This window comes from Streptomyces barringtoniae, assembly GCF_020819595.1.
Classification (GTDB): Bacteria; Actinomycetota; Actinomycetes; order Streptomycetales; family Streptomycetaceae; genus Streptomyces; species Streptomyces barringtoniae.
Genome location: NZ_JAJHNP010000032.1, coordinates 1 through 56430 on the forward strand (window position 1 = coordinate 1; position 56430 = coordinate 56430).

Consider the following 56430-nt stretch of genomic DNA (forward strand, 5'->3'; position numbering starts at 1 on the left):
GTCGAAGTCGCCGGAGTCGACGCCGTCGTCCCGTGAGTCCTCCTCCGCCAGGCCGGTGTCGCCGTCAGCGGGCTCCCCGTCGACCGAGAGGTCGTCCGCGCCCCCGTCCGCGACGGAGAAGCCGTCGCAGCAGCAGACGCCCACCTCCGCGCCGCCGTCCTCGGAGAGTTCCGTTCCGGCCCCCGGCACGCCCGGCGGGTCGGCGACCACGCCCACTGAACAGCAGTCGGAGGAGACGCCCACCGAACAGCCGTCGGAGGAGACGCCCACCGAGCAGCAGCCGGAGGTCTCGCCCACTGAGCAGCAGCCGGAGGAGTCGTCCCCGGAGGAGCAGCCGGAGGAATCGCCTCCGGAGCAGCAGCCGGAGGAAACGCCTCCGGAGCAGCAGCCGGGGGAGCAGCCCGCGCAGTGAGCGGCCGTAGCCACCGGGCAGCGTGACCATCGCCACTGTGCGCGGTCGGCGAACGCCCCGGGGGACTGCGGAGCCCGGCACGGGGTACGAGGACAGGTGCAGCAGGCGACCTGGCCGGGCCGGGCTTTCCGAGAGAGACAGCATGACCAAGCACCTGGGCGGGGCAGTGATACCGACTGGCTTCGACGTACCCGTGGAGCCGCTGAGGCGCGCAGCGCACTACACCGGCGAACCCGGTTGCATCGCCGAGGCGCGTGCCTTCGCCGCGCGCTTCCTGGAGCAACTGCGCACCGAGTGGTGCGCCGTCGCCGACCGCCGCGCCTACGGTGAGCTGCTCCTGGTCGTGAGCGAACTCGTCACCAACGCCGACCGGCACAGCAACGGCCCGTACATCCTGGAACTGGAAGGCACGGACAGCGCCATCACGGTGTGCGTCTACGACAGCAGCTCCGCCCTTCCCCGCCGCTTCCCCACAGACCCCCAACGCGTGGGACGGCACGGCATGGAGATCGTGTACGCGCTGGCCTCCGAGGTCACCGCGGAGCGCGTGCCCGTGGGCAAACGGGTGCGTGTCCGCTTCGAACTCAGCCGGTGAACCGAACCGCCCGCTGAACCGGACCACGGAGGCGGCGGACGCGCCGCCGCCTCCTTCTCGGGGCCCCGATCCCAGGGATCTCGGGTTCCCGGTCTCAGACGCGGTCGACTTCGCCGAGCATCCCCTCGCGCAGCCGGGCGATGATCCGCTTGATCAGCCGCGACACATGCATCTGGGAGCAGCCGAGCTGTTCCCCGATCTCCGCCTGGGTGGCCTCCTCGACAAACCGCAGATGGATGATCTGCCGGTCCCGATCGCTGAGTTCCGCCATCAGCGGCGCGAGCGCGTGGAAGTCCTCCACGAGCCGCAGTCCCTCCTCCTCCACGCCGATGAAGTCGGCGAGCACCGCTTCGCCCTCCTCCGGCCCGTCGCCGGTGAGCGCGGCGTCCAGGGAGGCGGAGTTGTAGCCGTTGGAGGCGAGCTGGGCCTCGACCACCTCGTCCTCGGAGATGTTCATCAGGGTCGCCAGCTCGGCCACCGTCGGGTCCCGGTCCAGCCGGCTGGACAGCTCCTCACGCGCCTTGGCCAGCTCCACCCGCGCCTCCTGGAGCCGGCGCGGCACGTGCACCGCCCACGTCGTGTCCCGGAAGAACCGCTTGATCTCACCGACGATGTACGGCAGCGCGAACGAGGTGAACTCCACCTCGCGGGCCAGCTCGAACCGGTCGATGGCCTTGATGAGGCCGATCATGCCGGTCTGGACGATGTCCTCCATGTCGTCGCCGCGGCCCCGGAACCGTCCGGCCGCGAACCGCACCAGCGACATGTTCATTTCGATGAGAGTGTTGCGCGCGTACTGGTATTCGTGTGTGCCCTCGTCCAGCTCGGCCAGCCGGCGGAAGAACTGACGGGACAGCTCCCGTGCGTCACGTGGTGCGACGGACGCCGGTTCCGCAATGCCTGGCAGTGATACCGATGCCTCGCCCGTCCTGTCCTGCTCGGTCCTCTCGGCGACCTCTGCTTCCGACCGGATCACGGCGGTGTCCATTACCTCTCCCACGAAAGTCACGGCTCTGTGTCTGCCTCGGCGGCCTTTGCGTATCCATTTCCTGATGTTCGCCGCGTGTACCCGAAACATCCTGTTTCATGCGTACCAGCGGGCGTGCTCACGGGGCGGGTACCCCCGGTCACGCCGCGCATGCATGCCCGATGCCGGACCCGGAAAACGCCCGGTGCCTGTCCCGGAGGACGGGTTTCCCTCAGGGCGCAATGCCGCGCCCTTGTCCCACGGCTCGAGGCTCCTAGGCTGACGGGGGTGAGCGACCAGGTGAGCAACGAAGCCCGAGTGATCCCCCTGCGACCGGTGCCGGCCCGCTCCGCGACACCCGGGTCCGAGCCCGTGGCGGCCAAGGAGCCCCTGTGGCGCGACCTGGTCGGTGAGGTGCTGCGCCGTGAACGGCGGGCCCAGGACCGCACCCTCAAGGACGTGGCCGACGCGGCCAGGATCTCGCTGCCCTACCTGTCCGAGATCGAGCGGGGCCGCAAGGAGGCCTCCTCGGAGGTCCTCGCGGCCGCGGCGCACGCCCTCGGCCTGGGCCTCGGCGACCTGCTCTCCCTGGCACAGGGCGAGCTGACCAGGCGCGCGGGCGCCCAGCACCGGACGGCCGCCGCGCCGCACCGCCCCTACAACGGCCTCTGCCTGGCCGCCTGACGCGGCGGCCGGGTCACTTCTCGCGGAGCTGCCGGAAGAACGCCCGGACGTCGTCGATCATGAGGTCCGGCTCCTCCATCGCCGCGAAGTGGCCGCCCCGGTCGAACTCCGTCCAGCGCACGAGGTTCTCGGTCCGCTCCGCCCGGTGCCGCAGCGGCATCTGGGGGTCGGCCGGGAACACGGCCAGCGCGGTCGGCGCCGTCGAGGGCTCGGCCGGCTGCCACGCGCGGTCGCCGGCGACGTGGGCCCGCTCGTAGTAGATACGGGCGGACGAACCGGCCGTACCGGTCAGCCAGTACAGCATCACGTTGGTCAGCAGCCGGTCCCGGTCCACCGCCTCCTCCGGCAGCTCATCGCAGTCGGCCCACTCCCGGAACTTCTCGACGATCCAGGCGAGTTGACCGACGGGCGAGTCCGTCAGGGCGTAGCCGAGGGTGTGCGGACGGGTGGACTGCAGGCCCGCGTACCCGGCGCCGTCGCGGAGCCACGCGTCCCACCGGCGCCAGGACCGCAGGGTCCGCTCCCGCTCCTCGGGACCGAGCGCGGCCAGCTCCGCCTCGGTCGGCTCGGTGGCCGCCTGTGCGCCCGGCAGCAGATTGAGGTGGACGCCGATCACCCGCTCCGGATGCACGCGCCCCAGCTCGCGCGAGATCCCCGCGCCCCAGTCGCCGCCCTGCAGCCCGAACCGCTCGTAGCCGAGCCGTCGCATCAGCTCCGCCCAGGCGTCGGCCACCCGGCGCGCCTCCCAGCCCCGTTCGGTGGTGGGCCCGGACAGGCCGAAGCCGGGAATGCTCGGCACGACGACATGGAAGGCGTCCGCCGCGTCGCCGCCGTGCGCCACCGGGTCGGTGAGGGGACCGACCACATCCAGGAACTCCACGATCGAGCCCGGCCAGCCATGGGTGATCACCAGCGGCGTGGCATTCGGCTCCGGGGAGCGGACGTGGGCGAAGTGGACCTTGGCTCCGTCGATCGTGGTGGTGAACTGCGGCCACCGGTTCAGCTCGGCCTCGGCGGCCCGCCAGTCGTACTCGTGCCGCCAGTACCGCACCAGCTCCCGCAGATACCCGGCCGGAACGCCGTACTCCCAGCCGGCCCCCGGCAGCTCGGCCGGCCAGCGGGTGCGGTCGAGCCGGTCGTGCAGGTCGTCGAGGTCGCCCTGCGGCACCGACAGCCGGATGGGTTCGATGCGTTCGGCGGGTGTGGAGGTCATGATCGGGATGCTAGGCGGGGGCGCCGTTCGCCCGCCCGGATTATTCGGCGGTCCGGCCGAATTGTTCGGCGGCATGGCCGATGAGTTTCGCCGCGAGGATCGGTCCACACCCACGACCGTGTTCCCCGCCCAGGAGGTGCTCATGACCACCGACGGATTCGTCACCTGTCTCTGGTTCGACGGCCAGGCCGAGGAGGCCGCGCAGTACTACGTGTCGGTCTTCAAGAACTCCAGCATCGGTCGCGTCGGCCGCTACACCGAGGCCGGTCCCGGCCCGGCCGGCTCCGTGCTGGTCGTCGAGTTCACGGCCAACGGCCAGAAGTTCGTCGCGCTCAACGGCGGCCCCCAGTTCAAGTTCAACGAGGCGATCTCCTTCCAGATCATGTGTTCGGACCAGGAGGAGATCGACCACTACTGGGCCAAGCTCACCGAGGACGGCGGCGAGGGCGGCCCCTGCGGCTGGCTCAAGGACAAGTACGGCGTCTCCTGGCAGGTCGTCTACGACCGGATGCCCGATCTGCTCGGCGACCCGGACCAGGAGAAGGCGACCCGCACCATGAAGGCCATGCTGGCCATGGGCAAGCTGGACGTCGCCGCCCTGGAGAAGGCGTTCGCGGGGGAGTAGCGGACCCCGGTCGGTCCGCGACCGTCACCCGGCCTCGGCCAGGATCCCGGCGATGACATGCCGGGAGTTCTCCGCCAGGGCCGGGTTGGTGTCCCAGTAGTACGGCAGCTGGATCAGCGAGACCGACAGCGCCCAGCCCCGCCCCCGCGCCCACTGGGCGTCGTCGGCGCCGACGGCCTTGCGGAAGGTGTCCCGGACGGACGCGGGCAGCAGGTTCCAGGCCACGATCAGATCCACCGCCGGGTCACCGACTCCCGCGCAGCCGAAGTCGATGACCGCACTCAGCGGGCCGTCGTCGACCAGTACGTTCCCGGGGGAGAGGTCCCCGTGGGCCCACACCGGAGGCCCCGCGTGCCCCGGGGCCCGCAGGGACTCCTCCCACAGGGCCGTGACCGCGCCGGCGTCGACCCGTGCGCCCAGCTCGGCGACGGCAGCCCGGGTGGGCTCGTCCCGGTCCCGCAGCGGGCCGCCCCGGTAGCCGGTCGGCGCGTCCTGCGGGTCGATCCGGCGCAGGGCGCGCACGAACACCGCCAGGTCCTCGGCCAGCCGCTCCGGCTCCCGCACCGCGCCGGCCACCGGGTTGCGCCCCTGGATCCAGCGGAAGACGGACCAGGGCCACGGATAGCCCTCGTCCGGCTCGCCGATGCCCACCGGCTCGGGCACGGCGACCGGCAGCTGCGGCCCGAGCCGGGGCAGCCAGCGCTGCTCCAGTCCCACGTCCGCCACGGCGCCGGGCCGCCGGGGCAGCCGTACCAGCAGGTCGGCGCCGAGCCGGAACATGGCGTTCTCGGTGCCGGAGGACGGCAGCCGGCGTACCGGCAGCGCGGCCCACTGCGGGAAACGGCGGGCGACCAGGCGCTGGACCAGCGGGGCGTCGAGGTCGACCTCGTCCGCGTGCAGCCGCGGCGGACTGAGGCTGTCGTGGGCACTCATGGCGGCCCATCCCAGCGCCTCGACGCCCTCGCTGTCGACGGAATTTCCGCCGGGGCCCGGCCTCAGATCCGGTCGGCCGCGATCAGCAGGTACTGGAAACTGCCGTTGCGGTAGGCGTCCAGGAACGTGTCCTCGATGCCCGTGACCAGATGGTCGGCCTCCCGGCGCAGTTCCCAGTAGGGGATCGTCGCCTCGGTCAGGTCCTCGACGTGCACCGGCACCAGCCGGTTGCGGGCCATCGCCTTGAAGTACTCCGAGCGCGGGTGGATGTCGCAGATGTAGTGGGCGTTGATCAGCGACACCTCGCGCGAGGCCCGCCCGTAGGTGTCGTTGTAGCAGCCGGTGATCACCACATAGCGTCCGCCGCGGCGCAGCAGCCGGGCGTGCTCGGCGAACAGCAGGTCCAGCTCGACGTACATGGTGGACTCGTTGTTCCACGAGGCCGCGTACGCACCGGTCTCGAAGCCGGTGTCGAGCATGTTGCGGTGGTGGTAGCGCACCTTGTCGTCGATGCCCCGGCCGCGGGCCTGCTCGCCGGCGAACCCGGCCTGCTTGGCGGAGATGGTGACGCCGTCGGCGTGGCAGCCGTAGCGCAGATGCGCCACGACACTGCCCCCGCCCCGGCCGCAGCCGGCGTCGAAGACCCGGTCGGCGGGGGTCAGCGGGCCGAGATGCGAGGCGAGCAGTTCGGCCTGGGCGTGTTCCAGGCGGTGCAGTTCGGCGGTGACGCGGTCCCGGCGCCGGTCCGGATCGGGCTCGTCGAGCACCGTACGGTCGGCCGCTCCGATGCCGTAGTGATGGTGGTACAGGTCGTCGATCCGGCCGAGCTCGAGGTTGACCGGGTTCTCCTCGGCGTTCCAGTAGTCGGCGACCCGGCTCTGGTAGACGGACTGGGTCGGGACCGGAACGGACGTGGTCCGGGCAACGGGGACGGTGGTCAAAGGTGGCTCCTCGTGGTGCTTGTTACGGTGTTCCTGGTGCAGGTGACGGCGTTTCGGAAGAGGGCCGTCACCAGTAGTCGGGCAGGTGGTAGCGGTGGGTGTTGGTGGCGTGCCACTCGTGGTTGCCGGACACCCAGGCGGCGAGCCCCCGGGCATAGCGCTCCACCAGCGGCGAGGTGGCCGACAGCAGGGCCGACTCCTCCTCGAAGGCCGCCATGATCCGGTTGTGGATCCCGACGGACTTCAGATAGGCGGCCTTCAGCCCGCGCCGGTCGTTGGCGGCGACGACCTGCGGCAGGTTCAGATGGCCGGGGTCGCTGGCCAGCTCCTTCGTGAAGGAGTACAGGTCGTTGACGATCGTGGTGGCGTTGCAGGCGAGGGCGGTGATCCGCTGGATCTCGGGCCGGGCGTAGACCTGCTCGGGCAGCTCGTAGCCGTCCACGGCGTCGACGATCGACAGACAGGGGCGGAAGTTGTTGAACTGCCGCATCACCAGGTACTCCCACACGTGCGGCATGTACCGCGTCTCCGCCCAGGCGGCCTCCGCGAGGTAGCCCAGGTGCAGCCGGGCGATGTCCTGCACGAACCGGTCGGTCTGGCTGGGCGTGGCGAACCCGGCGAAGTCCTCCAGGGCGAAGTGGTACGAGCGCAGCGGACCGTCGGCCCGCATGCCCTGGCGCCACTCCTCCTCCAGCTCCGGGACGCCGTGGTAGGGATCGAGCGCCGACTGGGCCATGATCAGCCGGCCGCCGAGGCCACGGCGCGCCCCGCCCCGGCCCTCGTCCTCCTCGCAGTAGCAGGAGTCGACGATGTTCTCGGCGAGCAGCAGCTTTCCGGCGGCCGTGAGCCGGTCCACGTCCAGCGCGCCCGGATGCTGCAGTACGACGGCCCGGCCGAACTGGAAGCCGGAGAAGTCCCCCTTCCAGGCCTCCGGGAACAGATCCAGGCCACGGGCCCAGGTCTCCAGGCGCCGGTCGACCTCGGCGGCCTGCACCGGGTCGGCGGGCACGGCCGGCTGGTGGTGCAGCCCGGGGATCGCCCCCGTGCGGCGGGGTCTGCGCAGGCTGGCGGCGATGTCCGGCGGCCCCGGCAGAGTGTAGGAGGCGGCGGGGGTGTTCACGGTGTGCTCGGATGTCATTCGGGGAACCGGCCGATCTGTACGTTCTCCAGGATCCCGGCCGCGTCGGGCACGAGGATCGCCAGCGAGTAGTAGGCGGTCACGAGGTAGTTGATGATCGCCGCTGTGTCGATGCCCATGAACCGGACGTTCAGGCCCGGCTGGAACTCCTCGGGGATGCCGGTCTGATAGAGGCCGATCACCCCTTGGTCGGCCTCGCCGGTGCGCAGCGCGATGATGCTCGTGGTGTGGTCGTCACTGATCGGGATCTTGCTGCACGGGAAGATCGGCACCCCGCGCCACGCCGGTACCTCGTGGCCGTCGACGTTCGCGGTGCCGGGCACCAGACCGCGCCGGTTGCACTGCCGGAAGAACGCCGCGATCGCCTTGGGATGGGCCAGGAACACCTTGGTCTTGCGCCGCATCGACAGCAGCTCGTCCAGGTCGTCCGGGACCGGCGGGCCGGTGAAGGTGCTGATCCGCTGGCCGTAGTCGACGTTGTGCAGCAGCCCGAACTCCCGGTTGTTGACCAGCTCCCACTCCTGGCGCTCGCGGATCTCCTCGACCGTGAGCCGGAGCTGCTGCTGGGTCTGGTCCATCGGGTGGTTGTAGAGGTCGGCGACCCGGGTGTGCACCCGCAGCACGGTCTGGGTGAGGGACAACTCGTATTCGCGAGGGGCGAGTTCGTAGTCCACGAAGCCGCCCGGCAGCGTGGGCTCGCCGACATGGCCGGCCTGCACCGGCACCTCGGCCTCGCCCTTGCGGTTCATCGGCAGCCGCTGCCGCTCGACATAGGCCTGCAGATGCGCGGCGAGGGAGGGGACGCGCCCGGTGAACTCCTGCACGACGGCCCAGGGCAGCGCGAGCACCACCCCCGCGGTCTCGGCCCGCACCGAGGACAGCCACAGGGGGTCGGACTGCCCGACCGCCTCGTCGCCCATCTGGTCGCCGTCGGTGACGACCCCGGTGATCTCCTCGTCGCCGTACTTGCCGGTGGTGTAGCGGGTGAACCGGCCGTGGACGACCAGATAGGCCTCGGTCACCGGCTGGCCGGCCTCGAACAGCACCTGCCCGGCGCGCACCTCCCGCGGCTGGAAGCGGCCGGCGATCTCCCGCAGCACGTCGGTGTCGGGGTAGCCGCGCAGGATCGGCAGCTCGGTCAGCGTCTCCGGGACGACCCGGATGTCGTCGGCGCCGTTGTGCTCGAAGTGCACCCGGCCGCGGCCCGTGCGCAGCTGGAGGCGGCGGTTGACCCGGTAGGTGCCGCCCTTGACGTCCACCCACGGCAGGGTCTTCAGCAGCCATCGCGAGGTGATGGCCTGCATCTGCGGTTCGGACTTGGTGGTCGTGGTGAGCCGGCGTGCCGCCCGGGTGGACAGACTGGTGAGCTGCCCGTCGGCCGCGGGGTCGGGGGCTGGTTCGTCGACGGCGGGGCCGGCGGCGCTGTCCGGTGTGGTGGTCACATTCCCTCCAGCGGAGCTGCGTGCGAACAGGGGTGGCCGGATCGCCGGATGGTGAGCGTGGTGATCCTGCACCCGGGCCAAGCCAAACAGTCCTCGTGAGGTGCCCGATACAGCGCGAAGGGGGCTGATCATGACGCTCGGTGGTGTAAACCTGCTGATCGGGGCGCAACCGGCGAACCGTGTGCCCGGGCGCCGGTGCACTGCGCCCTCGCGCGGGTTCGCGTACGCCGGTGTGGTGAGCCTGCCTGCTGCTCAGGACAGGTCGGCGTACAGGACGGCCGCCCCGTCGAACCGGCCGGCCTTGAGGTCGCGAAGAGCCTGGGGGGCGCGGGAGAGCGGATAGGCGTGCGTGGTCGCGCGAACGCCGTGCCGGGCGGCCAGGGCGAGGAACTCCCGGCCGTCGGCACGGGTGTTCGCGGTGACGCTGCGCAGCTCCTTCTCGTAGAACAGCTCGGTCTCGTAGTGCAGGGGTGGTACGTCGGTCAGGTGGATCCCGGCGAGGGCGAGCACGCCGCCCCGGTCGAGGGCGCGCAGGGCCACCGGGACCAGCTCGCCGGCCGGGGCGAACAGGATCGCCGCGTCCAGCGGCTCCGGCGGCGCCTCGTCCAGGTCCCGCGCGGAGGCCGCGCCCAGTTCCAGGGCCAGCCTGCGGGCGGCGGGCTCCCGGGTGACCACATGCACGGTGGCACCCTCGGCGAGCGCCACCTGCGCGCACAGATGGGCGCTGCCCCCGAACCCGTACAGGCCGAGCCGCCCGCCCTTGGGCAGTCCGGTCCGCCGCAGCGCACGGAACCCGATGATTCCCGCGCACAGCAGCGGCGCAGCCGCCACATCGGCCAGGGCGCCGGGCAGCCGGTAGGCGAACGCGGCCGGCACGGTCGTGTACTCGGCGTATCCGCCGTCGGCGTCCCAGCCGGTGTACTCCGAGTACGGGCACAGGTTCTCGGCGCCCCGCACGCAGTACGCGCACACCCCGTCGGTGCGCCGCAGCCAGGCCACGCCCACCCGGTCACCCGCCGCGAAGTCCCGCACCCCGGCCCCGGCCCCCACCACCTCGCCGACCACCTCGTGCCCCGGGGTCACCCCGGCGCGGCGCACCGGCAGATCGCCCTCGGCGACATGCAGATCGGTCCGGCACACCCCGCAGGTGCGCACCCGCACCAGCAGCTCGTCCGCCCGCGGCACCGGCACGGGCCGCTCCACCAGCCGCAGGGGATGCCCGTCGACCGGTCCCGGCAGCACCACCGACCACGCCCGCATCGTGCCCGTCGTCATCGCACCGTCGCCTCCACTCCCATTGTCCGGGCGCTTCCCCGGTTCGGCGCGCGGGCCGACGGGCGGATCGCTAGCGTGAGCTTCGGAACGCAAGCCTCACAGGCGGGGGACCATCCGTACGGGACCGAAGACCAGGAGGGCCGCGAGCATGGCCGTACAACCCGAGGGAACGCCCTGTTGGGCCGATGCGATGTTCAACGACGTCGAGGGAGCCAAGCGGTTCTACGGCGACGTCCTCGGCTGGACCTTCGGCGAGTCGTCGTCGGAGTACGGCAACTACACGCAGGCCTACGCGGACGGCAAGGCGGTGGCGGCCGTGGTCCCGCCCATGCCCGGCCAGGAGGGCCAGTCGCAGTGGTGCCTGTACTTCGCCTCGCCGGACGCCGCCGCGACCGCGGAGAAGATCCGGGAGAACGGCGGCGAGGTGCTGATGGAGCCGATGCAGGTCGGCGACTTCGGCACGATGTGCCTGGCCCGCGAGCCCAGCGGGGCCGTCTTCGGCGTCTGGCAGGCCGGCAGCCACGAGGGCTTCGAGGCGACGGCGACGGCGGGCGCATACTGCTGGGCCGAGGTCTTCACCCGTGAGCCCGAGAAGGCAGACACCTTCCTCTCCGCCGTCTTCCCCTACCGGATGAAGGACATCGTGGACGACGCCGTGGACTTCCGGATGTTCGACGTCGGCGAGGAGACCGTCCTCGGCCGGATGCGGATGACCGACGACTTCCCGCCCGAGGTGCCGTCGTACATCAACGTCTACTTCACCGTCGACGACTGCGACGAGGCCGTGGCCCGTGCCACCAAGCTCGGCGGTGTCCTCCGCTTCGGGCCGATGAGCAGCCCCTTCGGCCGGTTCGCGGCGCTCAGCGACCCGCAGGGCGCGAACTTCTCCGTGATCGACATCGCGACCACGGAGGGTGAGATGCCCAAGGTCAAGGACGTCTGACCCACCCGCGACGGGGCCCGGCGCGGCCATGGCATGATCGTGCGTATGCGTGAACGTGTGGTGGCCGCGTGCGACGGGGCTTCGAAGGGAAACCCCGGACCGGCCGGATGGGCATGGGTGGTCTCGAACGGCGACGAGCGGACCCCCGCCCGCTGGGAGGCCGGGCCGCTGGGCCGGGCCACCAACAACGTCGCCGAACTCACCGCCCTGGAACGGCTGCTCACGGCCGTCGAGGCCGACGTGCCGCTGGAGATCCGCATGGACTCCCAGTACGCGATGAAGGCCGTCACCACCTGGCTGCCCGGCTGGAAGCGCAACGGCTGGAAGACCGCGGCCGGCAAGCCCGTCGCCAACCAGGACCTGGTCGTGCGCATCGACGCGCTCCTCGACGGCCGCACGGTCGAGTTCCGCTACGTCCCGGCCCACCAGGTCGACGGCGACCCGCTGAACGACTTCGCCGACCGCGCCGCCAGCCAGGCCGCCTCCGTGCAGCAGGCGGCCGGCAGCGCGCTCGGCTCGCCGGAGCCGCCGCCCTCGCCCGGCACCCCGAAGGCGGCCGCCCCGCGCAGGAAGGCGCCCCGCAGCACCGGCGGAGCGGCGTCCTCCCGCACCATCAAGGCGAAGTTCCCGGGCCGCTGCCTGTGCGGCCGCTCCTACGCGGCCGGCGAGTCCATCGCCAAGAACGCGCAGGGCTGGGGCCACCCGGAGTGCCGCACCGCCGAGGCCTGATCACACCGGGGCGGATCAGCTGTCGAACGTGTAGTACCGCGTGTGGTCCAGCAGGTCCGCCGGACGCACGTCGTTCCACGGCTTCATCGTCTCGTCCAGGTCCACGACGTCCGGCGTGCCGCCGGCCGGCAGGTACCCCGCGTCCGGGTGCCGCCGCTGCCACTGAGCCCACAGCTTGTCGACGTAGGCGTGGTGCAGCCAGAACACCGGGTCGTTGGGGGAGACCCCGGTGGCCATCTGCCCGCCGACCCAGACATGGACCCGGTTGTGCAGATTGACCCCGCGCCATCCCTCCAGGTTGTTGCGGAAACCGTCCGAGGCGCTGTTGTACGGCGCCACGTCGTACGTCGGCATCGACAGCACCGACTCGACCTCCGCCCGGGTCGGCAGCTCGCGCACGGCCGTGCCGAGCGAGCGGCGCAGGAACGTACGGCCGTCGACGCGTATGTTCAGCGGCCAGTTGCCGGTGGAGCCGGCGAACGGGCCGTCCGTCACCCGCCCGTCCGTGCTGCGCCCGGTGCCGCCGAGGAAGTCCGGCGCCCACAGCGAGGCACGCACGGTGCGGTCGGTGCTCCAGTCCCAGTACGGCAGCGCGACCGAGGAGTCCACCGACTGCAGCGCCCGCTCGAAGTCGAGCAGGAATCTGCGGTGCCAGGGCAGGAACGACGGTGAGCGGTGGCCGGTCCGCTCGCCGGTGTCGGTGTCCGACATGATGAACTCGTTGTGCGTGCGGACGAACTCGTCGTAGCGCCCGTTGCGCTTGAGCTCGAGGACGGCGGACACGAACCGCTTCTTCTCGTCGGCGGTCAACGTGGCCTGGTTCTTGCGTACGGTCATGGTGCGCGATGCTCCGAAGTCCTTGCGGGGGCGGTCAGTTGGCGGGGAAGGGCAGCAGCGGGGCGCCCTGCAGCTCGTCCACCGCGGTCCGGGCGGCGGCGCGCGGGGTGGGCACCGGTGCGTAGTGGCTGACGACGCTGATCCAGCTGCTGTCGGCGTTGCGCATCACATGCAGCTGGACGCCGTCGATCAACACCTCGTACCCGCCGCCGTGTTCGTGGTGATGGCCGCCGTGGCCCGTCATCGGCCGGCCCTGTATCCGGCGGCCCTTGTAGACCTCGTCGAAGGTCTCCGGCATCGGCATGGGGTGGTCGTGGCCGGCGGCCGAGGCGGCGGGTGCCGTGAGGGTGGTCACGGTGGCCGTCACGGCGAGGGCCGCCGTCGCGGTGAGCGCGCGGCGCCGGGTGATGTCGGGCATACGGGTCCTCCTGGAGGGTGTTCCGGTGGGTGACGACGCATGCCTATCGGGGGCTTCGGGGCGGGAAGAAATCGCCCGGAACCGGTTGGCTGCGATCCGGACAATTGCCCACATGTCGTACAGGTTTGAACCAAGGTGATCTTGCCGTGGTCGGCGGGCGATGTGCCCGGAACGGGGAATTCCTTGCCGCCGCGGCCCCGATTCCGCTGATCCTTCTCGTCCGCGGGCCGTCCGAGTGGTCCGGATCACCACACCAAACTGACGCGATCGGGCGGCCCGGCCGCCCTGCTACCCTGCGGTGCCGTCCGACTGCATAGGGTGACTGTCAGGGGTGTGTGCGTGAAGGTCGTCTGCGTCGGAGGCGGGCCCGCGGGTCTGTACCTCGCCATCCTGCTCAAGCGACAGAACCCGTCCCATGACATCACCGTCCACGAGCGCGACCCCGAGGGCTCGACCCACGGCTGGGGCGTGACCTACCGGCGCGGCCTCCTCGACCGGCTCCGGGAGCACGACCTCGCCTCGGCGCGCGCCATCGAGGACGCTTCCGTCCGCTGGAGCGAGGGCGTCGCCCACGTGGGCGGCCTGACGATCCGACGCCACGGTGACGAGGGTTTCGGCATCGGCCGCCACCGGCTGCTCGGCCTGCTCGCCGACCGGGCCCGCTTCCTCGGCGTCCGGCTGGAGTTCGCAAGCGGCATCACCGAACCGCCGGCCGGCGCGGACCTCGTCGTCGCGGCCGACGGGCCGCACAGCGCCCTGCGCACCCGCCGTGCCGCGGCCTTCGGCACCCGGATCACTCCGGGCTGCAACCCCTACGTCCGGCTCGGCACCACCAAGGTCTTCGACGCCCTCACCTTCGCCTTCACCGAGACCGAGCACGGCTGGATCTGGGTGCGCGGCCACGGCTGCGGCGGCGAGTACAGCACCTGTGTCGCCGAGTGCTCCCCGGAGACGTTCACCGGGCTCGGCCTGGACCGGGTGACGCAGGCGGACGGCCTCACCCTGCTGGAGCGACTCTTCGCCGATGTCCTCGACGGCCACCCGCTCACCGGCCACCCCGGTGCCGGCTGGCTGACCTTCCGCACCGTCACCAACCGCACCTGGCACCACGGCAACCTGGTGCTGCTCGGCGACGCCGCCCACGCCACCCACTACTCCGGCGGCGCAGGCACCGCCGAAGCGCTGGAGGACGCCATGTGCCTCGCCCGCGCCCTGCACGAGCACACCGGCCTGACCGACGCCCTCGCCGCCTACGAGCGCCGGCGCACGGCCGAACTGCTGCCCGTGCAGAGCGCGGCCCGCCACAGCGCCCAGTGGTACGAGAACCTGCCCCGCTACATCAACCTCCCCCCGCACCGGATGTTCGCCCTGCTCGGCCGGCGCCACTCGCCCCTGCTGCCGTACGTCCCGCCGCAGCTGTACTACGGCCTCGACAAGGCGGCCGGCCGGCTGGAGGCACTGCACAGGTTCAAACGGTGGCTCGGCCCCAGGGCGGCGCGCCCCCCGCACACCTGGTCCCCGGCCCGGCGCGGCTAGGTCCCGCCCGTTCCCGCCGCCCCGGCACCCCCTGGTTTCCCCCACACCCGAGGAGTCCCGTCCATGGCCGTACCCGTCTCGTTCGACCAGACCTCCGCCGGCTACAGCCTGCAACGCGCCTACTGGCTGGCCCGCGCCGCCGACCTGGCCTACAAGGACCCCGCCGTCGTCGCGGACCAGGCCGCCCAGTGGGGGTTCGACCAGGTGCGCCACCACGAGACCCGCTTCACCCCGCCCTTCCCGCTGCAGGACACCCAGGCGTACACCGTGGCCAGCGACCGGATGATCGTCACCGCGTTCCGCGGCACCGAACCCGCCCAGATCAAGGACTGGCTCACCGACGCCACCACCCCGCCCAGGCCCGGACCCGGCGGCAACGGATACGTCCACCACGGATTCGCCGAGGCCCTGGAATCGGTCTACCCGGCCGTCCACCGGACCCTCGCCGAGCTGCGCACCGACGGCCAGACCGTGTACTTCACCGGGCACAGCCTGGGCGGCGCCCTCGCGATGCTGGCCGGCGCCCGGATGTATCTGGAGGACCCGCACCTGGCCGCCGACGGCGTGTACACCTACGGCCAGCCGCGCACCTGCGACCGGCTGCTCGCCGAGGCCTTCCACAAGGGATTCGGCGGCCGCATGTACCGCTTCGTGAACAACAACGACATCGTGCCCCAGCTCCCGCCCGAGCCCGCCTTCACCCATGTCCGCGCCCTGCGCTACATCGACTCGCACGGCCGGCTGCACGAGAGCATGCCGATGCTGTCGGCGCTCACCGACCGGGCGACCGGACTGACCGCCGACGCCTTCGCACCCGCCTCCGACGGCATCCGGGACCACTTCATGCACAACTATCTGGCGGCCCTGGAGAAGAACCTCGACTGAGTGCCCCGCGCCGGCGCCGGAAACGTTGGTGAATGGCCATTCACCCGATAATGTGAATGGCCATTCACCGAGCACCGTGCCGTCCACAGGAGCGCCGAATGGACCAGCCCGCCCCGATACCCCGGCCGCCCGGCCCGGTCATGCCGCTCCCGCTGCGGGACCGGCTCACCATCCCGGTGCTGGCGTCGGGCGGCATCCTCATGGCGGTCATGCAGACCGTCGTCGTCCCCCTGCTGCCGGACCTGCCCCGGCTCACCGGCGCCTCCGCCGCAACCGTCTCCTGGACGGTCACCGCGACCCTGCTCTCCGGCGCCGTCCTCACCCCGGTGCTCGGCCGGGCCGGCGACATGTACGGCAAGCGCCGGGTGCTCACCGGTGCGCTCGCCCTGATGACCATCGGCTCGGTGCTGTGCGCCCTGACCTCCGACATCGGCGTGCTCATCGCCGCCCGCGCACTCCAGGGCGCCGCCGCCTCCGTCGTACCGCTGTCGATCAGCATCCTGCGCGACGAACTCCCGCCGGAACGGCGGGGTTCGGCGGTGGCGCTGATGAGCTCCACCGTCGGCATCGGCGCCGCGCTCGGCCTGCCGCTCGCCGCGCTGGTCGTTCAGTACGCCGACTGGCACACCATGTTCTGGCTCACCAGCGCCCTGGGTGCGATGGGCGTCGGCGCGACCTGGTGGGCGGTCAGGGAGTCGCCGGTGCGCGAGCCCGGCCGGTTCGACGTGCCCGGCGCACTGGGGCTCGCCGCCGGGCTCGTGTGCCTGCTGCTGGGCGTCTCGCAGGGCGGCTCCTGGGGCTGGGGGAGCGCCCGGGTCCTCGGGCTGTTCCTCGGCGCCGGCGTCGTCCTCGCCCTGTGGTGGTGGCAGCAGCTGCGCGCCGAACGGCCGCTGGTCGACCTGCGGTTGGCCGTCCGGCCGCGGGTGGGCCTGCCGCATGTCGCCGCCCTGCTCACCGGGTTCGCCTTCTACGCCAACTCGCTGGTCACCGCCCAGCTGGTACAGGCACCGAAGGCCACCGGCTACGGCCTCGGCCTGTCGATCGTCGCCACCGGTCTGTGTCTGCTGCCCGGCGGGGTGACCATGCTGCTCCTCTCGCCGCTGTCGGCCCGCATCTCGGCCGCGCGGGGCCCGCGGATCACCCTGGCGCTGGGTGCCGCCGTCATCGCCTGCGGCTACGGGGTCCGCATCGCCGACAGCCGCGACCTGTGGATGATCATCGGCGGGGCCACGGTCGTGGCGAGCGGGACCACACTCGCCTACTCGGCGCTGCCGACGCTCATCCTGCGGGCGGTACCGGCCGGGCAGACCGCCTCCGCCAACGGCGTCAACGTCCTCATGCGCACCGTCGGCCAGGCCACCTCCAGCGCCGCCGTCGCCGCCGTCCTCGTGCACCACAGCAGCCCCGTGGGCGGCGTACCGGTCCCCACCCTGCACGGCTATCTGCTCGCGTTCGCGATGGCGGGCGCCCTCGCCCTCGCCGCCTGCGCCGCCGCCCTGTCCATCCCCGGCGACGGCACCCCGGACGGCACCCGCCCTGCCACGGACGCCACCCGCGGCGCCCGCGACCAGGCCATGGAGGGAGTACAGGAGACGTGAGCACGCCACCCGCACCGGGTCTGTCCGCCCGCCGCGACGCCGAGGCCACCAAGGCGGCCATCCTCACAGCGGCCCGCCATCTCCTCGCCCGGCACGCGCACGCCGACATCACGCTCAGGGCCGTCGCCGAACGCGCCGGTGTGAGCCCGCCGTTGATCGTGAAGTACTTCGGCAACAAGGACACCCTGTTCGCCCGCGTGATGTCCTTCGGCACCGACGCGGACGCCCTGCTGGACGCGCCGCTCGCCGGTCTCGGCCGGCACATGGCCCGGCACGTCCTCGCCAGCCAGCGCGAGCGCGGCGCCGATCCGCTGCTGCGCATCGCCTTCGCCCCGCTGCACGGCGACCGCGGCGACATCCTGCGCGCCAACTTCCGCGCCCAGGTGACCGAACGCCTCGCCGCCCGGCTCACCGGCCCCGACCCTGGCCTGCGCGCTGAACTCGCCGTCGCCGCACTCGTCGGCCTCGGCGTGATGTACGGCATCGCACGCGGCCCGCACCTTCGGCAGACCGACGTCGACACCATCGCCGACCGCTACGGGCCGCTCGTCCAGGCCCAGTTGACCCCGGACAGCCCGCCCGGCGAGCCTCGCCCGGCCCGGTGAGCGGGGCCTCCGCGGACCTGCGGAAGGCCGCTTCGTCGGCAAGGGGGCCGTCGGGGCCGGGCAGCCGTCGGGGCGCGGACGCTCCCCGGCGAGTTCGGGCGCGCCCCGCTGCAGGATGCCACACTGGGCGCCATGGACGAACGTGTAATCGGCAGGTCGGGACAGTGGGCATCGGTGATCGGGCTCGGCACGTGGCAGCTGGGCGCCGACTGGGGCGACGTGGACGACAAGGAGGCGCTGTCCGTCCTGGAGACCGCGGCCGAGGCGGGCGTCACCTTCTTCGACACGGCCGACGTGTACGGCGACGGACGCAGCGAGGAGACCATCGCCTCCTTCCTGCGCGGCCGGCCCGACCTGCATGTCCTGGTGGCGACCAAGATGGGCCGCCGGGTCGAGCAGATCCCCGAGAACTACGTCCTGGACAACTTCCGCACCTGGAACGACCGCTCCCGCCGCAACCTCGGCGTCGACCGCATCGACCTGGTCCAGCTGCACTGCCCGCCGACGCCCGTCTACTCCTTTGACGCGGTGTTCGACGCCCTGGACACCCTGGTCGAGGAGGAGCGCGTCGCGGCCTACGGGGTGAGCGTGGAGACCTGCGCCGAAGCCCTGACCGCGATCGCCCGGCCGAACGTGGCGAGCGTGCAGATCATTCTCAACCCGTTCCGCATGAAGCCCCTGTACGAGGTGCTCCCCGCCGCCCGCGAGGCCGGCGTCGGCATCATCGCGCGCGTGCCCCTCGCCTCCGGCCTGCTGTCCGGCAAGTACACCAAGGACACGGTGTTCGCGGCCGACGACCACCGCACCTACAACCGGCACGGCGAGGCCTTCGACCAGGGCGAGACCTTCTCCGGCGTCGACTACGAGACCGGTGTCGAGGCCGCCGCCGAGTTCGCCGCGCTCGCTCCCGAGGGCTACACCCCGGCCCAGCTGGCGCTGCGCTGGATCATCGAGCAGGACGGCGTGACCACGGTGATCCCGGGCGCCCGCAAACCGGAGCAGGCCCGGGCGAACGCGGCCGCCGCCAAGCTGCCGCCGCTGCCGGAGGAGACGTTCGCCGCGATCCGCGAGCTGTACGAGCGGCGGATCAGGGAAAAGGTCGAACACCGGTGGTAGGCACTCCCGTACCCACCGTTTGAACGAACGGCCGGGCGGATACACGACACCGCATGACGGAGGAAGGACGGCGCAGGGGGCGCGACGAGACCGAGGAGGAGCGGGCCGACCGGATGTGGGGCGATCTCATCCAGGAGGTCCGCGTCGCCCAGACGGGCGTGCAGATCCTGTTCGGCTTCCTGCTGACCGTCGTCTTCCAGCCGAAGTACGCCACGCTGCCCCACGCCGACCAGGTCATCTACATCGTGACCGTCGTCCTGGGGGCCTGCACCACCGGGGCCCTCATCGGGCCGGTCTCCCTGCACCGGCTGGTCTCCGGCCGCCAGGTCAAGCCGCGGGCGGTGCGGCTGGCGTCCCGGATGACCCTGGTGGGCCTGGTCATGCTGCTCGTCACCATGACATCGGCGCTGCTGCTGATCCTCCGGGTGGCCACGCACGGCACCTATGTGCCGCTCCTGGTGTCAGTGGTCGTCGCCTGGTACCTGCTGTGGTGGTTCGGCCTGCCCCTGTGGGCCCGCCGCCGGCACACGTCCCCGTCCGGCGACGGGGGCGCGCGCCCGCCCGGATCCCCGGCTAGGGGCGGACGTACGGCCGGGTCATGATCTCCATGTTGTGCCCGGCCGGGTCGGCGAAGTAGGCGCCGCGGCCCCCGAAGAGCCGGTTGATCCGCCCGGGCTCGCCGTGGTGCGGGTCGGCGTAGTAGGTGACGCCGAGCGCCTCCAGGCGGGCGATCATGCCGTCGAACTGCTCGTCGGGCACGAGGAACGCGTAGTGCTGCGGCTGGATCGGCCCGTCGCGCTTCTCGTAGTAGTCGAGCGTCACGCCGCCCCCGAGGTCGACGGGCAGGAACGGCCCGAACGGGGCGCCCACTTCCAGGCCCAGGACGGCGGCGAGGAATTCCGCCGACAGCCGCCGGTCCGTGGCGAGGACGGCGGTGTGGTCGAGCCGGACGGCGGTCGTGGGGGCGTGCTGCGCGGTGGGCTGGACGGTCTGCATGGGCTTCATGGGTGTCTCCGGGTCTCGAGGTCCGTGGGAAGGGCGGGCGCCCACGCGGGCGCCGGGCAGGAGCACTCGGAGACGGCGGCGGGCCTCTGGCCCGCCTCGCGCTCACGCCGGGGCCGGGAACCTCACTCGTGCGTGGCCCATGGCCGACCCGGCAGTCACCCGGATGACTTTACTGATCATCATCGGGCCGGGCAACGGCCCGATGATGATCAGCCCGCGGAGAGGATCTCGGCCAACAGCGCGTCGACGGGGACGCGTTCCCGACCCGGCGGCACGATCCGGTGGGTCTGCCGCAGGAACGCGGCGACCGCGGGCGCCCAGGCGAACACCACCGCGTGCTGCCGGCCGCCGTCCGGGCGGACGTCCCCGAGGAACTCCATGCGCAGCTCGTGCCACGCACCGGTCGAGGCCGGCCGCAGCCGTACGTCCCCCACGCCGACGGGCCGCGCCAGACCTTCCAGGAGCATCTCCCGGTCCAGCCGCCAGCAGGCCAGCACCCGGCCGTCGTGGCCGAAGACGGCGGTGACGGCGAAGGGGTCGTCGGCGTGGTAACTGAGATGGGCCAGCACGGGGCACCGGCCGGTGCCTTCCGAGCGGAGCTCCACCACCAGGGTCTTGTGCACGAACGCGGTCACGCGAGGGCCTCCCGGCGACGATCGGCTCAGGGCTCTCTAGTACCCCCGTGACGGCCGGGATGCTCAACCCTGCGACGGATTCCCGCCGGCTCCGCGCGGCCAGGCAGCTGCCGATGGCCCGCTGGAGTTCCTCCAGGCGCCGGACGATGTCGACGCATTGACCACACTTTGCCGGGCCGTCAGCCGAAGGCCTCCCGCAGCGCGGGCAGCAGGGTCTTCGCCGACCAGTCCAGGTACTCCGCCTGAGCGTCGCCGCCGATCTGCACGAGCGCGATCTCCCCGAACCCGGCCTCGGCGTACGGCCGTACGGCCTCGACGAAGGCGTCGGGGTCGTCGCCGCACGGGACGGAGGCGGCGACGTCGTCCTCGTCCACGAACCGCGTCGCGGACTCGAAGGAGTCGGGGTGCGGCAGTTCGGCGTTCACCTTCCAGCCCAGCCCGAACCAGCGGAACTGGGAGTGGGCGCGCTTGACCGCCGTGTCCCGGTCGGGGTCGTAGCACACCGGCAGCTGGCCGACCCGGGGTTTGCCGCTGCCGCCGTGCCGGTCGAAGGCCTCCAGCAGCCCCCGCTCCGGTTCGGTGGCGATGACCAGGTCGGCGAGGTGCCCGGCGAGCTCGCACGACTGGTCGCCGGAGACGGCGATCCCGATCGGCGGGGGCTCCTCCGGCAGATCCCACAGCCGGGCCGAGTCCACGTCGTAGTGCGGCCCGTGGTGGGTGACATGGCCGCCCTCGAACAGGGCGCGGATGATCCCCACGGCCTCCTCGAGCATCTCGTGGCGCACGTCCACCGGAGGCCAGCCGGCGCCCACGACATGCTCGTTCAGGTTCTCGCCGGCGCCCAGCCCGAGCCGGAACCTGCCCTGGGACAGCAGCTGCACGGTGGCCGCCTTCTGCGCCACGATCGCCGGGTGGTAGCGCAGGATGGGGCAGGTCACATAGGTCATCAGCGGAATCCGCGAGGTGGCCTGGGCGGCGGCGCCCAGCACGCTCCACGCGTACGAGGAGTGGCCCTGCGAGCGCAGCCACGGAAAGTAGTGGTCGGAGATCACCGAGAAGTCGAACCCGGTCTCCTCGGCCCGGACGACGTGGTCCACGAGGTCCCGGGGGCCTGCCTGCTCGGTCATCATCGTGTATCCGATTTGCACCATACGTGGCGAGTCCCCGAGGTGGCGGCCGGAAAACGGACCGCGGCGCCGGTCAGCCCCGCGGCAACCGGAACGTCTGCAGGAACGTCCTCAGCGCCAGCCGGTTCACGGCGTCGTTCCAGGTAGCGGCAGGGGTCTTGAACCGCAGGGAGAAGGCGTCGCCGCGGCCGGTCAGAAAGCCGCGCCCGAAGGTGTGCACCCGCGCGTCCCCCGTCCCGGCCAGCCACTCCAGGTCGGCGGCCCGGTACCCCTCGTACGTGGTGGCCCGCACGGTGCCGATGCGCTGGTAGCCGGGGAGACGCTGCAGGCCGGGTTCGACATCCTCCTGCCAGACGGCCACGGGATCCGGGCCGACGTGCTCGCTGTGCGTGACGGCGAGGGTGGGGGAGGTGCCGTCCCGGCCGAAGGTGACGCGGTAGGCGCCGGTGACGCGGGAGGTCGTCAGCCGCTTCCAGCCGGCCGGCAGGGCGACGGAGAAGCCCTCCGGGGCGGTGTAGCGGTGATAGCCGGCCGGCAGGACGGCTGAGGCACTCGCAGTCGGCGTGGGGGAGGAGGGCGCGGTGCCCGCGGTGCTCCTGCCGGGCGGACCGGCCGAGGTGGCGGGGTGGGCCGGTGCCTGCGCGCCGCCGGCGCCCGGCCCCTGGTGGGTCGCGGCCAGGACGGCGGCGGCGACGGTGACCACGGCCAGGGCGGTACCGGCCGCCAGGAGCCATCTGCCCGGCTCCCGCCCGGCGAGGCGGACACCGGCGTACGCGCCGCGCAGCCGGGGCACGGGGGCCGGTTCCCGGTCGGCGTCGGCGTCCTCGTCGAGGGTCCGGATCAGGGCCTCCCTGACCACCGGCCGGGTCAGCCGCTCCCGCGAGTTCTTCCGCAGCAGCCCCTGCACGGCCTGGGTGAGCGGGCCCGTGCGCAGCGGGGTGCGCAGCGGCAGCCGGTCCACGGCCTTCAGCGTGGCGTCGGGCCGGCCGCGGTCGCGGAACGGCGGCCGGCCCTCCACCATCGTGTACAGCAGTGCACCCAGCGCCCACAGGTCGGCGGCCGGTCCGATGCGCTCGTCGCGGGCCTGCTCGGGCGAGGCGTACGACGGTGCCGTGAGCCGTGGCACCAGGGTCGCGCCGGCCAGCCCGAACCCGGTGACGACGACCGGCCCGCTGTCCCGCACGAAGACCTGGCCGGGGCTCAGCTCGCCGTGGGTGATGCCCCCGTCGTGGGCGGCCTGCAGCACATCGAGCAGTTCCAGGCCGACCCGGGCCGCCCGCGCGACGTTGAACCCGCCCTCGCGGCCGAGGAGTTCGCCGAGGGGTGTGCCGTCGATCCACTCGGTGACCGTCCACAGGGTGCCGGCCTCCACCACGGCGTCGACGACCGTGGCGACCTGGCCGGGGCACAGCAGCCGCATGGTCTCCGAGGTCCGCACGACACGGGCCGTGACCCGGCGCGCGGTGTCGTCACCGGCGGGCTCCGGCAGCGTGGTCTGGGCCACCAGCCGGGGCTGCTCCGCCGCCACGTCCTCGGCGTACCACCACAGACGGTTGGTCTCGCGGGCGAAGACCTCCAGGAGCCGGTATCGTCCGGCGACCAACTCGTGTGCGGAGACGTGCGCCTTGGTCATGGTCATCCCTCGCTGAAACCCCTGTTTCGTGTCCTACAGGGGTACGCGGGGCGTGCGGGGGTGCGTTCAAAGAATCGCGAGTCCGGTGCCGTTCCTGCCTTTCATTCAATTCTTCGAAAGGGCTTGCGAGTTTGGGATGGCCGCACCCGGGGGTCGTTCGACCTGCGGGTAACCGAGGGTAAATACCCGGGTGCGGCCCTGGTTCACAGCAGCCCGAACCGCTCGGCCCAGCCGGTCAGTTCCCGTGGAGCCGTGTTGCCGCCGCACACCACGAGTCCGATCCGGGCGCCGTCGCCGACCCGGGCCGCGACCTGCCGGGCCGCAGGCAGCAGGCAGCCCGCGGCCGGCTCGGCCCACACCTTGGCGTGGTCGGCGAGGTCCAGCGAGCCCTGCACCGCGTCCCGGTCCGGCACTACGAGCACCTCCTCGACCAGCGCGGAGACATGGTCGTACGTCAGCTGGGACACGGAGGGCGCGCTGAGCGTGGTGACCAGGGACGACAGGGCCACCGGCACCGGTCCGCCCGCCCTCAGCGCACCCGACATGGCCTCGGCGCCCTCGGTCTCCACGCCCCAGACGCGCACCCCGGGACGCCGGGCGGCGAGGGCCGCCGCGACCCCGGCGATCAGCCCCCCACCGCCGATGCTGACCACGACGTCCGTCAGGTCGTCCGCCGCGTCCTCGGCCAATTCCAGCCCGACCGTGCCCTGTCCGGCGATCACCACCGGGTCGTCGAACGGGTGGACCAGGGTCAGCCCCTCGTCCCTGAGCCGCGTCACCAGCGCGAAGGCGCTGTCCATGCCGTCGGTCAGCCGCAGCTGCGCCCCCGCCCGCTCGGCGAGGGCGACGGAACGCGCGGGCGCGGTACGGGGCATGACCACGGTGGCCTTCACATCGAGGGCCGCGGCCATCACCGCGAGGGCGATCCCGTGGTTGCCGCCGCTGACGGCGACCACGCCGGCCGCTCGCTCGGCCTCGCTCAGCGACAGCAGCTTCGCCGTCGCCCCGCGGGCCTTGAACGAACCGGTGCGCTGGAGCAGTTCGAGCTTGGCGGTGACCGGGACGCCGAGCAGCTCGCTCAGGCCCGGACTCGGCACGGTCGGCGTCCGCACGACGTGCCCGGCGATCCGCTCCGCCGTGGCTTCGATCTCCTTGATGCCGATCAAGGTGCTTCACCCTTCCGGCGCGGGGGTGTTGGGCCGCGCCGTTCGCACCCTGACCCGTGCGGACTCCCGGGGTCAACACGGATTCACCGCACGGCCGGGATCACAGCTGACGGTCCACCAGGTGATCGAGGAGCCGCAGGAGCTGCCCGGCGGCTTCGGCGGCCAGCGGTGCCTTCGCGAGCAGCGCCCGGGCGGCGGTCGTGTGGGCACGGGCCTCGGCCAGCGCCGCCGTACGCCCACCCCCGGCCTCGATCAGCGCGGCGGCCTCCGCGGCCCGCCCCGGAGAGCCGAGCAGTCCGGGCAGCCCGCGGGCCGCCGGGGAGCCCAGCGCGGCCAGCACCGGATACGTCTTCTTGCCCTGCCGCAGATCGCCGCCCACGGGTTTGCCGGTGACGGCCGGGTCGCCCCAGATGCCCAGCACGTCGTCGACCAGCTGGAAGGCGACGCCGAGATGCCGTCCGGCCCGGTCCAGCACGCCCGCCGTGGCCTCGCCCGCCCCGCCGAGGACGGCGCCCAGCGCGGCGGCACAGCCCAGCAGCGCGCCGGTCTTGCCCTCCGCCATCGACCGGTACTCCTCGGGTGTGACCCGCTCCGGACCGGTCCAGGGCCGGGTGGCGAACAGCAGGTCGTCGGCCTGCCCGCGGACCAGGTCGGCGAGAGCCGCCGACAGCAGCCGTACGGTGCCGGCGCCCTGCGGCGCGGTCGCGAGGGTCTCCACCGCCAGCGCGAACAGGGCGTCCCCGGCGAGCACCGCCGGGCCCGTGCCGTACGCCTTCCACACGGCGGGGCGGCGGCGCCGGGTCGCGTCGCCGTCCATGATGTCGTCGTGCAGCAGCGAGAAGGCGTGCACCAGCTCCACCGCGACCGCGGCCGGTACACCGGCCCGCCCGTCGGCGCCCGCCGCCTCGGCACCGAGCACCGCCAGCGCCTGCCGTACACCCTTGCCGCCGGTTGCGGCGGCGGGCGCCCCGCCGACCTCGCACCAGCCGAAGGAGTACCCGGCCATCTCGGCCACCCACGGATGCAGCCGGTCCACCGCCCCGCGCAGCGCCGGATCCGCCAACCCGCGGCAGCGGGCCAGGACTTCGGTCGCCGAGGGCGGCGCCTGTACGGTGGTCACCGGGCGACCTCCGCGGCCTCGAGGCCGAACTCCTCCTGGGCCCGGGCCACCATCTCCCGGGCGTGCTTGAGCCCACTGCGCTCCAGCGTCCGTGCCAGGTCGGCGAGTTCGGCGGCGGTCTCGGCGCGGTCCCGGCCCAACTGCGCCAGCGACTTGGCCAGGCCCAGCCGGGCCAGCGCCTCGCCGCGCGGCTCGCTCATCGCGCGGAACTCCTCCAGCGCCAGCTCGTACAGATCCCGCGCCTCGGTGTAACGCCCGGCCCGGTACAGGACGTTGCCACGCATCTTGTGGTTGTAGGCGAGCGCGCTGGAGAGGTTCATCGCCCGGCAGCCGGCCTCCGCGGTCGACAGCAGCTCCAGCGCCCCCTCGGTGTCCTTGTCGCGCACCGAGAGGATGTCGGCGAGTCCGCGCAGCGCCCAGGCGTGCCCGCGCCGGTCCTCCGCCCGCTCTGCTATCCGTGCCGCCTCCTCGAACAGCGCGTACGCCCGGTCGTGGTCCCCGGTGTTGCGGTGCATCTGCGCGATGCCCTCCAGCGCCCACACCGTGTGCCGGGCCTCGCCGCGCCGGCGTGCCTCGGCCAGCAGTTGCTCGTGCAGCCGGCCGACGGCCGCGTAGTCGCCCTGGATACGGCCGGTCTCGGCGAGACCGGCCAGTGAGTAGCCCCGGCAGACGATGTCGCCGCCGCGCTCACCGAGTTCGGCCGCGAGCCCCAGCAGCCGCCAGGCCAGCGGGAAGGCCCCGCGCTGCCGGGCGAGGGTGCCGCCGCTCCACAGCGCCCACGCCATCGCGGCGGTGTCGCCGGCCGCGCGGGCGGCGCGGTAACTCGCCTTCCAGGCCCGGTCCGCGTCCGCCGTGTGGCCGAGCCGCCGGTGCGCCTCGGCGACGGCGAGCCCGCAGCGGGCCGCCTCGGCGCTGCGCCCGGACCGCTCGGCCTCGCGCAGCTTCTCGGTGCCCTGCGCCAGCACATCGACCAGCGAGGAGTTCACGGACAGGGTGGTCAGGGCGCCCTGGTACTCCGGGGCGAAAGCCTTGCCGTACATGCGTGCCTTTCTATACACGACGTGTATACATCACGTGTATACATAACATGTATAGATCACGTGTATACGTCGCGTGTATAGGATCTCGGAAATTCGCCCCGGCCCAGGGGACCGGGGCGTGTCGGTCTGTTGTCGATCAAGACGCGGGTACGGCGACGGGGGTTGCCCGGGCGGCGCGGATCACCCTGTGAAGGTTCAGTGCTGCTGGGACTTCTGCGGGGTCAGCTCGCTCGGACGCACCACCACGAAGCCCTCGCCCTGGAGCATCAGCTGCACCGCCTCGCCGGAACCGCCGCGCAGCATCGAGCCTATGGACTGGGAGCGGTGCAGCGAGGTCTGCAGGTGTGCCGTCCAGCCGACGACCGCGTCCGTGTCGACATGTACCGGGGACTGCGCGGAGACCGGGATGACCAGCGGGTTGCCCTCGCAGACCAGCCCGAGCCGGCCCTGCCCGCTGAACACGCTGTTGAACAGGCCGCCGCCGGCGATGCCCGACCCCTTCACCGTCTTGATGTCGTACGACAGCGAGGCGTCGAAACACAGCACGTTGCGGCCGTTGACCGTGAACTGGTCGCCGGGCTCGACCTCGACGATGAAGCAGTTCTGCGCCTCGTGCGCGAACCAGGCCTCGCCCTGCCCGCGCACCGCCATGAGGGGCAGCCCCTCACCGGTGACCGCACGCTTCAGCATGCCGCCGACGCCCTGCCCCTTGCGCTCGAACCTGAGGCCGCCGCGATAGGCGATCATTGCGCCCTGGCGGGCGTACATCTCGCCGTTCACCGCGTACTTGATGCACTTCGCGTTCTCGACGGACATTCCCGGCTGCATGGCCGGCTGCACCACGTGCTCACTGGAAAAGAGGTCACCCTTCATGCGGGGCATGGTGTCCCGGAGGGTGTCATTCCGCCAAGATAACGCAAAGTGCCCGCTCAGCCACCGACCCCGTACGGGGTTTGATGCGACGTCGGTCACATTCCGGCCTTGGAACCTGGGGGATTGAGTCGACGTCTCCACAGCCGGCACACAGTCGGTCAGTAAGTGATCGCTCTATGGCACGCATTCGTAAAGGATTGCCATAGAAGGTCGCGAAATGGATCATTCCGTCTTTACGTGGACATGACTGATCCGCAAGGGTTACGCCTTGGGGCCCGACCAGTCCCCGTGACGCGGAACAGCGTCATGTCTCAAGGCAGTTGGTGACCCCGGCTGCCTCAGAACGAAGGAACCCTGATCCTTGCGTAGACCTCACATACGCAGTGTCGCCGTCGCCATCGCGGTGACGACCGCTGCCACGGGTCTGGCCGGTACGGCTTTCGCGGGTCCCTCCACGGGGGCGGAGCGGTCCTCGGCGGCCGCCACCACGGACGCCACCGGGGTGGTCGAGGCGGCGCGCAGCGCGGCCTTCGCCCACGCCTCGGCGACCGGCGTCTCCCAGGGCGACGAACTGCACGCGCAGGACGTGATGCTCGACCCCGAGGGCGCCCGGCACGTCCGCTTCGTCCGCACGCACGACGGGATGCCCGTGCTCGGCGGCGACCTCGTCGTCCACCTCGACCACAAGCTGGCCTACGCCGGCGTGACCCGCGCCGCCGGTCACGCCGTCAAGCCGGCCACCACCAAGGCCAAGCTGACCGCGGACCAGGCCGCCGCCAAGGCCGCCCAGGCCGCCAAGGGCGACGCGGGCACCCCCCAGCTGGTCGTCGACGCGCGCGGCGGCTCCTCCGCCCTCGCCTACCAGGTGACCGTCACCGACCAGAGCGGCACCAACACCGTCGTCGTCGACGCCGTCACCGGCAAGGTGCGCAGCAACACGCCCGACAGCGACGAGTTCCTGTCGCCGAAGCTGCTGCAGAACCTGCGCAAGCACGGCGAGACCATCGACCCGGCCACCGGCATCGGCTCCGCCTCCCCGGAGGCCGGCCTGCTCGGCTCCGGCGTCGCCGGCGCCGCGGCGAGCTACCCGTCGGCCGCCAAGGGCACCGGCAAGACCCTGTTCGTGGGCAGCGTCGGCCTGACCACCACGCAGACCTCGCGCGGCCACTACCAGCTCAAGGACCCGAGCCGGTACGGCACCGAGACGCGCGACGCCAAGGGCAGGACCACCGAGAAGTTCAGCACGGGCACGGCGTTCACCAACACGACCAACGTGTGGGGCAACGGCACCACCAGCAACCGGGCCAGCGCCGCCGCGGACGCCCAGTACGGCATCACCAAGACCCTGGACTTCTACAAGGCCACCTTCGGGCGCAAGGGCATAGCCAACAACAGCAAGGCCGCCCAGGGCATGGTCCACTGGGGCAACAAGGTCGCCAACGCCTTCTGGGACCCGACCTGCAACTGCATGCTGTACGGCGACGGCGACGGCCAGATGTTCAAGAAGCCGCTCGTCGTCCTCGACGTCACCGGCCACGAGCTGACGCACGGTGTCGTGGACGCGACCGCGAAGCTGGAGCCGACCTACGTCGACTCCGACGGCAACCAGTACGGTGAGCCCGGCGCGCTGAACGAGTCGCTCGCGGACATCTTCGGCTCCAACGTCGAGTTCTCCGCCAACAACCCGAAGGACACGCCGGACTACCTGATCGGCGAGAAGCTGGGCCTCGCCCAGAAGTTCCTGCGGCGCCTCGACCACCCGTCGCTCGACAAGCTCGAGGGCACGATCGACTACTGGTCGCCGGACACCTACTACACCGAGGTGCACGCCGGGTCCGGTGTCTCCTCGCACGCCTACTACCTCCTCGCGGAGGGCAGCGGCAGCAAGACGATCAACGGGGTCAAGTACTACTCGCCGACCTACGACCACTCCACGGTCAAGGGCATCGGCCGTACCAAGGCCACCGCGATCTTCTACCGTGCGCTCACCCGCTACATGGTCTCCACGACCTCCTTCCACGACGCGCGCGTCGCGACGCTGAAGGCGGCCAAGGACCTGTACGGCGCGAACAGCACCGAGTACAAGACGGTGGACAAGGCGTGGGCCGCGGTCAACGTCACCGCCGCCAACACGCCGGCCGCCGGTCACTGACGCGGCCGCCGCACCACCGGATGCCCCGCCTCGCGCGGGGCATCCGCATGTCCGGAGGCATCCCGGACCGCCTCGACCGCCGCCCGGATTCCCGGCCATGAGCGCGCCCCTCCCACGCCGGGCACCGGTACGGGCCCTGTCCGGCACTCACCGTACGGCGGCGCAACCGGCCGGGACGCCGACCGCGCCGCGACCGTCGGCCCGCCGCGCGACCACCCACGGACGGCCCCCCGCCCGCCGGCTTCGTTCCCGGCTACCCCGTGCTACCGCTCGCCCCCGGCGGGCGGCGGCCCATGCCCACGCCATCGCGGCGTAGCCGGCGACCTGCACCGTCCGGACCGCGAACCCACCGAGGTGCGCGTCCCCGGCGTCGGCGGGACGATGACCTGCGTGGGATACGCAGGCATGTCCCGCACGCACCGCACGGTCCGCATGCGAGCCGGCGGGTCCGTCACGCCGCGGGACCTCGTCCGATGACCGGCCGGTCCGGAGGCGTCCGCCGCGTCGCCGCCGTCCTGCTCACGGCCGTCGTCTGCCAGCCCGCACCCGCCCGGTCGGCCCCTTTGCCCGCGTCCGCCGAGCGGGCCTCCGGGGTCGTCACCTGGGCGGCGAGCGCCGACCGCCTGGGCGAGGGCACCGCCGGAGAGGACTACCGGCTGATCGTGCACACCAGCGTCGGCGGCGACGATCCGCGCGTCCGCCTGAGCAACGCCTTCGGCGACCGGCCGCTGACCGTGGACAGCGTCTACGCCGGAGTGCGCGGCGAGGGAGCCGCCCTGCGGCCGGGCAGCAACCGGCGGCTGACCTTCGGCGGCGGTCGTACGGTGACCGTTCCGGCGGGCGCCGCCGCCTGGAGCGATCCGCTGCCCGGCCGGCTGCGCGCCGGCACCGATCTGGTCGTCAGCCTGCACACCCCGGCCGCGGTGGGACCGGCCACCGGCCACTGGCTGGCGCTGCAGACCTCGTACACCGGCCGGGGCGACCACACCGCCGAGGAGAGCGGCACCGACTGGACGCGGACCACCCGCTCCTGGTGGTACCTCGACGCCGTGTCCGTACGGCCGTCCCGCCGCGCCACCGGAGCCGTGGTCGCGCTCGGCGACTCCATCACCGACGGCCGGCACTCCACCATGGACCGGAACCGACGCTGGCCCGACTACCTGGCCCGGCGCCTCAACACAGCGCACGCGGCCGTCCGGGGCGTCGCCGACGAGGGCATCTCGGGCAACCGGGTGCTCGCCGACGGCATCGGACAGAGCGCCCTGCACCGGCTGGACCGGGACGTGCTGTCCCTGCCCGGTGTGCGCACCGTCTTCGTCTTCGAGGGGGTGAACGACCTCAGGGTGCACCCGGGAGTCACCGCGCAGGACCTGATCGCCGGCTACCGGAAGATCGCCGAGCGGGTGCACGCGGCGGGGAAGTGCGTGGTCGCCGCCACGATCGGCCCCTTCCAGGGCCGGCCGGAGTGGGACCCGGCCGCCGAGGCCGTACGCCGTCGCGTGAACCGATTCCTCCGTACCAGCGCGGAGTTCGACGCGACCGCCGACTTCGACCGCACCCTGCGCAGCCCCCACGACTCCGCACGGCTGCGACCGGTCCTCGACGGCGGCGACCACCTCCACCCCGATGACAAGGGCATGCGGAGGCTGGCCGACGTCCTCGACCTCCGCAGCCTGGACTGCACCCGCCGACCGGGGTTCCGGCCGGCTCACCCCGCCCCGGTCGGCTCCGGCGCGATCAGGCCCCGGCGGTAGGCGACCGCCACCGCCTCCGTACGGCTCGCGGCGCCCAGCTTGGCCAGGATGTTGGAGACGTGCACACTCGCCGTCTTGCCGCTGATGAACAGCTCCTCGCCGATCTGCCGGTTGCTGCGGCCCCGCGCGAGGAGCCGCAGTACGTCCTGCTCCCGGGCGGTCAGCGGCGCGGCACCGGCCGTGCCGGTCGCGGTGACGGCGGTGAGACGGCCCCGGCGGGTCAGCGCGTCGATCCGCTCCAGCAGCGGTGCCGCACCCAGCGTGGCCGCCGTCGCCCTCGCCGCACGCGCCTGCTCCGCCGCCTCCGTGCGCCGCTCGACGGACAGCAGCGCCTCCGCGTACCGCACCCGGCAGCGCGCCTGCTCGTACACGTCGCCGTACGCGAACGCGGAGACCGCCTTCTCCCAGGCCGCCGGATCCGGGCCGGAGGCGGCCGTCGTCCACTCCGCCTCGGCGCGGGCCAGCCAGGCCTGGCCCTCCGGGCCCTGCGGACGGCCCTCCTCGTCCCCCGCGGCCGAGGCCCGCGCCTGCTCCACCAGCTCGGTCGCGGTGTCCGCCCAGCGGCGCAGCGCCGGCGCGTCCCCGGCACGCCGCAGGTGCACGGTCCGGTCGGCGACCGCCGTGAGGCAGAGCGCGGCCAGCCGGACGGTGACGTCGGGCCGCCGCCCCGAGACGTCGCCCAGCGCGGCGAGCGTCGCCCGCATCCGCTCAACGGCCGCCTCCGGGGCGCCGCGCAGCGCGGCCGCGTCGGTGAGGGCGATACCGGCCACCAGGGTGCCCATCCAGTTGAACGGCCCCTCCAGCAAGGCCTCGGCCCGCTCGAGGGCCCCGGCGTCGCCCCGCGCGACCGCCACGTACAGCGCGGGACCCGCCGCGAAGGCACCCGTGGCGGGCAGCTGGGCCTCGGCCTCGGCCGCCGCGCCGAGGCACGCGTCCCACCGGCCGAGCGTGTACAGCGCCAGCAGCTGGAGGTACCGCATCTCCAGCGGATACGGCGAGGACAGCAGCCCGGTCCGGCGGGCCCGCTCCAGCGCCTCGGCCAGCAGGGGCAGGCAGGCCTCCGGATCACCGGCTTCCAGACGGCTGATGGCCTGGTTGAACAGCGCGCGCATCTCCACCGGACCGTGCCCGGCGGACCGCGCCAGCTCCCGGGCCCGCCGCAGTCTGTCCCGGCCTTCGTCGGAGCGCCGGCCGCCGCCTTCGAGATTGGCCAGGGAGATCAGCAGGTCGGCCTGGGCGTCGGCCATGCCCAGCTCCTCGGCGACGCGCAGGGCGCGGTGGGCGATGCTCAGGGCTGTCTCGTCCGCGCCGAGGTGACGGGCCGCCATGACGTGGGTGGCCGCCGCCCACACCCAGGTCCGCGAGGGCGGCTCGGCGGGGATGAGCGCCAGTGCCTCGCTGCTGTACCGGAAGGCGGCCTGCAGCCGGTCCACGTGGAGCAGGTTGCCGGCCAGGGTGTAGCGGATCCGGGCGGCGAGCGCGGAGTCGGCGTCCTCGCCGACCTCGGCGAGCGCGGCCCGCGTCAGGGAGACCGCTCGATGGGAGTCGCCGGCCTGCGCGGCCGCGGCGGAGGCCCGCAGGGTCAGTGTGACGGGCGCGATCCCGTCGGCGCACGGCCGTTCCCCGGCCGGCACCGACGACCACAGGTCCAGGGCCGTCTCCAGATGCCGCAACTCCTCGGCCGGCGCGCCCAGCCGCCGGGCGTGGTCGGCCGCCTCCAGACAGGCGGTGAGCGCCCCCGGCAGGTCGTGGCTCTCGCGGGCGTGGTGGGCGCGCTCGGCGGCGGTCTCCGGGGCGCGGCCGCGGGCGGCGAGCAGCCGGGCGTACGCCCCGTGCAGCCGGGACCGCTCGCCGGGCAGCAGGTCGGCGTAGACCGCCTCGCGGGTGAGGGCGTGCCGGAAGGCGTAGGTGTCGCCGTCCCCGGGCACGAGCAGCTGCCGTCCGACGGCCTCGCGCAGCGCCGCCTCCAGCTCGTCCTCGGGGAGCCCGGCCGCCTCGCGCAGCAGGTCGTGCTCCACCCGGCGACCGGCCACTGCGGCGGTGCGCAGCACCTGCTGGGCGGTCTCGGCCAGCTGCTCGACCCGGATGAGCAGCAGGTCCGCGAGCCCGCTGGGCACGCCGTCGGCGTCCGGGCCGGCCGCCGCGAACAGCTCCTGCGCGTAGAACGCGTTGCCCTCCGCGCGGGCCACGATGCCGCGTACGACGGCCTCGGGCAGCGGGCGGTCCTCCAGGGCCCGCACCAGCCGCGCGACCTCCGGATCGGGCAGCGGCCGCAGCTCCAGACGCTCCACGGCCGGCAGCCGGACCAGTTCGGCGAGCAGCGGGCGCAGCGGGTGGCGGCGATGCAGATCGTCCGCCCGGTAGGAGGCGAGGACCGCGAGGCGCCGCTCCTGGCCGCCGCCCGGCCGGTGCAGCAAGCCCCGGCTGAGCAGGAAGCGCAGCAGGTCCCGGGAGGACTGGTCGGCCCAGTGCAGATCCTCCAGGACCAGCAGCAGCGGCGCCACGGCGGCCAGTTCGGCCAGCAGCCCCGCGACGTCCTCGAACAGCCGCAGCCGCCCGTCCGGGCCGCCCGCCGGGTCCGTGCCCGCGCCCAGCAGCCGGTCCACCGCCGGATGCGCGGCCAGCACCGATGAGAAGCGTGCGTCGGCGGCGAGCACGCCGAGGATCTCGGTGAACGGCAGATACGGCAGACCCACGTCGCCGAGGTCCACACAGTGCCCGGTGACCACGGTGCTCCCCGCCCGCGCCGCCCGCCCCGCGACCTCGTCCAGCAGCCGTGTCTTGCCGACCCCCGCGTCACCGGCGAGCAGCACCGCCCGCGCCGCACCGGCCCGGGCACGCTCCAGCACGCCCATGAGCCGGGCGAGTTCCTCGTCCCGCCCGATCAACGGCGGGGCACTGAAGGCGATCTGTGACACGCCCCATCCTGACACGCTGAGCGACCGAACGAGGCACCCGCAGTCGCCGTCCGCAGAGAAGCCGCCGAGCCGGCAGGTGCTCAACCCCGAAGCGTCTCCGCCCAGTTCCTCGGCACCCGCCCCGCAGGGCCCGGCACCGGCTGATCGGCGGGATGACTGTCGGGCGGGGCCAGCCCCGGACCCGAGGTGAACAACTCCTCCGCGGCGTAGTCCCAGAACCACTCCTCACCCGGTTCGAAGCTCTGGATCACCGGATGCCCCGTGGCGTGGTAATGCGCGGTGGCGTGCTTCGCGGGCGAGTCGTCGCAGCAGCCGATGTGCCCGCACTGCGCGCACCGGCGCAGATGGAACCACCAGCCGCCGGCCTCCTCGCACTCCGCACAGCCGGTGCCGCTGGGCGGGACGTTCACGTCGAACCCCTCGACTCTTCTCATACGGCTTCCTCCGCTTGCTCGATGGACGTGTCCGGGACCTCGGCGGTCAACGGCAGCAGCACCTGGAAGCGGGTGTCGCCGGGCACGGACTCCACGCGCAGGCTGCCGTGGTGCTTGTTGACGACGATCCGCCAGGAGATGTCCAGGCCCAGCCCGGTGCCCTCGCCGACCGGTTTGGTGGTGAAGAACGGGTCGAAGATCCGGTCCTTGATCTCGGGTGGGACGCCGGGCCCGGTGTCCTGGAACTCCACGAGCAGCCGCTCGTGGTCGAGCGCGGTCCGCACGGTCAGCGTGCCCGCGCCGCCCGCGCCGTTGATGGCGGACACCGCGTTGTCGATCAGGTTGGTCCACACCTGGTTCAGCTCCGCCGGATAGGCGGGCACCGGCGGGAGGGTGCGGTCGTACTCCTTCACGACCTCGATGCCTGCGCCGATCTTGCCGGAGAGCATCAGCAGGGTGCTGTCGAGGAGTTCGTGCACGTCCACCACGCGGTAGGGCGCCCGGTCCAGCTGCGAGTACTGCTTGGCCGCGTCGACGAGATGCGAGATGCGGGTGGTGGAGTCCTCGATCTCGTTCATCAACAGCTCGGTCTCGATGGTGTAGTTGAGCCAGCCGACCGCACCGGCGAGGATCTCCTCGTCCACGGCCGCCGCGACCTGTTCCAGCCAGTCGACGTCGAGTCCGGCCTGCACGAAGGTCGGCGCCACCTGCCAGGCCTGGGCGATGTCGTGGTCCTCCAGCCAGTCGGTGAGCAGGTCCTCACGGTCGGCGGCCTCCAGCGGACTGAGCACCGGAGCCTTGGCGACCCGTTCGGCGGTGCGCTCCTGGATCTCGATCAGGCTCGCCAGCGCGTCACGGGAGAAGGGGCCTTCGGCGATCACGGCGAGCTTGCGCCGCATCTTCGCGATCCGTTCGCGCAGCGTGGCCGTCGCCCGTACGGCCGCCGCAGCGGGGTTGTTGAGCTCGTGCGTGAGCCCGGCCGACAGCGAACCCAGCGCCAGCAGCCGCTCCTGCTGCCCGATCGCCGCCTGGGTGCGCTTGGACCCGAAGAACAGGCCCTCCAGCAGGTGCACGGCCATCGGGAACCACTCGGTCATGACGTCGGCGAAGATGTCCGCCGGCAGCACGAAGAACCGCGTCGGCTCCGTCACCCGCATCGAGTTGTTGTAGACCTGCGGCACCCGGTCGCCGAGGTAGGCCTGCATCGCGCCCGCGTACACGCCGCGCTGCGAGGTGCGGGTGACCTCCACGTCGTCGCCGCCGACCCGGCGGGAGAGCACCACCGTGCCCTCGATCATCACGAAGAAGCAGGTCGCCGGGTCGCCTTCGGTGTACACCGGACCGGGCTCGAACAGCTCCACCCGCCCCGCGCTGCACAACCGGCCCAGCTGCTCGGGGCTCACCTTCTCGAAGAGGAACAGCGAGCCGATCTCCTTGGGGCTGCACGGCATGATCTGCCCGCTCATGACTGCTCCTGATCGTTCATGACTGTTCCAGATACCGGTGGACGAGCATCACGGCCATGGCTCCCTCGCCGACGGCGGACGCGACCCGCTTGGCGGACTCGGCACGCGCGTCACCCGCCACGAACACGCCGGGGACGCTGGTCTCCAGGTGGTACGGCGGACGGTCCAGCTCCCAGCCGGCCGGCGGCCGCCCGTCGGCGGTCAGATCGGGCCCGGCCAGGATGAACCCGCGCTCGTCGCGCAGCACCGCGTCGCCCAGCCAGTCGGTCAGCGGGGCGGCGCCGATGAACACGAACACCCAGTGCGCGTCGACCCGTTCACTCTCCCCGGTCACGGTGTGTCGCAGCGTCAGCTGCTCCAGGCGCTCCGAGCCGTGCGCCGCGTCCACGACCGTGTGCGGGCGCACCGAGATGTTCGGCGCCTCGTTGATCTGCTGGATCAGGTAGTGTGACATCGAGGCCGACAGGTCGGGGCCGCGCACCAGCAGCGTCACCGACTTCGCGCCCCGCGACAGGTACATCGCCGCCTGACCCGCGGAGTTGGCGCCGCCGACGATGTAGATGTCCTGCCCCTGGCAGGAGGCGGCCTCGGTCAGCGCCGAGCCGTAGAACACCCCGCAGCCGGTCAGATCCATGCAGCCGGCGGCCTCCAGCTGCCGGTACTGCACGCCGGTCGCGAGGATCACGCTGTGCGCGGCGATCGCCGAGCCGTCCGCGAACCGTACGACCCGGGCGGCGCCGTTGACCTCGAGTCCCGTCACCTCACGGGTGGTCAGGATCTCCGCGCCGAACTTGGCCGCCTGCCGGCGCGCCCGCTCGGTGAGCTGGGCGCCGGAGACGCCGTCGGGGAAGCCCAGGTAGTTCTCGATCCGGGAGCTCTGCCCGGCCTGCCCGCCGGTCGCCGACCGCTCCACCAGCACGGTTCTGAGCCCCTCGGAGGCCCCGTACACGGCCGCGCCGAGCCCGGCCGGCCCGCCGCCGATCACTATGAGGTCGTAGAAGTCGGCCGTCGGCGTCGTCGCCAGCCCCACCCGCGCCGCCAGCTCGGGCGCCTCCGGCTCGACCAGGGTGCCGCCGTCCGGCGTGATCACCACCGGCAGCCGCCGCCCGTCCTGCCCGGCGGCCGCCAGCAGCCGCTGCCCCTCGGGCTCCTCCACCGAGTACCAGCGGTACGGCACCTGGTTGCGGGCCAGGAACTCGCGCACGTCCGAGGACCGCGCCGACCAGCGGTGTCCGACGACCTTGGTGCTGGGCACGGGCCGGTAGCCGCTGGTGCGCCACGCCTGGAGCAGGTCGTCGAGCACCGGATAGAGCTTCTCCTCCGGCGGATCCCAGGGCTTGAGCAGATAGTGATCGAGATCGACGACGTTGATCGCGTCGATGGCGGCATTGGTGTCCGCGTACGCGGTCAGCAGCACCCGCCGCGCCCCCGGGTAGACGTCCAGCGCCTGTTCCAGGAACTCGATGCCGTTCATCTGCGGCATGCGGAAATCGGCCAGGATCACCGCCACCAGGTCGCCGCGCAGCTTCAGCTCGCGCAGCGCCTCGAGCGCGGACTCCCCGGACTCCGCACGCACGATCCGGTACGACTCGCCGTAGCGCCGCCGCAGATCGCGGGCGACGGCACGGGAGACCCCCGGGTCGTCGTCCACGGTCAGGATGACGGTCCGCGCTGTGTCGGCGGCCTGTGCCATACGTCTCCCACCCCGAGCGTTTGGTCCCACGGGTCGGTGTCGTGGGGACCACCGCACCGGTTCGCAGCCATCGTATGTTCGATCGGGCGGGTTCGCTTCGGATGGGGCGACGACCCTGATCGGGCCCGGTGCTCCCCGGACAGCGGAACTCGTTGCCCGGTGCCCGATAGTGGGCACCAGCACCACGAGGGCGGCGACGAGGAGGCCACGCATGACACGCCCGATCACGGCAGGGGTGGACGACAGTCAGGAGAGCCTGGCCGCGCTGGACTGGGCGGGCCGGGAGGCCGTACGCCGTGGGCTGCCGCTGCGCGTGGTGCACGCCTGGCGGTACGCGCAGTCGCTCACCACCGCCGACCGGGACACCCAGCACGGATGGGTGTCGGAGGGCGTGGCGGAGGCCGTGCGGGCCGTCTCCGGGCGGCATCGGGCGCTCGAGGTGAGTGTCGACGTGGTCGAGGGCGAGGCCGTACACGAGCTGGCCCGTGCCGCGGCGGAGGCGGAGATGCTGGTCCTGGGCTCGCGCGGGCACGGGCCCGTCCTCGGGTTCCTGCTGGGCTCGGTCGGCCAGCAGGTGATCGCGGAGGCGAGCCGGCCGGTGGTCCTGGTGCGGGCCGGGGACCAGCCGGCGGCCGAGGCCGCGGGGCGGGACGTCGTCGTCGGCCAGCACGGCGACCCCGAGGACAGCGCGGAGACCCTGCGGTTCGCGTTCGAGACGGCGGCGGCCCGCGGCGCGGCCGTACGGGCCGTACGGGCGTGGACCCTGCCACCGGTCTTCGCCTACAGCCCCGGCTCGCTCAGGCTCCTCGACGACGCGGGCGGTCTCGAACCCTACGAGCGGCAGGCGCTGGCCGACGCGCTCAGGCCCTGGCGGGAGCGGTTCCCGGAGGTGCCCGTGGCCGAACAGGTCGAGATGGGCAGCGCGGGCCAGGTGCTGCTCTCGGCAGCCGGCCGGGCCCAGCTGATGGTCGTCGGGCGCCGGGCGCACCGTACGGCCGTGGGCGCCCGGATCGGTTCGGTCGCGCACGGGATGCTGCACCACGCCGAATGCCCGGTCGCCGTGGTCCCGCACGAGTGAGCTACTCGGCCTCGGCCGGCTCCAGGGTGGCCCGCGCCCTCGGCAGGACGTTCTCGATGTAGTCCTGCACGGCCGTGTCGAGGCCTATGTCGTGCTGGGCGCGCTCGGACAGGTACCAGCGGTGTTCCAGGAGTTCGTGGTAGATCTCGGCCGGGTCCATGGCACCGCGCAGCTGAAGCGGTACGGCCCGCACGGTGGGCCGGAACACGTCCCGCACCCACCGGTGGGCCAGGACCTCCGGGCGGGCGGCGAGCGGATCGCCGGGCGCGTAGTCGTCCTGGGTGGCCATCCAGCTCTCCAGGTCGTTCAGCAGCCGCCGCGCCTGGTTCTCCTCGGCGTCCAGGCCGGTCAGCCGCAGCAGCTGGCGCTGGTGGTGGCCCGCGTCGACCACCTTCGGCACGAAGGTGACCGTGTCGCCGTTGGAGGAGTGCTCGATCTGCATCTCGGCCACGTCGAAGCCCAGCTCGTTCAGCCGCCGGATCCGGCGTTCGATGTAGTGGTACTTGCCTGCCGGGTACACCGAGGTGCGGGTCAGTTCCTGCCACAGGCCCTGGTACCGGGTGCAGATCTCGTGCCCGAACTCCACCGGGTCGACGGACGGGTGCAGCGCCCCGGACGCCTCCAGGTCCAGCAGCTCGCCGCTGATGTTCACCCGGGCCAGGTCCAGGTCGTACTCCCGCTGCCCGGGGCTGAGCCGGGGGTGCAGGTCGCCCGTCTCGGCGTCGACCAGATAGGCGGCGTAGGCGCCCGCGTCCCGCCGGAAGAGCGTGTTGGACAGCGAGCAGTCGCCCCACGCGAACCCGGCCAGGTGCAGCCGCACCAGCAGCACGGCGAGGGCGTCCATCAGACGGTGCATGGTCGCCGGGCGCATGGTCGTCTCGAACATCGAGCGGTACGGCTGCGAGCCGCGCAGATGCCGGGTCACCAGCACCGGCTCCAGCGGGGCGCCGTCGCGGTCGGTGCGGCCGGTGATCACCGCGAGCGGGTCGACGGCGGGGATGCCCAGCCGGTCCAGGTCGCGCAGCAGCTCGTACTCGCGCAGCGCGGGCCGCTCGGCCAGCTCCTTCACGGCGATCACCTCGTCACCGGCGTGCGCGTACCGCACGACGTGCCGGGAGATGCCCCTCGGCAGCGGCACGAGGTACTCCTCGGGCCACTCCTCCAGGGGAACGTCCCAGGGCAGGGCGAGCAGGAGCGCGGGGTGCTCCGGGTTCGTGGCGCTGATCTGCAAGGCCATGGCACGAACCCTAAGGCCCCGGCCGGCTGTTCTAGGAGGCCCGGTCCCGGGCCTGTTCGGCCGCCGCGCGCACCGAGCCGCGGTGCACCGGCCCGTGTCCGGGCAGCAGGGTGTCGCCGTCGAGCGTGCCGATCGTCTCGAGGGAGGCCAGGACACCGGCGCGCTCGTGGTGGAAGAAGTCGAGCAGGATCTGCGGGCCCTTGACCCGTGACGTCGCGTGCCCGGTGGCCAGGGTGTCGCCGGAGATGACGACGCCCGCCTCGGGAAGGTGGTAGACGCAGTGGCCGTCGGTGTGGCCCGGGGTGTGCACGGGCACGGGGCGGCCGGGCAGGTCCAGGGGGCCTTCGTTCGGGAACGGCTCGGGAGCGATGACGGGGTTGTGGTCGGTGCCGCCGACGCGGATCACATGGGCCGCCCAGGGCAGGACGCCCGGCCGCCAGGCGTTGCGGACCACGTCGCCGATGGAGGCCTGGTGCAGGAACTCCCGCCGCGCGTGCGGCACTTCGGCCGGGTGCAGGTAGACCGGCGTGCCGTGGGTGGCGCGCAGATATTCGGCCGAGCCCAGATGGTCGTTGTGCGCGTGGGTGATCAGAACGGCGGCGACCGCCTCCGGGGAGCTGCCCACCTCGGCGAGGGATTCGAGGACTCCCTGGCGGTCTCCCGGATAGCCGGTGTCCACCAGGGTGACGGCGTCCCCGTCCTTCAGGATCACCCAGTTGACGTGGCTGCCGTGCACCAGATGGATGCCGTCGGCGACTTGGCGTACCTCTGCCCGCATGATCTCCCCGAGCCCTGTGCGGCTGACCGTCGGGGACAGCCAACCAGATGTGCCGCTGCCCCGCACCGTCGGGTCGCGTCAGTGCACGCCGTGCGGACGGAACTGGATGCTGATGCGCGGCCCCGCGGCCCTGGTCGTCTTCGGCACGCAGTGTTCCCAGGTCCGCTGGCAGGAGCCGCCCATCACGATCAGATCGCCGTGCCCGAGCGGCCGCCGCAGCGTCGTACCGCCTCCGCCCGCCGGGCGCAGCAGCAGGTCACGGGGCGCGCCGACCGACAGGATCGCGACTATCGTGTCCTCCCGGGCACCCCTCCCGATCCGGTCCCCGTGCCAGGCCACGCTGTCCCGGCCGTCGCGGTAGAAGCACAGCCCGGCGGTGGTGAACGGCTCGCCCAGTTCCCCGGCGTAGTGCCGGGACAGGGCGTCGCGCGCCTCGTCCAGCACCGGATGGGGGAGCGGGTCGTGTGCCGCGTAGAAGGCCAGCAGGCGCGGCACGGCCACCACGTTGTCGTACATCTTGCGGCGCTCCGCCCGCCACGGCACGTCCGCCGCGAGCTTCTCGAACAGGGCGTCGGCGCCGCTCAGCCAGCCCGGCAGCACGTCGATCCAGGCGCCGGTGCCCAGCTCGGTGCGGCGCAGCCCGTCGAGCGCGCCGAGCCGCAGCTCGTCGGTCTGGTCGAACAGGGAGCCCTGGAGGTGCGTAGGCATGGGTCCAGCGTACCCCTTAATCGAAAATGTGTTCCCTTGGCTTGCGGGGCTCCCCTCTTTCGATACATCGATGTATCCGATACATTCGCGTATCGAACGGAGGTGGCTGCCATGGAGGAGACGGCCAAGCGCGTCACCCGGCGCCGGCTCCGCACCCGGGCCAGGCTGCTTCAGGCCGCGTTCGAGGTGTTCGCGGCCAAGGGATTCGGGCGGGTCTCCATCGAGGAGGTCTGCGAGGCCGCGGGCTTCAGCCGCGGTGCCTTCTACTCGAACTTCGCCACGCTGGACGAGCTGTTCTTCGCGCTCTACCAGGAGCGCGCCGACCTGATCGCCGCCCAGGTGACCGAGGCGCTCGCCCAGGACGGGCCCGGACTCGACGTGCCGACGGCCGTGGACCGGGTCACCGAGGTGCTCCTCCTCGACGTCGACTGGCTGCTGGTCAAGACCGACTTCCTGGTGCACGCCGCCCGCGACCCGGAGACCGCCCGGGCCCTCCTCGACCACCGCGCCCGGCTCCGCGGGGCGATCTCCGACCGGCTGTGCCGGGCCCGCGGCCACACCGAACTGCCCGCCGTGCTCGGCGACGTGGACGGTGCGGCGCACGCCGTGGTCGCCGCGTACGACGGCGTCACCGTCCAGCTGCTGCTGGACAAGGACGTCGACGCCGCCCGCGCCTGGCTGGGGCAGCTGCTCACCGCCCTGCTCACGGACGGCAGCCGCACCCCGCACGACCCCGCCGGGACCACCACGGCATGACCCCGTACGACCACCACCCCACCACTACCCCCGCATGAGGACCGTCAGGAAGGACACAGTCACGATGGACGCTGACGTCATCGTCGTCGGAGCGGGCCTCGCCGGCCTGGTCGCGGCGCACGAGCTCACCAGCCGGGGCCGCCGGGTGGCCCTGGTCGACCAGGAGAACGCCGCCAACCTCGGCGGACAGGCGTTCTGGTCCTTCGGCGGGCTCTTCCTGGTCGACTCGCCCGAGCAGCGCCGCCTCGGCATCAAGGACTCCTTCGACCTCGCCTGGAGCGACTGGCAGGGCAGCGCGCGCTTCGACCGGCTCGACGACGAGGACTCCTGGGCGGTGCGCTGGGCCCGCGCCTATGTCGAGTTCGCGGCCGGCGAGAAACGGTCCTGGCTCAAGGGGCACGGCATCGAGCTGCTGCCGACCGTCGGCTGGGCCGAGCGCGGCGACCTCAGGGCGGGCGGGCACGGCAACTCGGTACCCCGCTTCCACATAGCCTGGGGCACCGGCACCGGCGTGGTCGAGCCCTTCGTCCGCCACGCCCGCCAGGCCGCCCGGGACGGGCTGCTGACCTTCTACCACCGCCACCGGGTGGACGAGCTGGTCATCGAGGACGGCACGGCACGCGGGGTGCGCGGCACCGTCCTCGCCGAGGACCACTCGCCGCGTGGTGTCGCCTCCAGCCGCGACCGCGCCGGCGACTTCGAACTCACCGCCCAGGCGGTCGTCGTCACCTCCGGCGGCATCGGCGCCGACCACGACATCGTCCGCCGCTACTGGCCCGCGCGGCTCGGCACCCCGCCGGCCGAGATGGTCACCGGCGTCCCCGCCTACGTCGACGGCCGGATGCTCGACATCAGCGCCGAGGCCGGCGTCCGCCTGGTCAACCGCGACCGGATGTGGCACTACACCGAGGGCCTGCAGAACTGGGACCCGATCTGGCCCGGCCACGGCATCCGCATCCTGCCCGGCCCGTCCTCCATCTGGCTGGACGCCCTCGGCCGCCGCCTGCCCGACCCGTGCCTGCCGGGCTACGACACCCTCAGCACCCTCAAGTACCTGCGCACCACCGAGGACATCGCCGGATACGACCACTCCTGGTTCATCCTCACCCGGAAGATCATCGAGAAGGAGTTCGCGCTCTCCGGCTCCGAGCAGAACCCCGACATCACCGCCAAGGACCGCAAGGCCGTGCTGCGCGACCGGCTGCTCGGCAAGGGCGCGCCCGCACCGGTCAGGGCCTTCCTCGACAAGGGCGCGGACTTCGTGACCGCGGGCAACCTCGAGCAACTGGTCGGCAAGATGAACGCGCTGACCGACAAACCGCTGCTGGACGCCGCCGAGGTGCGCCGCCAGATCGAGGCCCGCGACCTGCAGATGGCCAACCCCTACAGCAAGGACTCCCAGGTCCAGGGCATCCACAACGCCCGCCGCTACATCGGGGACCGGCTCGGCCGGGTCGCCTCCCCGCACCGCATCCTCGACCCCGCCGCGGGTCCCCTCATCGGCGTCCGGCTGCACATCCTCACCCGCAAGACCCTCGGCGGCATCCAGACCGACCTCGACTCCCGCGCCCTGGCCGCCGACGGCACGCCGGTCGAGGGGCTGTACGCGGCGGGCGAGGTGGCCGGCTTCGGCGGCGGCGGTGTGCACGGCTACAACGCGCTGGAGGGCACCTTCCTCGGCGGCTGCCTGTTCTCCGGGCGGGCCGCGGGCCGGCACGCGGCCCGGCACACGGGCTGACCTCAGCCCTTCAGCAGTTCCAGCAGTACCTTCGCGTGGCTCTGCTCCGGCGTCTTGGACGCGGTGAGCAGGGTCATGCGCTCGCTGCGGGCCGTCGTGCGCAGGCCGTCGAGCAGTGCGGCGGCCTCCGGAGCGTCGAGCTCCGCCTCGTAGCGGCTCCTGAACTCCTCGTACGAGCCGCCCCCGTGGAACCACTTGCGCAGCTCGGTGGACGGCGTGAGCCCCTTCGGCCACTCGTCCACCCGGGCCGCGTCCTTGGCGAGGCCGCGCGGCCACAGCCGGTCGACCAGCACGCGCAGGCCGTCGTCGGGCTCGGGCGGGTCGTAGATCCGGCGCACGCGCACGCTCACGGTCCTCACTCCTCCCTCGCCGGCGGACGGTTCCGCGAGCCTAACCCGCCGACGCCCCGTGCGCCGAGCGGCGAGGCGGCGAGACTTGACCAGAATGAGAGGGAGACCGGACCACCGGCGCCCCTAGTCTGTCGGCCAGCCGATCACCAGCCACCCCCCGAGGAGTGCCCGTGACGCCACTTGGCAGACAGCCCGCCCGGCGCCCAACCGCCGTCCTGCGCCGCGGGGCGGTCCTCGCCACCGTCCCCGCCGCCCTCGCGGCACTCCTCGGCGCCACCGGACCGACGCCTGCGGGCACGGCCGGCGCGTCCGGCGCGGGCGACCCCTACTTCCCGCTCAGCGGCAACGGCGGCTACCACGTCCGGCACTACGGCCTGACGCTCCGTTACGACACCTCCTCCCGGCACCTCGACGGCCGCGCCGTCCTCTCCGCCTGCGCCACCCAGAACCTCAGCCGCTTCGACCTCGACCTGAAGGGCCTGAAGGTCACCGGCGTCACCGTCGACGGCACGCCCGCCGCCTTCCGGCGCGCCGGCCAGGAACTCGTCGTCACCCCGCGCCGCACCCTGCGCGCGGGCCGGGACTTCCGGGTCACCGTCACCTACGACGGCACCCCGAAGCCGGTCACCGACCCCGACGGCAGCGCGGACGGCTGGATCCCCACCGACGACGGCGCCTTCGTCGCCGGCGAGCCACAGGGGGCGATGACCTGGTTCCCGGCCAACAGCCACCCCAGGGACAAGTCGTCGTACGACATCACCGTCACCGTCCCCCAGGGACGCACGGCCGTAGCGGGCGGCGTGCTGCTCGGACAGCGCACCGAGCACGGCCGTACGACCTTCCACTGGCGCGAGACCGAGCCGACGGCCGCCTACCTGGCCACCGTCACCATCGGAAAGTTCAAGGTCGAGCAGTACACCACCCACGACGGCATCCACGTGTACAACGCCGTCGACCCGCGCGAGGCGAGCGCGGCCGCACCGGTGCTGAAGAAGCTGCCGTCCGTACTCGCCTGGGAGAGCAAGCTGTTCGGGCCGTACCCGTTCCGCTCCGCCGGGTCGATCGTCGACCACGCCCCGGACGTCGGCTACGCCCTGGAGACCCAGACCCGGCCGCTCTACGACTCCGCGCCCGACCTCAGCACCCTCGTCCACGAGAACGCCCACCAGTGGTTCGGCGACTCCGTCTCCCTGACCGCCTGGAAGGACATCTGGCTCAACGAGGGCTTCGCCACCTACGCCGAGTGGCTGTACGCCGAGCAGCACGGCGGCGACAGCGCCCAGAAGACCTTCGACGCCCTCTACGCCCGCCCGGCGAACGACCACCTGTGGGCCTTCCCGCCCGGCGACCCGGGCAGCGGCCGGAACATCTTCGACACGCCCGTCTACGCCCGTGGCGCCATGACGCTCCACGCACTGCGCAAGGCCGTCGGCGACCGGGACTTCTTCCGGATCCTGCGCGCCTGGACGGCGGGGCACCGCGGCGGCCACGGTACGACGGCACAGTTCACAGGGCTGGCCGAGCGGATCTCGGGCAAGCGGCTGGACGGGCTGTTCCACACCTGGCTGTTCACGAAGGGCAAGCCGAACAGCGCCTGAATCCTGACCGGTTCCCAACAAGTGTCGGCCAGGGTCGGCACCATGATCCATCGCAGAACCGCCGTCGCCCTCCTCGCCTCCCCGCTGCTGCTCACCGGCTGCGGCGGCGGAGCCGAGGCGACCGAGCGCCGGACACCCCCCACCCGCCCGGCACCCACCGCCACCCCCGGGATACAGGCGGAGCAGGCCTCCCACGGCATACCCGGCCTCGGCCCCGTCACATCGGCGGCGATACCCGAGCGGTGCGAGCAGGCCGTCGTCGTCACCGGGCGCGGCAAGGACTCCCCGCTCTGCACGGTCGTCCTGCACCGGCGCACCGCCACCGGCTGGCAGTCCGGCCCCGCCTGGCCCGGACACAACGCCCTGCGCGGCTGGAGCGCGCACCACGTGCTGGGCGACCTGCGCTCCCCGCTCGGTGTCTACACCCTCTCCGACGCCGGCGGCCTGCTCCCGGACCCCGGCGGCAAGCTGCCGTACCACCGCTCCGGCGGCTTCCACTCGCCCGGCACCGGCTTCGAGGGCGAACCGCTGGAGGGCTGCTTCGACTACGTCATCGCCATCGACTACAACCGCGAGCCCGGCACCTCCCCACTGGACTGGACCCGGCCGCTCGGCCCGAAGCGCGGCGGGGGAGTGTGGCTGCACGTCGACCACGGCGGCCCCACGCACGGCTGTGTCAGCGTCGCCAAGGCCCACATGAGGGAACTGCTGCGCACCCTCGACCCGCACCGGCATCCGGTCGTGGTCATGGGGTACGCCGACTTCCTCGCGGCCTGAGCCGCCTAGGATCCGAACCTGTGTGCGCACATGTGCTGGTCGCCGAGGACGACGAGAAGCAGGCCGAACTGATCCGCCGCACCCTGCTGGCCGAGGGACACACCGCCACGGTGGTGCACGACGGCGCCGCCGCACTGGAGGCCGCCCGCAGCCTCAGGCCCGACCTCGTCGTCCTGGACCTGATGCTCCCGGTCGTCGACGGCTTCGGCGTGTGCCGGGCACTGCGCGGCGGCGGGGACCCGGACATCCCGGTGGTCATGCTTACCGCACGCTCCGCCGAGGACGACGTGCTGCTCGGCCTCGAACTGGGCGCCGACGACTACATGACCAAGCCGTACAGCCCGCGCGAGCTGATGGCCCGCATCCGTACGGTGCTCAGGCGCAGCGGGCGCGGCCTCGGCACCCGGGACGACGACCCCGTGGTAAGGGCCGCCGGGATCGGTGTCGACCCCGTACGGCACGAGGTGCGCTGCGACGGCGCGGTCGTGGACTGCACGCCCGCCGAGTTCCAGATCCTGCTGGCCATGGCAGCGGAGCCGGAACGGGTGTTCACCCGGCGGCAGTTGCTGCAGTGCACCCGCGGCTTCGACCGGGCCTCCACCGAGCGGGCCGTCGACGTCCACATCATGAACCTGCGCCGCAAGATCGAGACCGACCCGCGTCGGCCGGTACGGCTGCTGACCGTGTTCGGCGTCGGCTACAAACTGAGCGGCGCCCGCCCGTGAGGCGCGGGGGCAGCACCGGCGAGGCGCGGACCGGCCGCAGCGCGGTGGGAGGAGCCCGTACGGCGCGGGCGTGTGCACGCCGGGTGGGCGTCGTGCGTACCGGGGCACCTGCACGCGGGTGGGCGGCGCCCCTGCGACGTCGGCGGCTTCGAGGTGGGCGGGGGCGCCGTGGGATGTCAGCGGTTCCGGGTCGGGCGGGGGCGCGGTGGGATGTCAGCGGGTCTGGGTTGGGCGGGGGTGTACGTGCGTTGCGGGCGGGTCCGGGGTGGGCGCGGCGCCGCGGGATGTTGGACGGTCTGGGTTGGCGGGGGGCTCCGTGTGTTGCGGACAGGTGCGTGTTGGGCGGGGGCGCTCTGGGACGTTGGTGGGTCCGGGGTGGGCAGGGGCGTCGTGGGATGTTGGCGGGTTCGGGTCGGGCGGGGGTGTCCGTGTGTTGCGGGCGGGTTCGGGGTGGGCGGGGGCGCTGTGAGATGTCAGCGGTTCTGGGCTGGGTGGAGGTGTCCGTGTGTTGCGGGCGTGTCCGGGGTGGATCGGGGCGCCGTGGGATATTGGCGGCCTGGGTTGGGCGGAGGTGCCGTGGGAGGTCGGCGGGATCCGGTTGGGCGGAGGTGTCCGTGAGTTGCGGGCAGGCCCGGACGGGTGGAGGCGCCGTGGGATGTCGGCGAGCCCGAGAGGGCCAACGTGCCGTGAGGCGTCGGCAGGTTCGAGACCGGCGGAGGCATTCGTGAGGCGCCGGCAGGTTCGAGACCGGCGGAGGCATTCGTGAGGCGCCGGCGGGTTCGAGACCGGCTGAGGCATTCGTGAGGCGACGGCTGCTCCGGGTCCGGCCGGGCACGCCCGGGTTGCGCGGGAAGAGCGGGCAGGGCGGCGTCGGCCGACAGGCGTCCGTGAGGCGGCGGATCCCGCTGCGCAAGCGGCTTCTCGTCCGGCTGCTGTCCGTCTCCGCCCTGATCGCCGTCTGCTCGGTGGCCGCCACCGCCTGGCTCGCGGTGACCACCACCACCAGCGCCCTGAAGGAGGAGCAGGGCCAGGACCTCGCGGCCGACAACAGCATCCTGGCCCGGCTCAGCGGGTACGCCGCCACCCACTCCGACTGGAGGGAGGTCCGCCGCACCGTCCGGCAGCTGGCCGCCGAGACCGGCCGCCGGATCGCGCTCACCACCGCCGACCGCACCCTCGTCGCCGACTCCGCGCCCCGCGGCACCCCACTGCCGCCCCGGCCCGCCGCCACCGTCGACCCGCTGCGCACCGACACCTACAGCGAGACCGGCGCCCAGCTCAGCGGCATCGACCCGCGCGTGGTCGGCCCCTACCGGCTCCCCGCGCAGGAACGTGCGAAGCTGGACGCGCTGGCAGCCAGACGCAGGCAGTGCTACGAGCGCTACGGCCTCCAGGCCGGCATCGTCCGCACGGCGAGCGGGCGACCCGTCGTCAGACTCCCGGACGGCACCGACCCGAACGGCTACGGCGCGGCGGTCTGCGAGGACGGACTGCTCAACACGCCCACTCCGACGGAACACAAGGCCCTGGCCGACCTCACCGACCTCGCCCGGCCGTGCCTGAAACAGGCCGGCCTGGACTTCGGCGGGCAGCTCTTCCTCACCTTCGACCCCAGCGGCAAGGACCCACTCGGCGGCGGCTACCTCTTCGCCAAGTACGCCGGCGCAGGCAAGAACGCGACGGCGCGGGCCGCCCAGCACTGCATCCTGACCGCCCGGCGCACCCAACTGGAGCCCTACGTCGCCCCGGTGGCCGACCTGTTCCTCGGCATCGGCGACCAGACCCCCTCCCGCTTCGACATGTCCCCGGCCAACAAGGCCAAGGTGATCGGCGCGGCCGGGCTGGTCCTCGCCGTCACCGTCGCCGTGACCGCCCTCGTCGCCACCCGGCTGGTACGGCCGGTGCGCGCGCTGACCGAGGCCGCCCAGCAGCCGCCGGAACTGCATGTACGGGTCCCGGTGACCACCCGGGACGAGACCGGCATCCTCGCCGAGGCCTTCAACGACCTGACCGAGCGCCGCGCCCGCCTGGAGGCCCAGCGCAAGGCGATGGTCAGCGACATCGCGCACGAACTGCGCAGCCCGCTCACCAACATCCGCGGCTGGCTGGAGGTCGTCCGCGACGGAGTCGTCGAGCCCGACCCGCCCCTGCTTGACTCGCTGCACGAGGAGGCGCTCGTCCTGCAGCGGATCATCGACGACCTGCAGGACCTCGCCGCCGCCGACGCCGGCACCCTGCGGCTGCACCGCGAGCCGCTGCGCGCCGGCGATCTGCTGGACCAGGTGGCCGCCGCGCACCGGGTCGCCGCCGACGCCGCCGGGGTCGCCCTGCGCACCGAGGTGGACGCCGCGGCCTGGCTCGACGCCGACCCGGTGCGGATGCGGCAGGCCCTCGGGAACCTGGTCTCCAACGCGCTGCGGCACACCCCGGCCGACGGCACGGTCACGCTCGCCGCCCGCCGGGACGGCGCCGACGTCGTGCTGACCGTCACCGACACCGGCACGGGCATCGCGCCCGAGGACCTGCCGCACGTCTTCGACCGGTTCTGGCGCGCCGAGAAGTCCCGCAGCCGCCGCACCGGCGGCAGCGGCCTGGGCCTACCGATCGTGCGCCATCTGCTGGCCGCCCACCAAGGCACGGCCGAGGCCGCGAGCCGGCCCGGCGCGGGCGCGGTGTTCACCCTGCGGCTGCCCGCCCGGAAGCCGCCGCGCGAGGAACCCTGAAAGGACGGGGATTCCTGGCTCCCGCCGGGGGGTACTCCGGTCGCGCGGCGCCGTCGAGGGAGGTGTTGCCATGAGCGCATCGGAGAACCTGCCGGTCGTGTCGACGCTCGCCGAGGTGGCCCGTCTGGTGGACCGGCAGCAGGGCCTGTACGTCCGCTGGTCCCAGGGTCCGGGCGCCGACCTCGCCGAGGCCTCCAGCACCGACGACCTCACCGGCGTGGCGATGCCCGGGCTGTCCGCCAGTCCGCTCGACATCGAAAGCTGGTGGGCGGACCGGCCGGTGGAGCTGTGGGTAGCCCGCCGCCTGTACGACTACGCGCACCTGCCGCACGACAAGGGGCCCGGCGTACGTCCCTGGGTCCTGCGCGGCCGGGAGGCCGGCCGGGGCCCCGACAACGAGCCGCTCGTGACCGATGCCGAGCCGCTGTGCTGGATCGCGGACGAGGTGATCGACGCGGCGAAGAAGGAGGTGGCCCGGCAGGAGCGGGAGTGGGGGACGCTGCGCCGCGGTGGCCGCTGAGGCCCGGACCGTGGGCGCCGGGGTCAGCCGGAGCGCGGCCGGGTGCGGGCGCGGCGGCTCAGTGCCCGGCGCTCCAGCTCGGTCGTCCCGCCCCAGATGCCGATGCCCTGGCCCGTGCCCAGCGCCCAGTCAAGGCACTCCTCCCGGACGGCGCACCGGCCGCAGACCGCCTTGGCCCGTTGGGTCTGCACGTGCGCCGGGCCGGTGGTGCCGACGGGGAAGAACAGGTCGGGGTCCTCGTGACGGCACGCGGCATGGTCGCGCCAGTTGTCCATGGAAGTCTCCCGGATCCGATCGAAGTCGTCCGTGCCTGTCGATTGCGTGCTGCGGGTTCGGGTGACCGGTCGGGGCGGTGTGAAACGGCGTGTGCATCAGGGGTTCGTGCGACGACCACGATCCGGCCACGGGCGCGCGCGGGGCCTCGGGCGTGCCGCACGCCTTCAACGGGCCGGGGAACGGGGCGGACGGGCCACCGGGCCGAGGGCACCCGTACCCGACCGGGCACCGGGGGCGCGGAGTTGGGGGCGGGAACCGGCTGGGACCGCCGCCCGCCGCGCCACCGCCCGACCACCGTACTCCGCAGGGCCCTTGCAGGGGTGCGAAACGGATGAAGCGGGACGTGACCGTCAGCGGCGCAGGGCCTCGGCCGCCGTCGCCGTCACCGCCCCGGCCAGTCCGGCCAGTGCGGGGGAGTCCAGCTTCCACTGCTGCCAGTACAGCGTGACGTCCATCCACTCCTCGGGCGCGAGGAGCACCAACCGGCCCTTCGTCAGCAGCGGGTGCGCCTGGACCTCCGGCACCATGCCCCAGCCGAGCCCGGCGGCGACCGCGTCCAGGAAGCCCTCCGAGGTGGGCACGAGGTGCCTGAGCGGGCCGGCTGAGCCCCGGCCCAGCCGGCGTACGAAGGCGTCCTGGAAGTCGTCCCTGCGGTCGAAGACCACGACGGGGGCCTCGCACAGTGTCTCCGGCAGCGGCCGCCCGCCCAGGTGGTTGGCGGTGAACTCCGGTGTGGCGACCGGCAGATACCGCATCCGGCCGAGCGGCCGGACCGTGCAGCCCGGGACCGGATCGGCGGCCGTGGTCACCGCCGCCATCACCAGCCCCTCGCGCAGCAGGGCCGCCGTGTGGTCCTCGTCCTCCCGGTGCAGTTCGAAGCACAGGCCCGCCACCCGGGTCAGTGCCGGCAGAAACCAGGTCGCCAGCGAGTCCGCGTTCACCGCCACCGACACCCGGGTCGGCTCCCCGGCGCCGCTCAGTCCGAGTTCGCCCCAGGCGTCCCGTTCCAGGCGGGCGAGCTGCCGGGCGTACCGCACCAGCACCGCGCCGGACTCCGTGGGCCGCACCGGCTTGGTGCGCTGCAGCAGCACCCGGCCGGTGCGCTGTTCGAGTGCCTTGACCCGCTGGCTGACCGCCGACGGGGTCACGTGCAGGGCGGCCGCGGCGGCGTCGAAGGTGCCCTCGTCCACCACGGCGAGCAGGGTCCGCACCTGCTCCAGCGGAAGCTCTGTCATCACGAACGCTAAGGATACGTAAGAAACTTTAGCTGTACTTGTGGGGACGGCCTTCCTAGGTTCGAGGCATGAACCACGCCCTGACCGCCGCGGCCGCCGGATTCGGCACCGGCCTCTCCCTGATCGTCGCCATCGGCGCCCAGAACGCCTTCGTCCTGCGGCAGGGGGTGCGCCGGGACGCGGTCCTCGCCGTGGTGGGGATCTGCGCCCTGTCCGACGCGGTGCTCATCGCGCTCGGTGTCGGCGGGGTCGGGGCGGTCGTGGTGGCGTGGCCGGGCGCGGTCCGGGCGGTCGGCGTCGTCGGCGGTGTCTTCCTGCTCTGCTACGGCGTCCTCGCCGCCCGCCGGGTGCTCAGGCCGGGTCCGGCCGGGCTGAGCACCGAGGGGCAGGCCGCGGGCTCCCGGCGCCGGGCGGTGTTCACCTGTCTGGCGATGACCTGGCTGAACCCGCACGTCTACCTGGACACCGTGTTCCTGCTCGGCTCCCTCGCCGCCGACCGGGGCGCGCTGCGCTGGACCTTCGGGCTCGGCGCCGCGCTCGCCAGTCTGTGCTGGTTCGCCGCGCTCGGCTTCGGCGCCCGGCTGCTCGGCCGATACCTCGCCCGGCCGGCGGCGTGGCGGGTGCTGGACGCCCTGGTCGCCGTCACCATGCTGGCGCTGGGGGCCATGCTCATGGCCGGATCCTGAGCTCGATCCCGGCAAGAACCGTCCGGTGTGCACAGGTCCGCTGAGATAGTTAGGCTCTCGAATCGAAAAGATGTATCGAGCAACCTCTATCGGCAACAGGACACCCGTGGACACGAGCGAGAGCAGCACCACCGAACCGGGCGCCGCGACGGACGCGGCGGCTCCCCCCAGGCGCGGCTGGCGCCGCTGGGCGATGGACACTCGTCCGCTGGGCATCCCGGCCTACCGCCGCCTGTGGACGTCGACCATCGTCACCGCCGTCGGCAGTCAGCTCACCGCCGTGGCCGTGCCCAAGCAGATCTACGACGTCACGCACTCCTCGGCGTGGGTCGGCTACGCGAGCCTGGCCGGCCTCGTGCCCATGGTGGCGTTCGCGCTGTGGGGCGGTGCGGTCGCCGACACCGTGGACCGCCGCAAGCTGCTGCTGGTCACCAACACCGGTATCGCGGTCACCTCGCTGCTGTTCTGGGCCCAGGCCGTCACCGGGACGGGCTCCGTCGTCGTCCTCATGGTGCTGCTCGCGTGCCAGCAGGCGTTCTTCGGCCTCAACTCCCCGGCCCGCAACGCCTCCATTGCCCGGCTGGTCCCGGCCGAGCAGCTGCCCGCCGCCAACGCGCTCGGCTCCACCGTCATGCAGACCGGCCTGGTCGCGGGGCCGCTGCTCGCCGGTGTGCTGATCCCGGTCATCGGGCTGCCCGAGCTGTACCTCATCGACGCCGTGGCCCTGTGCGTCACCGTCTGGGCCGTCTTCCGGCTGCCCGCCCTGCCACCGCTCGGCGAGCCCGGCGCCCGCCGGGCCGGGATGCGCGAGATAGCCGCCGGGTTCCGGTACATCTCCCGGCACAAGGTGCTGCTGCTGTCCTTCCTCGCCGACATCGTCGCCATGGTCCTCGGCATGCCCCGCGCCCTGTTCCCGCAGCTCGCGGCGCAGACGTACCACTCCTACGGCGAGGGGCTCGCGCTCGGCGTGCTGTTCGCCGGCATCCCGGTCGGCGCGGTGCTCGGCGGCCTGTTCTCAGGGGTGTTCTCGCGGGCCCGCCGGCACGGCTGGATGGTCATCTGGGCGGTCGTCGGCTGGGGCGTGGCCGTCGCCGGGTTCGGACTGAGCCGCGACCTCTGGGTGGCCCTGGCCTTCCTCGCCGCGGCCGGTGTCGCCGACATGGTCTCGATGGTGTTCCGCGGCGCGATCCTCCTGTCGGCCGCGACCGACGAGATGCGCGGCCGGATGCAGGGCGTGTTCACGGTGGTCGTCGCGGGCGGGCCGCGCCTGGCCGACGTCCTGCACGGCACGGCCGGCGCGTCCTTCGGCCCGCGCGCCGCGGTGGCGGGCGGCGGCGCCCTGGTCGTCGTGGTGATGCTGGCCCTGGCCGCCACCGTACCGGCACTGCGCCGCTACCGGATCTGAGCTACAGCAGGCCGCCGCGTCGCTTGGTCGTGTACTGGTCCATCAGCTTGCCCCGGGTCGTCTCCAGGCGGTGGGCGAGGATCTCGGCCACCGTCCGGACCAGCGAGAGGCCGAGCAGCGGGTCCTCCACGCACAGGGCGAGCACCGAGGGGCCGTCGAACTCGTAGGCGCGCACGTCGGTGAACGCGACCGCGCCGAAGTCCCACCGGTACGGCGGGAACAGCCAGGACCAGCCGAGCATGTCGCCCGCGCCGAGCGTGGCCACGGTGACCCGCTGCCGGGAGGTGACCTGCTGGTCCAGGTGCACCGCGCCGGAACGGATCACCCAGAACCGGTCGGCGGTGCCGCCCGCCTCGAAGATGCGCATGTCCTCCGGGAACGAGACCTCCTTGGCCAGTTCCATCAGGCGTTCGCGCTGTGCCTGGGGCAGGGCGGTCAGCAGTTTTATCGCTTTGGTCATGGCGCGGGGCTCCTCGCCGAGGCGGTCCGGGGGTGCTTTCCCTAAGCCCATTTCAGCTGCTGCCGCCCCTCCGGGCACCTCGGGGGACGGGGATTTCCGCGGCGTGTGTCCGGCCGGCGGTTCCGGGCAGCAGGAAGCCCTGGCTGGACGGGGGAGACCAGCCAGGGCCGTCTGCGGTGACGTGACAGAGGGAGGAAGGACGGTTCCGGTCACCTCGGCATCACGTATGTATGAACGATAAACCATCTGATGGCCGTTCTACCAGTCGGTAGCGGGTCACGTGACCTGTTTCACGCCTTCGGCCGCACTCGGCGGCCCGCCCGGACAGACGATCTCCTTCAGTACCCGCGCCACCGCCTCGAACGCCCACGCCCGGGCCGCCGCCTCCCGCGCCCCTTCCGGGTCCGTCGGTGTCAGGCTTTGTGCACGCTCCCGCCAGGCCCGTTCCGCCTCGGCCGCGTGCTCCCGGCCGCGCTGGATGCGCCGCAGCAATTCGTCCGCGTCCACGACATCGGTCATACGGGACTGGTACCCGCGAGACCGCGGTGATGACACGGGTACCGACGGTGTTTGACGCCTTTGAATGGGGTGAGGCGGAAATGGGAGAACCCTGGTAAGCCGGACATCGCTCAGGGAGGACGGATGCGCGACAAGCACCGGACCAGCTGCTCCACGACACTGCGGGAACCATGCCGCCGGCTGCCGTGCCGACCGGCCGACGCCCGCAGAACCGTGGAGCGCGCGGTGGCCGAGCGGTGCCGGGCCCGCGCCGCCTCCTGCGGCGCGGCGGCCATGGCGGACGCCCTGCTGGTCGCCTCGGAGCTCACCACCAACGCCATCCTGCACGGGGGTGGCATCACCGGCTTCGACGTCGCCGTCGACTCCGGGGCCGTACGGGTCTCGGTCAGCGACCGCAGCGACGAGCTGCCGGTGGCCGCCCCGTCCGCCGACGAGCCCGGCTTCGCCCGGCTCGGCGGCCGCGGCTGGCCCATCGTCTGCCGTCTGTCCCGGGACATCCGGGTCGCGCAGCTGCCCTGCGGGGGCAAACGCATCACGGCCGTCGTGCCGCTGCACTGAAGCCGTGCGGGAAGTTCCGCCCCCTCGGTGTTTGCCTCTCGGAGCGAGGGGCAGGCGGAGACTCGTGCTTCGGACCGGAGGCGCGCGCCCAGCGGGAACCGTACGACGGTCTGGGTCCCCCTCTCGGCGGACCCGGAGACCGACCCGCGGCGAACCCTGACCACCGTTCGGGCCCGGCCCCGAAACCTCGTTGTGGCCGTGTGCCCTGAATCCACGTTCAGGAGCGATTCCGCATGCTGACTGACATGTCGACAAGCCGCCCCGGCACACCCACCACGGACTCCGCCGCCGCTCCCGCGCGGCGGCCCCATGACGACGCCCCCGACACCACGAAACTGTTCGCCCGACTGGCGGAGCTGGAGGACGGCCCCGAGCGGGACGCCGTGCGCGACGAA

General features: G+C 72.8%; 55 protein-coding genes (1 of these 55 only partly in view). 25 read left to right on the top strand and 30 right to left on the bottom strand.

The window, feature by feature from the left end; genetic code table 11:
- A partial coding sequence (locus LMU33_RS37845; RefSeq protein ID WP_228626066.1) for a hypothetical protein occupies positions 1–297 on the bottom strand: 297 nt, incomplete at its 3' end.
- Between the two features lie 257 nt (positions 298–554).
- On the opposite strand from LMU33_RS37845, the gene LMU33_RS37850 reads away from it, so the two are divergent.
- Positions 555–1007 carry an ATP-binding protein gene (locus tag LMU33_RS37850; RefSeq protein WP_228626068.1) on the top strand — a complete coding sequence of 151 codons (453 nt, stop codon included), beginning with the start codon at positions 555–557 and terminating at the stop codon, positions 1005–1007.
- A gap of 94 nt (positions 1008–1101) precedes the next feature.
- On the opposite strand, the gene LMU33_RS37855 is transcribed toward LMU33_RS37850, so the two are convergent.
- Positions 1102–1995, bottom strand: a complete 894-nt coding sequence (locus LMU33_RS37855; RefSeq protein WP_228626071.1) for an RNA polymerase sigma factor SigF — start codon at positions 1993–1995, stop codon at positions 1102–1104.
- Positions 1996–2262: 267 nt separating this feature from the next.
- Between LMU33_RS37855 and LMU33_RS37860 the strand changes: the two genes are divergently transcribed.
- Positions 2263–2658, top strand: coding sequence for a helix-turn-helix domain-containing protein (locus LMU33_RS37860; protein WP_308280842.1), 396 nt, complete (start codon positions 2263–2265; stop codon positions 2656–2658).
- 13 nt (positions 2659–2671) lie between these two features.
- On the opposite strand, the gene LMU33_RS37865 is transcribed toward LMU33_RS37860, so the two are convergent.
- On the bottom strand, positions 2672–3871 hold the full coding sequence (locus LMU33_RS37865) for an epoxide hydrolase family protein (RefSeq protein ID WP_228626074.1): 1200 nt from the start codon (positions 3869–3871) through the stop codon (positions 2672–2674).
- Between the two features lie 142 nt (positions 3872–4013).
- Between LMU33_RS37865 and LMU33_RS37870 the strand changes: the two genes are divergently transcribed.
- A complete protein-coding gene (locus LMU33_RS37870) occupies positions 4014–4496 on the top strand; it encodes a VOC family protein (RefSeq protein WP_228626076.1) in 483 nt (160 codons plus the stop codon).
- Between the two features lie 24 nt (positions 4497–4520).
- Here the strand turns inward: LMU33_RS37870 and LMU33_RS37875 are convergent, their stop codons facing one another.
- The 5 genes from LMU33_RS37875 to LMU33_RS37895 all read right to left on the bottom strand — a co-directional run bounded on the left by LMU33_RS37875 (position 4521) and on the right by LMU33_RS37895 (position 10210).
- Positions 4521–5429 (bottom strand): aminoglycoside phosphotransferase family protein, encoded by a 909-nt coding sequence (locus tag LMU33_RS37875; RefSeq protein WP_228626079.1) that lies wholly within the window; start codon positions 5427–5429, stop codon positions 4521–4523.
- Between the two features lie 62 nt (positions 5430–5491).
- Entirely contained in the window at positions 5492–6370 is an 879-nt protein-coding gene (locus LMU33_RS37880) for a geranyl diphosphate 2-C-methyltransferase (RefSeq protein WP_228626081.1), read from the bottom strand.
- A 67-nt stretch (positions 6371–6437) separates the two neighbouring features.
- Positions 6438–7508 carry a family 2 encapsulin nanocompartment cargo protein terpene cyclase gene (locus LMU33_RS37885; protein WP_228626084.1) on the bottom strand — a complete coding sequence of 357 codons (1071 nt, stop codon included), beginning with the start codon at positions 7506–7508 and terminating at the stop codon, positions 6438–6440.
- Complete coding sequence (locus LMU33_RS37890; protein WP_228626086.1) at positions 7505–8950, bottom strand: family 2B encapsulin nanocompartment shell protein; 1446 nt, start codon at positions 8948–8950, stop codon at positions 7505–7507. The genes LMU33_RS37885 and LMU33_RS37890 overlap by 4 nt, the downstream gene beginning before the upstream one ends.
- A gap of 252 nt (positions 8951–9202) precedes the next feature.
- Entirely contained in the window at positions 9203–10210 is a 1008-nt protein-coding gene (locus tag LMU33_RS37895; protein ID WP_228626214.1) for a zinc-binding alcohol dehydrogenase family protein, read from the bottom strand.
- A gap of 163 nt (positions 10211–10373) precedes the next feature.
- Between LMU33_RS37895 and LMU33_RS37900 the strand changes: the two genes are divergently transcribed.
- Entirely contained in the window at positions 10374–11168 is a 795-nt protein-coding gene (locus LMU33_RS37900) for a VOC family protein (protein WP_228626088.1), read from the top strand.
- Between the two features lie 33 nt (positions 11169–11201).
- Positions 11202–11897: a ribonuclease H family protein gene (locus tag LMU33_RS37905; RefSeq protein WP_228626090.1), complete on the top strand. Its 696-nt coding sequence runs from the start codon at positions 11202–11204 to the stop codon at positions 11895–11897.
- Between the two features lie 15 nt (positions 11898–11912).
- Here the strand turns inward: LMU33_RS37905 and melC2 are convergent, their stop codons facing one another.
- Together melC2 and melC1 are read right to left on the bottom strand one after the other, a co-directional pair.
- The gene (gene melC2, locus LMU33_RS37910) at positions 11913–12734 is read right to left on the bottom strand and encodes a tyrosinase MelC2 (protein WP_228626092.1); all 822 of its coding nucleotides are present in this window, start codon (positions 12732–12734) and stop codon (positions 11913–11915) included.
- A gap of 34 nt (positions 12735–12768) precedes the next feature.
- A complete protein-coding gene (melC1, locus tag LMU33_RS37915) occupies positions 12769–13152 on the bottom strand; it encodes an apotyrosinase chaperone MelC1 (protein WP_228626094.1) in 384 nt (127 codons plus the stop codon).
- 339 nt (positions 13153–13491) lie between these two features.
- On the opposite strand from melC1, the gene LMU33_RS37920 reads away from it, so the two are divergent.
- The 6 genes from LMU33_RS37920 to LMU33_RS37945 all read left to right on the top strand — a co-directional run bounded on the left by LMU33_RS37920 (position 13492) and on the right by LMU33_RS37945 (position 19494).
- The gene (locus LMU33_RS37920; RefSeq protein WP_372478137.1) at positions 13492–14688 is read left to right on the top strand and encodes an FAD-dependent monooxygenase; all 1197 of its coding nucleotides are present in this window, start codon (positions 13492–13494) and stop codon (positions 14686–14688) included.
- Positions 14689–14751: 63 nt separating this feature from the next.
- A complete protein-coding gene (locus LMU33_RS37925) occupies positions 14752–15573 on the top strand; it encodes a lipase family protein (RefSeq protein WP_228626096.1) in 822 nt (273 codons plus the stop codon).
- A gap of 98 nt (positions 15574–15671) precedes the next feature.
- Positions 15672–17171, top strand: a complete 1500-nt coding sequence (locus LMU33_RS37930) for an MFS transporter (protein WP_228626098.1) — start codon at positions 15672–15674, stop codon at positions 17169–17171.
- Positions 17168–17776 (top strand): TetR/AcrR family transcriptional regulator, encoded by a 609-nt coding sequence (locus LMU33_RS37935; RefSeq protein WP_228626101.1) that lies wholly within the window; start codon positions 17168–17170, stop codon positions 17774–17776. The genes LMU33_RS37930 and LMU33_RS37935 overlap by 4 nt, the downstream gene beginning before the upstream one ends.
- A 132-nt stretch (positions 17777–17908) precedes the next feature.
- A complete protein-coding gene (locus tag LMU33_RS37940) occupies positions 17909–18892 on the top strand; it encodes an aldo/keto reductase (protein ID WP_228626104.1) in 984 nt (327 codons plus the stop codon).
- A 53-nt stretch (positions 18893–18945) separates the two neighbouring features.
- The gene (locus LMU33_RS37945; protein WP_228626107.1) at positions 18946–19494 is read left to right on the top strand and encodes a DUF6328 family protein; all 549 of its coding nucleotides are present in this window, start codon (positions 18946–18948) and stop codon (positions 19492–19494) included.
- On the opposite strand, the gene LMU33_RS37950 is transcribed toward LMU33_RS37945, so the two are convergent.
- The 8 genes from LMU33_RS37950 to LMU33_RS37985 form a co-directional block, all read right to left on the bottom strand.
- Entirely contained in the window at positions 19466–19888 is a 423-nt protein-coding gene (locus tag LMU33_RS37950; RefSeq protein ID WP_228626219.1) for a VOC family protein, read from the bottom strand. The genes LMU33_RS37945 and LMU33_RS37950 overlap by 29 nt on opposite strands.
- 218 nt (positions 19889–20106) lie before the next feature.
- The gene (locus LMU33_RS37955; RefSeq protein ID WP_228626109.1) at positions 20107–20532 is read right to left on the bottom strand and encodes an SsgA family sporulation/cell division regulator; all 426 of its coding nucleotides are present in this window, start codon (positions 20530–20532) and stop codon (positions 20107–20109) included.
- 179 nt (positions 20533–20711) lie between these two features.
- Positions 20712–21683, bottom strand: coding sequence for an LLM class F420-dependent oxidoreductase (locus tag LMU33_RS37960; RefSeq protein ID WP_228626112.1), 972 nt, complete (start codon positions 21681–21683; stop codon positions 20712–20714).
- Between the two features lie 49 nt (positions 21684–21732).
- Entirely contained in the window at positions 21733–23298 is a 1566-nt protein-coding gene (locus tag LMU33_RS37965) for a serine/threonine protein kinase (protein ID WP_228626115.1), read from the bottom strand.
- 197 nt (positions 23299–23495) lie between these two features.
- Positions 23496–24458 carry a threonine/serine dehydratase family protein gene (locus tag LMU33_RS37970; protein ID WP_228626118.1) on the bottom strand — a complete coding sequence of 321 codons (963 nt, stop codon included), beginning with the start codon at positions 24456–24458 and terminating at the stop codon, positions 23496–23498.
- Between the two features lie 100 nt (positions 24459–24558).
- Entirely contained in the window at positions 24559–25578 is a 1020-nt protein-coding gene (locus LMU33_RS37975; protein ID WP_228626120.1) for a polyprenyl synthetase family protein, read from the bottom strand.
- Positions 25575–26618, bottom strand: a complete 1044-nt coding sequence (locus tag LMU33_RS37980) for a tetratricopeptide repeat protein (RefSeq protein WP_228626122.1) — start codon at positions 26616–26618, stop codon at positions 25575–25577. Before LMU33_RS37980 ends, LMU33_RS37975 begins: the two co-directional genes overlap by 4 nt.
- 195 nt (positions 26619–26813) lie before the next feature.
- Positions 26814–27491, bottom strand: a complete 678-nt coding sequence (locus tag LMU33_RS37985; RefSeq protein WP_228626124.1) for an AIM24 family protein — start codon at positions 27489–27491, stop codon at positions 26814–26816.
- Between the two features lie 361 nt (positions 27492–27852).
- Here LMU33_RS37985 and LMU33_RS37990 point away from each other — a divergent pair, with 361 nt between their 5' ends.
- Both LMU33_RS37990 and LMU33_RS37995 read left to right on the top strand, forming a co-directional pair.
- Entirely contained in the window at positions 27853–29643 is a 1791-nt protein-coding gene (locus LMU33_RS37990) for a M4 family metallopeptidase (protein WP_228626126.1), read from the top strand.
- Positions 29644–30116: 473 nt separating this feature from the next.
- Entirely contained in the window at positions 30117–31397 is a 1281-nt protein-coding gene (locus LMU33_RS37995; RefSeq protein ID WP_228626129.1) for an SGNH/GDSL hydrolase family protein, read from the top strand.
- Here LMU33_RS37995 and LMU33_RS38000 read toward each other — a convergent pair.
- The 4 genes from LMU33_RS38000 to LMU33_RS38015 form a co-directional block, all read right to left on the bottom strand.
- Complete coding sequence (locus tag LMU33_RS38000; protein WP_228626132.1) at positions 31352–34315, bottom strand: helix-turn-helix transcriptional regulator; 2964 nt, start codon at positions 34313–34315, stop codon at positions 31352–31354. The genes LMU33_RS37995 and LMU33_RS38000 overlap by 46 nt on opposite strands.
- 80 nt (positions 34316–34395) lie before the next feature.
- Complete coding sequence (locus tag LMU33_RS38005; RefSeq protein ID WP_228626135.1) at positions 34396–34749, bottom strand: UBP-type zinc finger domain-containing protein; 354 nt, start codon at positions 34747–34749, stop codon at positions 34396–34398.
- Positions 34746–36215 (bottom strand): ATP-binding protein, encoded by a 1470-nt coding sequence (locus tag LMU33_RS38010; protein ID WP_228626138.1) that lies wholly within the window; start codon positions 36213–36215, stop codon positions 34746–34748. Before LMU33_RS38010 ends, LMU33_RS38005 begins: the two co-directional genes overlap by 4 nt.
- A gap of 16 nt (positions 36216–36231) precedes the next feature.
- Entirely contained in the window at positions 36232–37908 is a 1677-nt protein-coding gene (locus LMU33_RS38015; RefSeq protein WP_228626141.1) for an NAD(P)/FAD-dependent oxidoreductase, read from the bottom strand.
- A 211-nt stretch (positions 37909–38119) separates the two neighbouring features.
- Between LMU33_RS38015 and LMU33_RS38020 the strand changes: the two genes are divergently transcribed.
- Positions 38120–38986 carry a universal stress protein gene (locus LMU33_RS38020; RefSeq protein ID WP_228626144.1) on the top strand — a complete coding sequence of 289 codons (867 nt, stop codon included), beginning with the start codon at positions 38120–38122 and terminating at the stop codon, positions 38984–38986.
- A gap of 1 nt (position 38987) precedes the next feature.
- Here LMU33_RS38020 and LMU33_RS38025 read toward each other — a convergent pair whose 3' ends face one another.
- From LMU33_RS38025 to LMU33_RS38035, 3 genes are all read right to left on the bottom strand, one after another.
- Positions 38988–40223 (bottom strand): DUF4032 domain-containing protein, encoded by a 1236-nt coding sequence (locus LMU33_RS38025; protein WP_228626147.1) that lies wholly within the window; start codon positions 40221–40223, stop codon positions 38988–38990.
- 31 nt (positions 40224–40254) lie between these two features.
- Positions 40255–41001, bottom strand: a complete 747-nt coding sequence (locus LMU33_RS38030; protein WP_228626150.1) for an MBL fold metallo-hydrolase — start codon at positions 40999–41001, stop codon at positions 40255–40257.
- Between the two features lie 78 nt (positions 41002–41079).
- The gene (locus tag LMU33_RS38035) at positions 41080–41709 is read right to left on the bottom strand and encodes an alpha-ketoglutarate-dependent dioxygenase AlkB (RefSeq protein WP_228626152.1); all 630 of its coding nucleotides are present in this window, start codon (positions 41707–41709) and stop codon (positions 41080–41082) included.
- A gap of 111 nt (positions 41710–41820) precedes the next feature.
- Between LMU33_RS38035 and LMU33_RS38040 the strand changes: the two genes are divergently transcribed.
- Both LMU33_RS38040 and LMU33_RS38045 read left to right on the top strand, forming a co-directional pair.
- Positions 41821–42465, top strand: coding sequence for a TetR/AcrR family transcriptional regulator (locus tag LMU33_RS38040; protein ID WP_228626155.1), 645 nt, complete (start codon positions 41821–41823; stop codon positions 42463–42465).
- A gap of 64 nt (positions 42466–42529) precedes the next feature.
- Positions 42530–44203 carry an FAD-binding dehydrogenase gene (locus LMU33_RS38045; RefSeq protein ID WP_228626157.1) on the top strand — a complete coding sequence of 558 codons (1674 nt, stop codon included), beginning with the start codon at positions 42530–42532 and terminating at the stop codon, positions 44201–44203.
- Between the two features lie 2 nt (positions 44204–44205).
- Here LMU33_RS38045 and LMU33_RS38050 read toward each other — a convergent pair whose 3' ends face one another.
- Positions 44206–44553 (bottom strand): DUF488 domain-containing protein, encoded by a 348-nt coding sequence (locus tag LMU33_RS38050; protein WP_228626159.1) that lies wholly within the window; start codon positions 44551–44553, stop codon positions 44206–44208.
- Positions 44554–44723: 170 nt separating this feature from the next.
- On the opposite strand from LMU33_RS38050, the gene LMU33_RS38055 reads away from it, so the two are divergent.
- The 5 genes from LMU33_RS38055 (at position 44724) to LMU33_RS38075 (ending at position 50896) form a co-directional block, all read left to right on the top strand.
- Positions 44724–46151: a M1 family metallopeptidase gene (locus tag LMU33_RS38055; RefSeq protein WP_228626161.1), complete on the top strand. Its 1428-nt coding sequence runs from the start codon at positions 44724–44726 to the stop codon at positions 46149–46151.
- A gap of 42 nt (positions 46152–46193) precedes the next feature.
- Positions 46194–46928, top strand: coding sequence for a L,D-transpeptidase family protein (locus LMU33_RS38060; protein ID WP_228626163.1), 735 nt, complete (start codon positions 46194–46196; stop codon positions 46926–46928).
- A gap of 20 nt (positions 46929–46948) precedes the next feature.
- Positions 46949–47653 carry a response regulator transcription factor gene (locus tag LMU33_RS38065; RefSeq protein WP_228626166.1) on the top strand — a complete coding sequence of 235 codons (705 nt, stop codon included), beginning with the start codon at positions 46949–46951 and terminating at the stop codon, positions 47651–47653.
- 887 nt (positions 47654–48540) lie between these two features.
- On the top strand, positions 48541–50376 hold the full coding sequence (locus LMU33_RS38070) for a sensor histidine kinase (RefSeq protein ID WP_228626169.1): 1836 nt from the start codon (positions 48541–48543) through the stop codon (positions 50374–50376).
- A gap of 70 nt (positions 50377–50446) precedes the next feature.
- Positions 50447–50896 carry a DUF6098 family protein gene (locus tag LMU33_RS38075; protein WP_228626172.1) on the top strand — a complete coding sequence of 150 codons (450 nt, stop codon included), beginning with the start codon at positions 50447–50449 and terminating at the stop codon, positions 50894–50896.
- Positions 50897–50919: 23 nt separating this feature from the next.
- Here LMU33_RS38075 and LMU33_RS38080 read toward each other — a convergent pair whose 3' ends face one another.
- Both LMU33_RS38080 and LMU33_RS38085 read right to left on the bottom strand, forming a co-directional pair.
- Positions 50920–51171, bottom strand: a complete 252-nt coding sequence (locus LMU33_RS38080) for a WhiB family transcriptional regulator (RefSeq protein WP_228626175.1) — start codon at positions 51169–51171, stop codon at positions 50920–50922.
- Positions 51172–51522: 351 nt separating this feature from the next.
- Complete coding sequence (locus LMU33_RS38085; protein ID WP_228626177.1) at positions 51523–52410, bottom strand: LysR family transcriptional regulator ArgP; 888 nt, start codon at positions 52408–52410, stop codon at positions 51523–51525.
- Between the two features lie 65 nt (positions 52411–52475).
- Between LMU33_RS38085 and LMU33_RS38090 the strand changes: the two genes are divergently transcribed.
- Together LMU33_RS38090 and LMU33_RS38095 are read left to right on the top strand one after the other, a co-directional pair.
- Positions 52476–53093, top strand: a complete 618-nt coding sequence (locus LMU33_RS38090; RefSeq protein WP_228626179.1) for a LysE/ArgO family amino acid transporter — start codon at positions 52476–52478, stop codon at positions 53091–53093.
- A 106-nt stretch (positions 53094–53199) separates the two neighbouring features.
- A complete protein-coding gene (locus LMU33_RS38095; RefSeq protein WP_228626181.1) occupies positions 53200–54498 on the top strand; it encodes an MFS transporter in 1299 nt (432 codons plus the stop codon).
- A 1-nt stretch (position 54499) separates the two neighbouring features.
- On the opposite strand, the gene LMU33_RS38100 is transcribed toward LMU33_RS38095, so the two are convergent.
- Together LMU33_RS38100 and LMU33_RS38105 are read right to left on the bottom strand one after the other, a co-directional pair.
- On the bottom strand, positions 54500–54958 hold the full coding sequence (locus LMU33_RS38100) for a cyclic nucleotide-binding domain-containing protein (RefSeq protein WP_228626183.1): 459 nt from the start codon (positions 54956–54958) through the stop codon (positions 54500–54502).
- A 276-nt stretch (positions 54959–55234) separates the two neighbouring features.
- The gene (locus LMU33_RS38105) at positions 55235–55477 is read right to left on the bottom strand and encodes a hypothetical protein (protein ID WP_228626186.1); all 243 of its coding nucleotides are present in this window, start codon (positions 55475–55477) and stop codon (positions 55235–55237) included.
- A 123-nt stretch (positions 55478–55600) separates the two neighbouring features.
- Between LMU33_RS38105 and LMU33_RS38110 the strand changes: the two genes are divergently transcribed.
- Together LMU33_RS38110 and LMU33_RS38115 are read left to right on the top strand one after the other, a co-directional pair.
- Positions 55601–56035, top strand: a complete 435-nt coding sequence (locus LMU33_RS38110; RefSeq protein ID WP_228626188.1) for an ATP-binding protein — start codon at positions 55601–55603, stop codon at positions 56033–56035.
- Between the two features lie 233 nt (positions 56036–56268).
- A protein-coding gene (locus tag LMU33_RS38115) for a SigB/SigF/SigG family RNA polymerase sigma factor (RefSeq protein WP_228626189.1) crosses the window boundary here: on the top strand, positions 56269–56430 show its beginning. It continues 687 nt past the right edge of the window; the window shows 162 of its 849 coding nt (coding positions 1–162); the start codon lies at positions 56269–56271; its stop codon lies off the right edge, out of view.

Coding starts and splice junctions, on each gene's coding strand:
- LMU33_RS37850 (WP_228626068.1), top strand. CDS start 555: ATGACCAAGCACCTGGGCGGGGCAGTGATACCGACTGGCTTCGACGTA.
- LMU33_RS37855 (WP_228626071.1), bottom strand. CDS start 1,995: ATGGACACCGCCGTGATCCGGTCGGAAGCAGAGGTCGCCGAGAGGACC.
- LMU33_RS37865 (WP_228626074.1), bottom strand. CDS start 3,871: ATGACCTCCACACCCGCCGAACGCATCGAACCCATCCGGCTGTCGGTG.
- LMU33_RS37870 (WP_228626076.1), top strand. CDS start 4,014: ATGACCACCGACGGATTCGTCACCTGTCTCTGGTTCGACGGCCAGGCC.
- LMU33_RS37875 (WP_228626079.1), bottom strand. CDS start 5,429: ATGAGTGCCCACGACAGCCTCAGTCCGCCGCGGCTGCACGCGGACGAG.
- LMU33_RS37885 (WP_228626084.1), bottom strand. CDS start 7,508: ATGACATCCGAGCACACCGTGAACACCCCCGCCGCCTCCTACACTCTG.
- LMU33_RS37895 (WP_228626214.1), bottom strand. CDS start 10,210: ATGCGGGCGTGGTCGGTGGTGCTGCCGGGACCGGTCGACGGGCATCCC.
- LMU33_RS37900 (WP_228626088.1), top strand. CDS start 10,374: ATGGCCGTACAACCCGAGGGAACGCCCTGTTGGGCCGATGCGATGTTC.
- LMU33_RS37905 (WP_228626090.1), top strand. CDS start 11,202: ATGATCGTGCGTATGCGTGAACGTGTGGTGGCCGCGTGCGACGGGGCT.
- melC2 (WP_228626092.1), bottom strand. CDS start 12,734: ATGACCGTACGCAAGAACCAGGCCACGTTGACCGCCGACGAGAAGAAG.
- melC1 (WP_228626094.1), bottom strand. CDS start 13,152: ATGCCCGACATCACCCGGCGCCGCGCGCTCACCGCGACGGCGGCCCTC.
- LMU33_RS37925 (WP_228626096.1), top strand. CDS start 14,752: ATGGCCGTACCCGTCTCGTTCGACCAGACCTCCGCCGGCTACAGCCTG.
- LMU33_RS37930 (WP_228626098.1), top strand. CDS start 15,672: ATGGACCAGCCCGCCCCGATACCCCGGCCGCCCGGCCCGGTCATGCCG.
- LMU33_RS37940 (WP_228626104.1), top strand. CDS start 17,909: ATGGACGAACGTGTAATCGGCAGGTCGGGACAGTGGGCATCGGTGATC.
- LMU33_RS37945 (WP_228626107.1), top strand. CDS start 18,946: ATGACGGAGGAAGGACGGCGCAGGGGGCGCGACGAGACCGAGGAGGAG.
- LMU33_RS37950 (WP_228626219.1), bottom strand. CDS start 19,888: ATGCAGACCGTCCAGCCCACCGCGCAGCACGCCCCCACGACCGCCGTC.
- LMU33_RS37960 (WP_228626112.1), bottom strand. CDS start 21,683: ATGGTGCAAATCGGATACACGATGATGACCGAGCAGGCAGGCCCCCGG.
- LMU33_RS37965 (WP_228626115.1), bottom strand. CDS start 23,298: ATGACCATGACCAAGGCGCACGTCTCCGCACACGAGTTGGTCGCCGGA.
- LMU33_RS37980 (WP_228626122.1), bottom strand. CDS start 26,618: ATGTACGGCAAGGCTTTCGCCCCGGAGTACCAGGGCGCCCTGACCACC.
- LMU33_RS37985 (WP_228626124.1), bottom strand. CDS start 27,491: ATGAAGGGTGACCTCTTTTCCAGTGAGCACGTGGTGCAGCCGGCCATG.
- LMU33_RS37995 (WP_228626129.1), top strand. CDS start 30,117: ATGACCGGCCGGTCCGGAGGCGTCCGCCGCGTCGCCGCCGTCCTGCTC.
- LMU33_RS38005 (WP_228626135.1), bottom strand. CDS start 34,749: ATGAGAAGAGTCGAGGGGTTCGACGTGAACGTCCCGCCCAGCGGCACC.
- LMU33_RS38010 (WP_228626138.1), bottom strand. CDS start 36,215: ATGAGCGGGCAGATCATGCCGTGCAGCCCCAAGGAGATCGGCTCGCTG.
- LMU33_RS38015 (WP_228626141.1), bottom strand. CDS start 37,908: ATGGCACAGGCCGCCGACACAGCGCGGACCGTCATCCTGACCGTGGAC.
- LMU33_RS38020 (WP_228626144.1), top strand. CDS start 38,120: ATGACACGCCCGATCACGGCAGGGGTGGACGACAGTCAGGAGAGCCTG.
- LMU33_RS38025 (WP_228626147.1), bottom strand. CDS start 40,223: ATGGCCTTGCAGATCAGCGCCACGAACCCGGAGCACCCCGCGCTCCTG.
- LMU33_RS38030 (WP_228626150.1), bottom strand. CDS start 41,001: ATGCGGGCAGAGGTACGCCAAGTCGCCGACGGCATCCATCTGGTGCAC.
- LMU33_RS38035 (WP_228626152.1), bottom strand. CDS start 41,709: ATGCCTACGCACCTCCAGGGCTCCCTGTTCGACCAGACCGACGAGCTG.
- LMU33_RS38040 (WP_228626155.1), top strand. CDS start 41,821: ATGGAGGAGACGGCCAAGCGCGTCACCCGGCGCCGGCTCCGCACCCGG.
- LMU33_RS38045 (WP_228626157.1), top strand. CDS start 42,530: ATGGACGCTGACGTCATCGTCGTCGGAGCGGGCCTCGCCGGCCTGGTC.
- LMU33_RS38060 (WP_228626163.1), top strand. CDS start 46,194: ATGATCCATCGCAGAACCGCCGTCGCCCTCCTCGCCTCCCCGCTGCTG.
- LMU33_RS38075 (WP_228626172.1), top strand. CDS start 50,447: ATGAGCGCATCGGAGAACCTGCCGGTCGTGTCGACGCTCGCCGAGGTG.
- LMU33_RS38080 (WP_228626175.1), bottom strand. CDS start 51,171: ATGGACAACTGGCGCGACCATGCCGCGTGCCGTCACGAGGACCCCGAC.
- LMU33_RS38090 (WP_228626179.1), top strand. CDS start 52,476: ATGAACCACGCCCTGACCGCCGCGGCCGCCGGATTCGGCACCGGCCTC.
- LMU33_RS38100 (WP_228626183.1), bottom strand. CDS start 54,958: ATGACCAAAGCGATAAAACTGCTGACCGCCCTGCCCCAGGCACAGCGC.
- LMU33_RS38105 (WP_228626186.1), bottom strand. CDS start 55,477: ATGACCGATGTCGTGGACGCGGACGAATTGCTGCGGCGCATCCAGCGC.
- LMU33_RS38110 (WP_228626188.1), top strand. CDS start 55,601: ATGCGCGACAAGCACCGGACCAGCTGCTCCACGACACTGCGGGAACCA.